This is a genomic window from Kribbella sp. NPDC051718 (genome assembly GCF_040681515.1).
GTDB lineage: Bacteria > Actinomycetota > Actinomycetes > Propionibacteriales > Kribbellaceae > Kribbella.
Genome location: NZ_JBFAYZ010000002.1, coordinates 167,762 through 222,020 on the forward strand (window position 1 = coordinate 167,762; position 54,259 = coordinate 222,020).

The window sequence follows — 54,259 nt, forward strand, 5'->3', positions numbered from 1 at the left end:
TGCATCGCCCGGGCGATCGCGGTCGAGCCCGAGGTGATCTTGATGGACGAGCCCTGCTCGGCCCTCGACCCGATCTCGACGCTGGCGATCGAGGACCTGATCGAGAAGCTGAAGGACCGGTTCACCGTCGTGATCGTGACCCACAACATGCAGCAGGCGGCCCGGGTCTCCGACCAGACCGCCTTCTTCAACCTGTCCGCCACCGGCAAGCCCGGCCGGCTGATCGAGATGGGTGCGACCAAGATGATCTTCTCCAACCCGAACGAGAAGGCCACCGAGGACTACATCACCGGCCGCTTCGGCTGAGCCGATCCCCCGGTACTACCTCACGCGCCCGTGCCCGCTGCGCTCTGGATCCCTTGTCCGCAAGGGGTTCAGACGCAGAGGGTACGGGCGTAGTTCACTCTGGCCAGCGTGTCGGCGACCTGGGTCGGGTTGGCCGCGGCCACGTGCGTGTTGTGCGTGCGGGCGCCGTGCTGCACGGTCACCTGAACGAAGCCGGTCGTCTTGCGCTCCTTGATCAGCAGGAACAGCAGGCCGAGCAGGCAGAACAGGAAGAAGATGATCGCCAGCACGATGGCGTAGGCGGGGATCTTCTCCTCGGTCCGGGTCATGTCCATCGCCGACCAGTTCGTCCCCTGGGTGGGCAGCACGCCCGCGGGCGTGACGATCCGGTACTGCTCGACGGAGATGTCCCCGATCGTCACCAGCACCGGCCCGGCGGGCAGCGCCTGGGCCGGCGGCTGCACCGGCTGCCCCTGGACCTGCTGGTACTGCGGGTTCTGCGGAGCCTGGTACTGCGGTGCGCCGTACTGCGGGGCCATCGGCAACTGATCCTGCGGACCCGGCTGCTGCGGCACCGGCGGCTGCTGGCCGAAGGGCTCGAGTTGCTGGCCGTTCTCATCTGGCAAAGGAGGCTGAGTCACTGGAACACCTTAGTGTTTCAGTTCAGATTGCGGGCGATCCCATAGACGACCAATAGAACCGCCAGTGCTCGGAGCAACCATTTCAGCGTCACCGGGCTGATTCGCAGCCGGGGCAGCTTGATCAGCCGCGCGCTCTCCAGACCCCACGTGAGCAGTTGGTAGCCGACGGCAACACCGATCAACGGGCCGAGGACCAGGACGACCGGGTTGAAGTGCCAGGCGGCGTCCAGATCGCCACGCAGCAACGCGGCAGCCATCCTGGTCGCTCCGCAGAACGGGCAGTTCAGCCCGGTAGTGGCGTGCAGCAAGCATGGGATGCCGAGGTGCAGTGAGCCGGACAGCTGATAGACACCTGCCAGAGCGAACCCGCCGACCCCGACACCGGCCACGCCGAGCACCCGGCGGTCGAGCGGCTCGACCGGCCCACGCGGCCGGAGTACAACAGCTTGCTGTGTCAGGGTCACATCCACCAAGGTATCTCCTACCGCAGGCAACTTGATGGGATCCGCCAAGGCAGCTGATCCGTCAGAGCGCTACCACTCCTCATGTCAGTAGAAGGGATCGTCGTGAGCACTCCGACGCCACCGCCGGGTTACGGCCCGCAAGACCCGAACCAACCGGGTCAGTACGGCCAACAGCCGGAGCAGCCCGGCCAGTACGGGCAGCCGCCGCAGGCGCCGCAGTACGGCCAGCCCGGTCAGCAGCCGGAGTACGGGCAGCAGCCCGGCTACGGCCAGCCGCCGCAGGCCCCGCAGTACGGGGAGCAGCCTGGGTATGGGCAGCAGCAGCCGGGGTACGGACAGCCGCCGGCGCAGTACGGGCAACCGCAGTACGGACAGCAGCAGCCGGGCTATCCGCAGCAGCAGTACGGGCAGCAGCCTGGGTATGGCGCTCCTGCGGGTGCGCTGGCCGACTGGCCGCTGCGAGCCGGTGGCGCGATCATCGACTCCCTGCTGGTCGCAGTGCCGTACCTCATCGGTCTGGCGCTCGGTCGATCGGTCAGCAGCATCTTCCTGCTGCTGTTCAGCCTGGTCGCCATCGGCGTCGGGATCTGGAACGTCGTCATCAAGCAGGGCAACGAGGGCCAGACCGTCGGCAAGTCGGTGGTCAAGATCAAGCTGATCGACGCTGCCACCGGACAGCCGGTCGGTCCGGCCAAGGCGTTCGTCCGCCAGCTGACCCACTTCCTCGACGGCGTGGTCTGCTACGTCGGCTACCTGTGGCCGCTGTGGGACGAGAAGAAGCAGACCTTCGCGGACAAGATCAACAACACGCTGGTCGTCAAGCTCTGAACCGCTAGCCATCAAGGCTTTGAAGGGAAATTCAGTGACCACCCCTCCGAACGGTCCCGAGGACCAGCCGCAGTACGGGCAACCGCCGCAGTACGGGCAGCCCCCGCAGTACGGCCAGCCCGGCCAACCGCAGTACGGACAGCCGGGTCAGCCGCAGTACGGACAGCCTGGACCGCCGCAGTACGACCAGCCTCTGTACGGTCAGCCGCCGTACGGGCAGCAGGGCTTCGGCTACGGCGGCCCTGGTGGGCCCGAGCTGGCTGACTGGGGATCCCGGGTCGGCGCGTCGCTGCTGGATGGCCTGCTCTCCGGCATCCCGGCTCTGATCGCGTACGGCGTCTTCATCGCCAACGTGATCGCCAACTCCGACGGCGACAGCTACACGACCTCCAGCGACGAGGGACCGAGCGCGTTCGCCGTCATCGTGCTGATCATCGGTGTCCTGGCCAGCATCGGCCTGTGGGTGTGGAACAGGGTGATCCGGCAGGGCAAGACCGGCCAGAGCGTCGGCAAGAGCGTGCTGAAGATCAAGCTGGTCGACGCTACCTACTTCCAGCCGATCGGCGCCGGCAAGTCGCTGCTGCGCGACATCCTGCGCGGCATCTTCGACCAGGCCTGCCTGCTCAACTCCCTGTGGCCACTGTGGGACGACAAGAAGCAGACCTGGCATGACAAGGTGATGAGCACCTACGTCGTCAAGGTCTAACGAGATACCAGCAAGCCGGCGCAGGTGACGGCCCATAGCACACTGGTGAAGGTGCCGATGATGAATCGCTCCGCCACCGCTGTGGGCGTCACCGAAGCCGGCTGGTCCGGGCTACGCAGCTCCGGATACCGCGCGAGGCCCTTGATGGCCAGCACGATCGCGATGCCCTCGGGCCAGCCCGCCACGATCGAGCCGTAGATGGCGCCGCGCTCGAGGGCACCGATCAGCGCGCCGCCGCGGAGCACCTCGCCCGCCTGCTGGGTCGACTGCGACCTGGTGTTGCCGCGGTCGACCAGTGCCAGCACCGACGTCGTCAGCGGGCCGCCACCGGCTACTGCGAGGCCGCCGGAGACCATCAGGAGGATGTTCCACCAGGCCTCCCGCCAGCCCTGTACGCCGTGCCCCGCCAGCAGCAGGATGCCGGTCGCCGTCAGGCAGGCCAGCATCACGCCGCTGAGCACGATCTCCAGCGTGGCGCCCGACTTGGGCACCCACGCCAAGACGGCGAGCACCAGAGCCACCCCAGTCAGCACCAGTACCACTGCCGTCATGCAACCTCCCCTGCCTCGAGCAACTCTGCCGCAAGCACCCTTCCGCGCTGTTCCTCGGCGAAACCGGCCGCCTGCGCCCGCTGGGTGACAGCGGACTGGCTGATCCCCAGCTTGACGCCGATCTCCCGCCTGGTGAGGCCCTCGGCCAGCAGGTCGGCCACTGCCCACCCGCGCTCGCTCCTGCGACGCAGTACCGACGCCATCAGCCACATGACGCTCTCCACCTGCTCCGCCGCGTGCTCGTTCGCACCGACGACGTTGACGTGGTGCGGGCTCGACTTGGCCCGGTTGACCGCCTCGCGCGCGAAGACGAACGCCTCCCCGCTCCCCGCCCTGGTACTCCGGGGCAGTGGCTGGTCGACCGCGCCGACGCCGAGACCGATGTGCCAGGTGTCCGCGCGGAGCAGCTGCACGATGACGTCGACCGTGGCCCGGGCCTCGGAGAGAACGCCCTGGACCTCGTCGCCGGCCGTCCGCTCGAACTTGCGCAGCAGGCCGATCCGGCGCGGCCGCCGGTTCAGCGTATTCAGTAGCTCGGGTACGAGATCGCCGATGCTCCGGCTCCCTCGCTGATCTACCGTGAGAACGAAGACCACCGCCTTGTACCTCCTTCCCGACGCAGGATTAAGGCTACAGTCTTATTCACTCAGAGTGAAGGCAAAAACCTGAACCGGTTCGCCCGATCACCCACCGTGATCACCCCGGTGGCCACCGATCTCCCAATTCTCCGCTGAAATCAGCCGAGTCCGCGCCCCGACTCACCGCTACCCTCACACGGAGTCAGGATGTTTTCGGGAGGATCGGGCCGCGGACCGGCGAGTCTAGATTTGTCTCGAATGCAAGCTCAGTCGGTCAGTGGTAGGTAGAGCTTGGAGTCCTTGGCCTTGAAGGTTTCGGACATCTCCGCGAAGCCTGCCTCGATTGCTTCGGCGGAGTCGAGGCCGTGTTCTTCGGCGTACTTGCGGATGTCGGCGGTGATCCGCATCGAGCAGAACTTCGGGCCGCACATCGAGCAGAAGTGGGCCGTCTTGGCGGGCTCGGCCGGCAGTGTCTGGTCGTGGTACGAGCGGGCCGTGTCGGGGTCCAGCGACAGGTTGAACTGGTCCTCCCAGCGGAACTCGAACCGCGCCGTCGACAACGCGTCGTCCCAGTCCTGCGCGCCTGGGTGGCCCTTGGCCAGATCGGCTGCGTGGGCAGCGATCTTGTACGTGATCACGCCGGTCTTGACGTCGTCGCGGTCCGGCAGGCCGAGGTGCTCCTTGGGTGTGACGTAGCAGAGCATCGCCGTTCCCAGCCAGCCGATCTGGGCCGCGCCGATCGCGCTGGTGATGTGGTCGTAGGCCGGTGCGATATCGGTTGCCAACGGCCCCAAAGTGTAGAACGGCGCCTCGCCGCAGAGCTCCTCCTCAAGCCGGACGTTCTCCGCGATCTTGTGCATCGGCACGTGCCCCGGGCCTTCGATCATCACCTGGACGTCGTGCTCCCAGGCGATTTTCGTCAACTCACCAAGGGTTCTGAGCTCGGCGAACTGGGCCGCGTCGTTGGCGTCCGCGATACAGCCGGGACGCAGTCCGTCCCCGAGCGAGAAGGTCACGTCGTACGAACGCAAGATCTCGCACAGCTCGGCGAAATGCGTGTACAGGAAGGACTCCTGGTGATGCGCCAGGCACCAGGCCGCCATGATCGAGCCACCCCGCGAGACGATCCCGGTGATTCGCTGGGCCGTCAACGGCACGTACCGGAGTAGTACTCCGGCGTGCACCGTCATGTAGTCGACACCCTGCTCGCACTGCTCGATCACCGTGTCGCGGTAGACCTCCCAGTTCAGCTCGGTCGGATCGCCCTTCACCTTCTCCAGCGCCTGATAGAGCGGCACCGTGCCGATCGGGACCGGCGAGTTGCGCAGGATCCACTCGCGGGTCGCGTGGATGTTCTTGCCGGTGGACAGGTCCATCACCGTGTCCGCGCCCCAACGGGTGGCCCAGACCAGCTTCTCGACCTCCTCCTCGACCGAGCTGGAGACGGCCGAGTTGCCGATGTTCGCGTTCACCTTCACCAGGAACTTCTTCCCGATGATCATCGGCTCGGACTCCGGATGCTTGTGGTTCGCCGGAATCACCGCGCGCCCCCGCGCCACCTCGTCGCGCACGAACGAGGGATCAACACCTTCCCGTACTGCGATGTACCGCATCTCCTCGGTGATGACGCCGGCCCGGGCCTGCGCCAGCTGGGTCAACGGCTCACGGCCGGCGATCCAGTCCCGGCGTACCGGCGGAAGGCCCGCCTGGACGTCGATCTCGGCCTGCGCGTCGGTGTACGGCCCCGAGGTGTCGTACAGGTCGAAGTGCTCCCCGTTGGTGAGGTGCACCCGCCGCTGCGGAACCCTCAGCTCACCGGTGTAGATCTTCTCTGATCCAGAGATCGGCCCAGTAGTCACGCTGGGGCGGACAGAGTTGTCGATAGTTGTCACGATGCTGCTCCCTACGCCGGAATTACCCGGACAGGTTCGGCGGTCGGCGGCGCCGGGTTCCGAAACCCAGCCGCCCTCTCAGCCCGCTACAGCGCGAGCTCCCGCGGTATCAACTTGTCGTCGGCAACTCTAACCACTCATTGCGTACTGCGTACTGGATCCGCGCGCCGTTGACCGACCCGATAGCGTTCAGACCATGCGCGACATCCTCTACCCGCCGGTGATCGGCTTCGCCAAGACCGCCTTCAAGGTGCTCGACCTGGGCTTCACGATGGTCGGCACGGAGCACATCCCGCGCACCGGTGGTGCCGTGCTGGCGCTGAACCACATCAGCTACGTCGACTTCGTGATCGGCGGCTTCGGTGCGCAGCCGAGCAAGCGGCTGGTCCGGTTCATGGCCAAGGAGGTGCTGTTCCGCAACCGGTACTCCGGACCGCTGATGCGCGGCATGCACCACATCCCGGTCGATCGTGGCGCCGGCGCCGGCTCGTACCGGGAGGCGATCCGCTACCTCGGCGAGGGCGAGATCGTCGGCGTCTTCCCGGAGGCGACGATCAGCCGGTCGTTCGAGCTGAAGGAGTTCAAGTCGGGCGCGGTCCGGATGGCCGCCGAGGCCGGCGTACCGGTGATCCCGATGATCCTGTGGGGCACCCAGCGGATGATGACCAAGGACCATCCACGGGACTTCTCCCGGCACCAGCGGGTCTCCATCACCGTCGGCGAGCCGATGGCGGTCAGCAAGGACGAGGACGCCACCGAGGCCACCGCCCGGCTGCGGACGACGATGGCCGGGATGCTCGACCGCACCATCAAGGCGTCCCCCGACAAGCCGGCCGGCGCCTGGTGGCTGCCCGCGTCGTACGGCGGCGGCGCGCCGACCCCCGAGGAGGCCGACCGGCTCGACGCCGAGGAGCTCCGCGAGCGGGCGGCTCGCCGCCGCAAGTAGCAGTCCCCACCGGTTTGAGTTATGAGGGCAATCGGTATCCGGACGAGGGGTTGACCGAGGCGCTGGCCAGGGGTACCAAGAACCTTTGTATGTCGAAAGCTGGACCTGGGGGGTCCGCCGGCGGTGATCGGGCTGGGCGGGGGGAAATGACGATCTTGTACGGATCAGACGAGGAGCTGCACCTCTTCGAGCCGGGGAAGCTGAGCATCCCGGGCAATGTGGCCGAGGAGATCCCGGATGTCGGGGTCTACTTCTTGTACTGGGCGACGCAGAACCTGCGCCCGGAGCAGGCCAGGGAGATCGAGTCGGCGGTGAACGGCCGGCGCTGCCAGAACGGCTGGTTCCCGCTGGAGAGCCTGAACGGCTTCGGCCGCCGGGGCTCCTGGCGCGGTCCGCTGACCTATCTGGCGCAGATGACCGCGAAGGACTCGGCGATCGTGAAGGCCTGGGCGACGATCAACATGGCGCCCGACGACGGCAAGGCGCGGATCGAGGCGACGGCCGAGAAGCTGCTGTACCAGCAGGGCCACGCCGCGGCGGCCACCTGGGTGATGGCGGTACGCCCGCAAGCGTTCCTGAGCCTCACCCTGCTCGGCGACTCGCTGTACAACAACTGGGAGAGCGCGGTCGCCTCGCTCCGCCCCAAGGACGTAGCGAGGTCGGTCCGCCGCTGGAACCGGTGAGTCAGTGGAATTGCGGGATGATCAGGTAGAGGCCGTAGAAGACCGCTGCTAGGCAGGCGAGGAAGCAGAAGCCGGCCACCGCGGTGTCCACCGGCGGCGGGTTCTTCTTCGCCTCGACCGCGACCGCGCGCCGCGACAGCGCGTTGATTCCGACGGCGAACAGCACCGCGATACCGACCCCGAAGATCAGGCTCGCGATCGCGACCTGGCCGAGTGCGCTCCAGTCGATGTGCATCAGATCCTCCTCAGGCAGCCGGGACGGCGGGCGCCGCGGTGGTGGTGGTACCCGGGTACTCGTTGACGTTGCCGGCCGTGACCGGCTTGCGGCGGGATGCCAGGTAGATGAAGCCACCGGCGGCGGCTGCGGCGATCGCGATGATCGTCACCCCGATGTTGCCGGAGTTGGCGACCCGGCCGGCCAGAGCGCCGACGATCGCGGCGGCCGGCAGGGTGAACAGCCAGGCCAGCGCCATCCGGCCGGCGACCGTCCAGCGGACCTCCGCCAGTCGCTTGCCGAGACCGGCGCCGAGGATGCTGCCGGAGCAGACCTGGGTCGTCGACAGCGGGAAGCCCAGGTGCGAGGAGGCGAGCAGTACGGCGGTGGAGCTGGTCTCGGCCGCGAAGCCCTGCGGCGACTCGATCTCGGTCAGGCCCTTGCCCATCGTCCGGATGATCCGCCAGCCGCCGAGGTACGTACCGGCTGCGATCGCCAGGCCGGCCGCGAAGATCACCCAGAGCGGGGGCCGGGAGCCCGACGCCAGGCTGCCCGAGGTGATCAGCACGAGCGTGATGATGCCCATCGTCTTCTGGGCGTCACCGGTACCGTGCGCCAGCGAGACGAGCGAGGCGGAGGCGATCTGGCCGACCCGGAACCCGTCGTCGACGTTCTTCTTCCGGGCCCGCCGGGTGATCGTGTAGACGAGGTAGGTGCCGAGCAGGGCCACCACACCGGCCACGATCGGGGCGGCGACGGCCGGGATGATGATCTTCTGGACGACGGTGCCGAAGTGGACCGCGCTGCTGCCGGCCGCGATCCAGGTGGCGCCGATCAGGCCGCCGAACAGTGCGTGGGACGAGGAGCTCGGCAATCCGACGTACCAGGTGAGCAGGTTCCACAGGATCGCTCCGACCAGACCGCCGAAGATGATGGGGACCGTCACCTTCGCGTCGTCGACGAGCCCGCTGGAGATCGTCTTTGCGACCTCGGTGGAGACGAACGCGCCGACCAGGTTCAGCACTGCGGACAAGCCGACGGCGACCTTGGGTTTCAGCGCGCCGGTGGCGATCGACGTCGCCATCGCATTGGCGGTGTCGTGGAAGCCGTTGGTGAAGTCGAAGACCAAGGCGGTGACGATCACCACGATGACGAGGAACGAAAGGTCCATCACGATCACATCCCGGGAGAGGGCGGCGTCAGGAGCGCTCTCACGCTAAGCGCGCAGGGTGAAATCGCGGTGAACTGCTCGAAGAATGAACTACTCCAGGATGAGGTGCGCCAGGTAGTAGACGGCAGCGGCGACGACGCCGGCGGCCGGGATGGTGAGCACCCAGGCGACGATGATGCCCTTGGCGACGCCCCAGCGGACGGCGGACAGGCGCTTGGTGGCGCCGGCGCCCATCACCGCCGAGGTGATCGTGTGGGTGGTCGAGACCGGTGCGTGCAGGCCGATCGCCATCACGTAGAGAACGGTCGCGGCGACCGCCTCGGAGGCGAAGCCGCGGGCCGGATCGAGGTGGATGATCCGGCGGCCGAGCGTCCGCATGATCCGCCAGCCACCGGAGTAGGTGCCCAGCGAGATCGCGGTCGCGGCCGAGATCTTCACCCAGGTCGGGATGCCCTCGTTCTTGTCCACGTGCCCGGTGGTGAGCAGGGCCAGGAAGATCACGCCCATCGTCTTCTGGGCGTCCTGCAGACCGTGGCCGAGCGCCATCCCGGCCGCCGACAGCGACTGGGCCAGCCGGAACCCGCGGGTGGTCTTGCCCGGGTTGCTGCGCCGGAAGATCCACAGGATCGCGGTCATCAGCAGGAACGCGCCGACGAAGCCGATGGCCGGTGACAGCACCATCGGGATGACGACCTTGTCGACGATGCCGGACCACAGCACCACGCTGGTCGAGGCCAGCCCGGCGCCGACCAGGCCGCCGATCAGGGCGTGCGACGAGGAGCTGGGCAGCCCGAAGTACCAGGTGATCAGGTTCCAGGTGATGGCGCCGACGAGGGCGGCGATCACGATCACCAGGCCGTGTCGCCCCGACGGCAGGGTGATGATGCCCTTGCCGACGGTGTCGGCCACCTCGGTGCCGAGGAAGGCACCGACGAAGTTGAAGAAGGCCGCCATCACCAGCGCCACCCGCGGCGTCAGCGCCCGGGTCGAGACCGAGGTCGCGATCGCGTTGGCGGCGTCGTGGAAGCCGTTGGTGTAGTCGAAGGCGAGCGCGATCACGACGACCGCGATGACGAGCGTGAGCTCCACGCTCAGCTCTCCTTGACGGCGATCTGTTCGACCGTGTTGGCGACGTGCTCGAAGGCGTCGATCGCGGCCTCCAGCAGGTCGACCACGGTCTTCAGCTTCATCACCGTCAGCGCGTCGAACTCGCCGCTGAACAGTTTGGCCACGATCCGCCGGTGGACCGCGTCGCCGGTGTTCTCCAGCCGGTTGATCTCGATCCAGTACTCGGCCAGGTCCTTCATCGTGCGCAGCCGCGGCATCGCCTCCGCGGTCAGCGTCGCCATCCGCTGCAGTACCTCGATCTGCTCGGCCGCCTCGGCCGGCAGCTTGTCGAGGTTGAACAGGTGGATGGTGTCGACCGCCTCCTCCATGTAGTCCATGACGTCGTCGAGGTCGGAGGCCAGCCGGTAGATGTCCTCGCGGTCGAACGGGGTGACGAAGGTGGAGTTGACGCGGCGGATGATCGAGTGGGTGGTCTCGTCCGCGGCGTGCTCGGCATCCTTCATCTGGGCGGCGATCTGGTGGCTCGCGGACAGGCCGGCTCCGGCCGTGCTGCCGAGCAGCTCGGCGAGGATGCGCGACCCGTCGACCAGATGGTTGGCGGATTCGGTGAAAAGGTCGTAGAACGTCGGGTCGTTCGGACGCAGACGTAACGGCACTTCAAGCTCCGGGTGAACGAGGGACAAACCTTGAACATGCTAGGGGCAACGGACTGCTGACGGAGCATCCGCCTGGTCAACGTATCGCGAGATGATGAACACGTAGACTCAATGCAGCCGGAAAGTGACCGGGAAACTTCAGCGTGTCACCACGGCATAGAGGTCGAACACGCCGACGACGAGGACCAGACCGGCCGCCAGCCGCAGTACCCGCTCGGATCCGAGGGCGGGGTGTTCGGCGCCCCGACGGTAGACCGCGGTGACGGCGGCCCAGCAGGACAAGGCGAGAACGGTCACCACGATGCCGAGGCCGAGCCGGACATCCGACGTACCGTGGCCGGATGCAAGGAGCAGGACGCCGTTGGCGACCAGGCCGAGCGACGTGCGGCGCCAGGCGAGCAGCGTGCGCTCGGGTTGGAGACCTGGATCACGGGGTGTGCTCATCGCGGTGTGTTCATCGCCACAGGCTGAACAGCAGGCCGATCAGGCCGACGGTGGCGATCGTTGCCCCGAGCATCAAAGGCAGCCGGGTGACCGGGAGCGGTCCGCCGGTGCGCATGGCCGCCAGGTTGGTCTGCCAGCGACGGAAGGCCAGGGCGGTGGTGGTGATGCCCGCGACGACCAGTACCACGCCGATGACGCGCGCCGGCCAGCGGTCGGGGCCGAGGTCCAGGAACTGTACGGCGGACAGGCCACCCGCGTAGCAGGCCAGCGCTGTCCGCAGGTACGCCAGATAGGTCCGCTCGTTGGCGAGTGTGAACCGGTAGTCGGGCTCCTGGGTCGGGTCGCTCATCAGCAGCTCAGCAGGCCACGGTTCTGCTTGAGGGCGAGCACCCGGCGGACGCTGCTCTGGAGGGCTGCCGCGAACGTCTTGTCCTGCTGGGCCTTCGTGACCAGTGCGTTGACCATGGTCGAGGTGAGCGAGGCCTTGGCAATGATCACGACGTCGCCACCGGCCGCGACGAAGCGGGTCGCCCGCTGGCCGGCCGGGACCGACGCGACCTCTGCTGCCGCTCCGACGTCATCGGTGATCACGACTCCGGCGTACCCGAGGTCGCCGCGCAGCATGCCGCCGATGACGGTGGGTGAGAACACAGCGCGGTTCTTCGGGTCGATCTTGGTGTAGGTGACGGTGGAGACCATCACCAGGTCCGAGCCGGCCTGGATGCCCGCGGCGAACGTCGACAGGTAGTCGCCGTCGCGGGTGGTGACTGTGTCGACCACCCCGGAGGAGAAGTCGGTGTTGCCCTTGACCCGGCCGAGGCCCGGGAAGTGCTTCACCGAGGTCATCACCCCGGCCTGCTCCATCCCCTTGACGAAGGCGGCGACGTGCGGACCGACCTGGCCGGGCGTGTTGCCGTAGCCACGATCCAGTGCCCCGATGGGAGCGTTCTTGTCCCCCAGCGACGCCGGTACTACGTCCGCGACCGGCGCGAGGTCCATGTTGACGCCGGCTTGCTTGAGCTGGGCACCCCAAGACTTGGCGCGGGCAGTGAGCTTGTCGTCGGACCAGGTGCCTTGCACCGTCGCGGCGGGGATGCGGTCGAAGCCGGAGCCCTTGAGGCGCTGGATCTTGCCGCCTTCCTGGTCCGCGGCGATGAACGGCCGGATGCCCTTCACTGTGGCCGTCGTGGTGACGGTGGCCATCGCAGTACGGGTGTGAGAGGCGCTGGCGCCGGCACCCATCAGGAGGAGGCCGCCGGGCTTCTGCGCCTTCGCGATGGATCGCTCTGCCGACGTCATGCCCTTGGAGCTGATGCCGGTCATGATCAGCTGGGCCGCCTGCTCGCGCAGGGTCAGCTGCTGGAGCTTCTGGTCCACACAGCCGTCGGCGGGCGGCGTGCTCGGAGTGCTGGGGGTTTGCGAGGGCGTCTGCGTCGGGGTCTGCGTGGGCGTCTCGGTCGGCGGCGGGGTCTGCCGGGTGATCGAGGAGGAGGGCGCAGTACTAGGTCCCGCAGTGGGGGTGTCCGAGTCGCTGCAGCCGGCGAGCAGAGTCGCCGCGGCCGCTACTGCCAGTACCCGGCGTCCGGTGGTGTTCATCACGGCCATTCTGGCCCATGGGGTTACTGGGCCGGCGTACCGGAGGCCTTTGGTTCCCAGAAGGCGCTGTCGTAGGTACCACCGGAGTGCCGGGCCAGGGCCGCGCAGATGTCGCGCAGCTGGTCGACCTGCTCAGCGGTGAGCGCATCGAAGACCGCCTGCCGGACAGTCTCCACGTGGCCTGGCGCAGTGTCCTTGAGCTTCTGGCGGCCGTCCTCGGTGATGATCGCGACCTGACCGCGCCGGTCGGACTCGACCCCCTCGCGCCGGACCCAGCCGACCTTCTCGAGCCGGTTCACCGCGTGCGACAGGCGACTGCGCGAGCCGAGCGTGGACAAAGCGAGCTCACTCATCCGCAGCCGGCCGTTGTCCGCTTCGGCGAGCCGGACCAGGATCTCGAAGTACGTGTGCGGCATCCCCGCATCGCGCTGCAGTTGCTGCTCGATCCGGCCGTTCACCACGCGCTGGGCCGCGATGAACGCTCGCCAGGCCCGCTGCTCTTGGTCATCCAGCCACCGTGGTTCCGCCATTGTCGCAGCGTAACGAGATCCGGGTCTTCCTGCCGCCTGGGCGAGCCGTGATGAGCAGAACAGCGACTGCGCAAAGCAGCATTCCGCCGACGGCGAGGGCGCCGATCGTCTCGCCGAACAGCAGGAAGGCGAAGAACATCGTCGTCGGTGGCACCAGATAGAGGAGGCTGCTGATCCTGGTCGCACCGGACAAGCGCAGGTTGACGAGGTACAGGCCCCAGCCGCCACCGGTGGCCAATACGACCAGCCACAGCACGGCTCCGTAGAACTGCAGGTCGTGCGGGACGGTCAGCTGTCCGGTACCCGCGGTCACGACGACGAAGAAGACGCAGGAGACCAGGCTCTGCAGGCAGAGCGCGTCCAGGAGGTTTGTCGTCGGCTTGCGGTGTCGCTCCCAGACTGTGCCGACCACCAAGCCGAGCAGGCCGCCGACTGGGAGTAGGAACGTCAAAGCTGGGATGGCGGTTGCGCCGAGGTCGTCGGCGACGACGAAAGCGACTCCCGCCAGACCTAGGAGCAGGCCGATCCATTGCTGCGGGCTGACTCGCTCGCCTAGCAGCGGTCCTGCGACTGTGGCGATCAGGATCGGCTGTAGCGAGCCGATGAGCGCAGTGACGCCTGCGGAGATGCCGTGGTCGATACCGGTGAAGATCAGGCCTAGGTAGACGCACTGGGTGAGGAACGCCATCACCGCGTGGGTGATGAGGTCGCTGCGGGTCAGGTGCGGGCGGCGCTTGAGCAGCACTGCGGCAGCGAGGGCGCCGGCGACCAGGTAGCGCCAGGCGAGGAGATCGAAGGCAGAGGCGTACTCCGTGCCCCAGCGCGCGCCGATGAAGCCGCAGCTCCAGAACACGACGAAGCCTGCGCCGGCCAGCACGGGGAGTGCGCGTGGGGTGATCATGGTCCTAAGTAACCACACCGGTCGGTATACTGTCAGTATGGTCGGACTGCTGACAGACCGCGGTGAGCTTGAGGCGGAGCGGCTGACGCCTGCGGGTGAGCGCATCCTCCGGGCCGCCTCAACGCTCTTCTACGAGCGCGGGATCCGTACGGTCGGGGTGGACGCCATCGCGGACGCTGCCGAGGTGACCAAGAAGACGCTGTACGACCGGTTCGGGTCGAAGGACCGGCTGATCGCGGCGTACCTGGAGCAGCGGAACCGGGTCTGGCACGCGTTCCTCGACGACCAACTGGCGACGCTTCGGCCTCAGACCCCAGCTGAAGTGATCCTCGCGTTGTTCGCAGCGCTCACGGACTGGATGGCCGAGTCACGGCGCGGTTGTGGGTTCATCAACGCGAGCGTGGAACTGGCCGCGCCCGACCACCCGGCGATGCCGGTGATCGTGGCGCAGAAGCAGTGGATGCGGGCCGAGTTCATGGCCCAGGCTGCCCTGGGCGGTTTCTCGGACGTCGAGGAACTGGCGGACCGGTTGCTGTTGCTGCACGAGGGCGCGTTGGTGTGCTTCCGGGTGGCAGCGATGGAGCACGCGCCAGAGGTTGCGCATCGTGCCGCCTCGGATCTGCTGGCGGGCTGGCCGCGCGACTAGGTGCGCTTGGCGACCGTCAGGCCGACGAGCCTCGATACGACCATGGCGACGTAGCCGAGGCCGGCCAGTTGTTCGATCATCACGACCGAGCGGCCCCACGAGCTGATCGGCACGATGTCGCTGAGGCCGGTACTGGACAGCGTGGTGAAGCTGAGGAACAGCAACTCCATCCAGGTGCGGTCCTGACTCGCGTTGACCGCCGCGGTGAAGCTGCCGGGGACCAGTGCCTGGACGAAGACGTACAGGTAGGCGAAGCCCCAGGCGACCAAGGTGAAAGTCGCACCCGTGGCCCAGAGCTCATCGGCGCTGACGTCATGGTCGGACAGCATGTAGCGGAGCAGGCTGTAGGCGGCATAGAAGTAGAAGAGCGCATGCAGTGGGTTGGAGATCAGGACGATCGTCTCTGTCGAGTGGAACGCGTCGATCAGCGACAGGACCACCGCGGGGATGCCGAGGCAGACGCTGATCCAGGTGAGGCCGGGAGTCGAACGGACCGAGAAGACCGCCAGCGTCAGGACGACGATGCCGAGGATCTCGAACGCGACGCGGCCGCCGCGCGAGCCCTCCATCGCCGGATAGACCAGGACACCGAGCAACTGGACGACCAGCAGGATGGCCGATGGGTGACGCCTTGCGCTGCCGACCAGATTCATTCGGTCGCCTCTTGTGCTGCTTCGGTTGCTTCGCGGGAGGCGATGATCGCCTGGCGGCGCGCGAGGCGGTGGCTGCGGCGGATCTCGGCCTCCCGCATCCGGCGGTGGTCCTCGTCGGTCTCGGGCACCACCCGCGGTACCGGGCGGGGCTTGCCTTGCTCGTCGACCGCCACGAACACCAGGTACGCCGTCGCGACGTGCACCTGCGGGCCGACCGCATCCCAGCGGTCGGCGGTGACGCGCACGCCGATCTCCATCGAGCTGCGACCCGTCCAGTTCACCTGGGCCGTCAGGTGGACGACGTCGCCGACCCGGACCGGAACCACGAAGACCATCTCGTCCATCGATGCGGTCACCGCGGCACCGCCCGAGTGCCGGGCGGCGACGACACCGGCGACCGAGTCGACCAGCGTCATCACCACGCCACCGTGCACGGTGCCGAGCAGATTCGTCTCGTTCTGGGCGGTGATGTGCGACAGCGAGATGCGGGTGGCCGAGGCGGAGCGGCTCGTCACCTCCTGGCGCGCGACACCCTCGGCCGGAGTGCGGTCTGCGCTGGGGGTGCCGGACATGGGTCGCTCCTCGGTGTTCGGTCGATCGATGGCTGACGCAGGATAACGCCCGGTTGTCCACAGGCTCCGAAGACGCGGGCCGACGGCGGGGCCTTCACCCGTACTTTCTCTGACGAAGGAGGTGGACAGCATGATCATTCACGACGACTCCACCGAACGGGCCTCAGGCAACCTTTCCGATCCGGCCCTCCCGCCGTTGTCTCCGGCGGAGGCCGCACACCTGGTGCGCCTCAGCCTCGAAGCCGCCTCGGCCGTCGGCCTGACCGGTGGGTACGACGGCCGTGGCGCACTCACTTTGCAGCTGGCGCCCCTCGGCGCCGGACCACCGGGGACGACGCCGCCGGTCGGACAGCTCGAGGCCGGGCTGACCAATCTGGCCCGGATCGTCGCCGACGAACGACCGGACTACTGGCCGCGCCTGGTGGGTGAGCATTTCGAGCGCCTGGCCGACCTCCTGCGCCGCGGCCCCGCGCCCAGACCTACCGATCCGCAGACCCAGCTCGTCCAGCGCCTGGCCGCGAAGGAGTCGCTGGATCCACGATTGGCCGATGGTGCGCCGGAGTTCGTGCCCGGCCTGCTGTCGCTGCCCGCGATGAGCTCCACCGGCGCGATCACGATGTATCTCGCCCCGGAGCTCGATCTCGGCCTGAGCTGGGCCGAGGCGGAGTCGTACGGTCTGCGGAACCTACGCGCCCTGACCGACAGCGTGAGCTACGCGGAGTACCAGGGCACGCAGGTCGCGATGATCGGCGGCAGCAGCTTCGCCGCATCCCGGGCACTCGTGCTCGACACCGTCCTGCGCGAGTCCCTCCACGTGGAGAACCCGCCGTACGGCGTACTGGTGGCGATGCCGGCCCGCGACCTGCTGCTCGTCCACGTGATCGCCGACCTCTCCGTGCTGCCCGCGCTCGGCATGATGCTGAACCTGGCCGGCCGCTCATACGCCACCGATCCCGGCCCACTTAGTCCGCGGGTCTACCTGGCTACCACGGACGGCTGGCACCCGGCGACACGAACCGACGAGGACGCAGGCCCCGGGCTATCACCACGCTTCCTCGCGCTCCTACACAAACTCGACCAGGCGTCCTGACGAGATGCGTGGGTCGCGTGGGCCGCGTGAATGGCATGGCACAGTCGATTTCATGGGAGATCAAACGCCAAACGAGTCTGAGACCGAGCTGCGGGAGTCTGGGGCCGGGCTGGGGGGATTGTTCGGGTGGGCGGCGGCGCGGGCTGCGGAGTACCGGGGGTCGCTGGGTGAGCGGGCGGTTGGTGCGGCGAAGAGCTTCGCCGAGGTTAGGGAGGATTTCCGGCGGCCGCTTGGGGAGAAGGGGCGACCGGCGAGTGAGGTGATCGACGAGCTCGTCAGGCTTGCTGAGGGTGGACTCGTGGCGAGCGCCGGACCGCGGTACTTCGGGTTCGTCGTGGGCGGTGCGTTGCCCGCGGCGAGTGCTGCCGACATCCTGGCGGTCGGCTGGGACCAGAACGGGTGGAACAGCGTGCTCTCTCCGACAGCCGCGGCTGCGGAGGATGCAGCCGGTGAATGGCTCAAGGACCTGCTCGGCATTCCGGCGACGGCGTCGGCCGGCTTCGTCACCGGCGCTCAAGCGGCCAATACCGTCGGGCTGACGGCGGCCCGGCATCACGTCCTGAAGAACGTGGGCTGGGACGTGGAGAAGGACGGCTTGGCCGGTGCACCGCGGGTCCGCATCCTGGCCGGCGACGAACGGCACGCCACGATCGATCGGTCGTTGCGGTTGCTCGGGTTCGGCTCGGACGCGCTGGAACTCGTTCGCAGCAAGGCGAACGGGGAGATCGACCTCGACGACCTGCGGACCCGGCTGACCGGTCACGAAGGCCCGCTGATCGTCTGTCTCCAAGCAGGCAACGTGAACACCGGCGCTTCAGACTCCCTCGGCGAAGCCTGCGAGCTTGTCCACGAGTACGGCGGATGGGTGCATGTGGACGGCGCCTTCGGCCTCTGGGCGGCAGCAAGCCCGACCCACCGGCATCAAGTGGCCGGCCTCGAGCTCGCCGACTCCTGGGGCTGCGACGGCCACAAATGGCTCAATCTCCCCTACGACAGCGGCTTCGTCTTCTCCGCCCATCCCGAATCCCACGCCGCCGCCCTCGGCTACACGGCGTCCTACCTGGTCCCCTCCGGCGACCCCGAGCCCGGCGACTACGTCCCCGAGTCGTCCCGCCGAGCCCGCGGCCTCGCAGTCTGGGCCGGCCTCCAAGAACTAGGCCGCGAAGGCGTGACCCACCTCGTCGACCACTGTTGCTCCCTCGCCAATTCCCTTGCCGGCCAACTGTCTTCGGCAGGCTACGAAATCGGCAACGACGTCGTCCTCAACCAGATCCTCGTCTCCTTCGGCACCGACACCGAAACCGACCGAGTCATCACCGCCCTGCAATCCACCGGCACCGCCTGGGCAGGCGGCACCACCTGGCACAACAAGCGCTACATGCGGATCTCAATCTCCAACCACCAAACCAGCACCGCCGACCTCACCCAGACCGTCGACGCCCTGAAGCAGATCACCCAGTAGCCATTCCACCGCGAGACCACACCGCGACTCCCCTGTCCGCTCCTCTCACCACCAGGAGTGGGGCCAGGCGACACCTTCGTGCAGGACGACTCGCCTTCACCATCCGGGCGATGCTCCAGCTGACCAGGCTCTCGCTCGAATCGATCCGTGATGCGAACGCACTGAGCCTGGCTGTCTTCGGCGCGGTGCTGTCGTTGCTGCTGATCTTCGTTCCACTGTCGGCAGGCCTGTTCGGCGCGCTGCGTGCCGCCTACCGCACGCTCATCCCGATGATCCGGCGCCGCCCGGTCGCCGTGCAGGCCGGGACGTGAGGACTGAGCGGTGCCCCGGCAGATCGGGCACCGCTCAGTCGGTCGGAGAGTTAGTTGCCTAGGGCTACTGATCAGGCCGCCGGGGGCATCAGGACGGTGTCGATCAGGTAGACGGTGGCGTTGGCGGTCTTGACGCCACCGCAGATGACCTTGGCGTTGTTGACCATCAGGTTGTTGCCCGAGCCGGTGACGGTGACGGAGCCCTTCTCGACGGTGGTCTGCTTGCCGACGACCGCGGCGGGGTCGAGCTGGCCGGCCACGACGTGGTAGGTCAGGATCTTGCTCAGCAGCGCGCTGTCGGTCTTGAGGGTGTTGATCGTGGCCGCGGGGATCTTCGCGAAGGCGGTGTCGACCGGGGCAAAGACGGTGAACTCGCCGCCATTGAGGGTGGAGACCAGGTCGACCTTCGGGTTCAGCTTGCCCGATACGGCGGCGACCAGGGTCTTGAGCAGCGGGTTGCCGGAGGCGGCGGTGGCGACCGGTGCGGCGGCCATACCGTCAACCGAACCTGCACCGGTCGGGTTCGCCTTGGCGTAGTCGGCGCAGCCGGGGCCGACGAGGCCCGCGGCGTTGTCGACCGACGGCATCGCCGACGGGGTGTCGACCGAGGTGGAGGTCGAGGTGCTGGTCGACGGGCTGCCGCTCGACTTGTCGTCGTTGCTGCCACAGGCAACCGTTGCGAAGAGCAACGAAACGGCGGAGGCGGCCAGGGCGACACGCTTGATGGTGTGAGACATGACGATCTCTTTCTGGTGGGGGGACACACGCCGCTGGGTCGCGACTGACATCAGTGCTTCGGTCCCGTCCACACCCCGGATGGGTGGAGATCCAAAGAACTTTTCCGGCCCGGAATCCCCCTGCCTCGTCAGGCGTTGCGCGGACCTGCATAGTCGCCCGGCCAGTCGGCGTAGCGGATCCGGCTGATGTCCCGGATCTCGCCGAGGGTCGACCACTCGTTGCGGCCCAGGCGGGCCAGCGGTTGGAGCTTGGTGATCTCGGGGTGGTTGCCGTCCATCACGGACTCGTCGATGCTGATCCGGCGGACGCGGCCGATGACCACGGTCGAGTCGCCCAGCTCGACGGTGGTGTGCAGGGTGCATTCGATCGCCACCGGCGACTCGGCCACCCGCGGTACAGCGATCGTTGTACTCGGCTCGACGTGCAGGCCGACGGCGGCGAACTCGTCGATCTCCGGCGGGAAGTTCGTCGCGGTCGCGTTGACCTGCTCGAACAACGGCTCGGCGGCGAAGTTGACCACGAACTCGCGGGTCGCCTCGACGTTGTTGAGGCTGTCCTTGCGCCCGACCGAGGTGAACTGCACCATCGGCGGCCGCACGCACGAGACGGTGAAGAACGAGTGCGGCGCCAGGTTGAGCACGCCCTCGGCCGACCGGGACGAGACCCACGCGATCGGCCGCGGCACCACGACCGCGTTCAGCACGGCGTAGAAGTCCCTGCTGCTGATGGTCTCCGGATCCAGGTCTCTCCGCACAGCTGCCAGTATTCCCTGATGACATCACACCCAGAACTCGAGCCGCTCGCGGCCAGGTTCGGCGTACCGGGCGACGCCGTTCACGAAGTACCGGGTGGTGTCGCCAACCGCGCCTACACGCTGGGCGACGACCTCTTCCTCCGGATCCCCCGCAGTGCGGCCTTCGAGCAGGACCTGCGCAAGGAGTCCACCGTCATCCCCGCGGCCATCGCGGCTGGTGTCCACACGCCCGCGATCGTCGAGTTCGACGCGAGCCGCACGCTCATCGACCAGCCGTACATGGTCCTCGAAAGAATCCATGGCACCGACTTGGTCGACGGCGAGAACCCGCCGCAGGAGTTCTGGCGAGAGGCCGGCGCCCAGCTCGCCCTGCTCCACCAAGCGGAACGGCCGGAGGGAGCGCCGGAGGACGACGGTGGTGGAGATCCTCGCCCGACGGTGGACTCCCTGGCGGCCCAGGGCTATCTCGACGGCGGGATCGCGACCTGGCTTCTCAGCACCTTCGATCACCTCGCCACTCTGATCCCGGAGCAGAAGCCGGTACTGCTGCACGGCGATCTGGCGCAGCAGAACCTGATGACGCACGACGGCCGGCTGCGGGCGATCATCGACTGGGGTGACGCCGCCTGGGGACCGCCGGGGATGGAGTTCGCCAAGCTCACCCTGGAGCAGGTCGCTGCGACCCTGCCGGGCTATCGCGCAGGAGGCGGGCCCGGCAGCGCCGGCCGGGCTGGCCAGGCGGAGGGGCTTGAGGCTTCTGCGCTGTGGTTTCACCTGAGTTGGGGGATCAGCGGGCTCCCGAAACCACCGCAGCCGGGGCAGCGGCACTGGACTGCTCCGCCGGCCAGTCGGCTACTCGGTGTGCTGCGGTTCTACGCCTCGTCACCGCCCGCGCCCTGGCCGGGATTGATCAAGAAGACGCAGCACTGACACTCACAAGCCACGGAAAACAAGGGTTCGCGGACTTGTCACGACATGGGGCAGACTGAGGAACTGTGACTGACTACGTAGCCGCTCCGGACCGGTACGACGACCAGATGACCTATCGGCGCAGTGGCCGCAGCGGACTGCAGCTGCCGGCGATCTCGCTGGGCCTGTGGCACAACTTCGGTGGTGACAAGCCGCTCGACACCCAGCGCGACATCCTGCGCCGGGCGTTCGACCTCGGCGTCACCCACTTCGACCTGGCGAACAACTACGGCCCGCCGTACGGCTCGGCCGAGACCAACTTCGGCGGCCACTTCGCCCGCGACTTCAAGCCGTACCGCGACGAGCTGCTGATCTCCACCAAGGCGGGCTACGACATGTGGCCGGGCCCGTACGGTCAGGGCGGCGGCACCCGCAAGTACCTGCTCGCCTCGCTCGACCAGTCGCTGGACCGGATGGGTCTGGACTACGTCGACATCTTCTACTCGCACCGGTTCGACCCGGACACCCCGCTGGAGGAGACGATGGGCGCGCTCGACAGCGCCGTCCGCTCCGGCAAGGCGCTGTACGCCGGCATCTCGTCGTACTCCGCGGAGAAGACCCGCCAGGCAGCCGCGATCCTGGCGGACCTCGGTACGCCGCTGCTCATCCACCAGCCGTCGTACTCGATGCTGAACCGCTGGATCGAGGAGGACCTGCTCGACACCGTCGGTGAACTCGGCGTCGGCGTGATCGCCTTCTCGCCGTTGGCGCAGGGGATCCTCACCGACCGCTACCTGGACGGCATCCCGGAGGGCTCCCGCGCCTCCCGGGGCACCTCGCTGGGCACCGACCAGCTCACCGAGGAGACGCTCGGCCACGTCCGCGCGCTGAACGAGATCGCCAAGCAGCGCGGCCAGTCGGTCGCCCAGCTGGCGCTCGCCTGGACCCTGCGCGACGACCGGGTCACCAGCGCGCTGATCGGCGCCTCCAGCGTCGCCCAGCTGGAGAACAACCTGGCCGCGGTCGGCAACCTCAAGTTCAGCCAGGACGAGCTCGACGCGATCGACGCCGACGCGGTCGAGGCCGGCATCAATTTGTGGAAGAAGAGCTCAGAGGCCTGACAGCTCGGTTACGGACGGTGTCGGCCTGGTTGCGCCGGCACCGTCTTGGGCACAAAGTGGTGAGTACCCCCCAGGAGGTGGTTCTCGATGACCGCTTCGACCCTCGAACTGGCCCTCATCTACGAGCACGAGAAGATCCGCGAGCTGGCCGCTCCGGCGCATGAGCCGGCCGCCGCGCGTCCCGACCGCCGGCACGAGACCGACTGGTTCTACGCCATCGCGGCCCAGCACCTGGCTGCCGCGGAGGACGTCCTGCTCCCGCACGTCCGCCGGCTCCCGGACGGCCGCAGCCTGGTCAACAGGTACGTCGGGAACGCCCGGCAGCTGGAGAGATCGCTGCGCTTCCTCAAAGCCCGCCAGTACGGCGACAGCCGGGTGCAGCATCTGAGCCCGGATGAGGTCTGGCAGGAGATCGACCGGCTGCTCAACGAGCACGAGTGGCTCGAAGGGCAGTACAGCCGGATGATCGGGGAGGAACTCGACAGCCAAGGCGTGAGCGCGCTGACCGACGAGTTGCTGACCGCCGAGGAGACCGCGCCGACCCGCGCGCACCCGTTCACGCCACACACCGGTACTGCGGGACGCCTGGCCCACCGTATGTGGCGGCTGGCCGACAACGCCTGGGACTCCGCCGAGGGACGGGTGGTGCCGACGAAGTACCACGCCCACCCGAAACGCGACTCGGCCCTGTCCCACTACCTCCGCGGCACCCCGATTCCACCCTCACCTGAACCACCGCCGGTCCCGCCTCACTGAAGAGCGCGCACCACTTCGCTCTGCTCACCTCCCCAGGCGCGCAGGAATGGCCGCAAGCTGCCGCTCCCCGGGTGGGGCAGTAGGTGGCTGGGCAGGCGATCCGGTCCGGGTTGGCGGGTGGCTCGGCCGGGCAAGCGATCGGGCCCGCCTTCGCCGGATGCCTCCGGCGGGGCGGGCCCGATCTGAAACCCTCCCCCACTGCGCCTGGTTGTGAGGGTGGGCCTGGTTCCCACCGCCGCTGCGCCTGGTGTGCGGCGGTGAGTCCCTGCGCCCTCCCCCGCTGCGCCTGGAGTGCGGGGGAGGACGGTCTGTGAAGTTGTTACTTCAGCGCGTCGATCGCCTTCTTCGCGCCCGGGTGCAGCGCGACCGGCGCCGTGTTCGCCGCCTGCTCGATGGTGATGCCCTTGGCCGCCGCGTTCACCTGGACCAGCGCGTCCTTGTTCTCGAAGATCGCCCTGGTCAGCTTCTCGGCCAGCTCGTCCGACATGTTCTTGCGGACCAGCAGCACGTTCGGCACGATGATCGTCGCGACGTCGCCCGGCTGCTTGTAGGTCGCGGCCGGAATGTTGCCCTGGGCATAGATCGTGCCGTACGACTTGGTCAGCGCGGGCAGCAGCTCGGTGATCGGGATCAGCTTGACGTCCTTGCCGAGGCTGGTCGTCAGGTCGGTGATGCCACCGGTCGGCAGCCCGCCGGACCAGACCAGCGCGTCGATCGAGCCGGCCTTCATCCCGTCGACCGACTCCGGCAGCCCGAGCCGTTGCGCCTTGACGTCGTGCGCCGGGTCCAGGCCCGCCGCCTCGAGCAGCCGCCGGGCGATCACCTCGGTACCGGAGTTCGGCGAACCCGTGGAGACGCGCTTGCCCTTCAGGTCGGCGATCTTGTTGATCCCGGCCGAGGCGCGGACCGCGACCTGCGTGTAGTTCGGGTAGAGCCGGGTCAGCGCGACCACGTCCTGCGGGGTCTTGAAGCTGTGCTCGCCCTTGACCGCGTCCGCGGCGGTGTCGCCGAGCGAGAACGCGATGTCGTAGTTGCCGGCGACCAGACCCTGGACGTTCTGCACCGAGGCGCCGGTCTCGCTCGCGGTCGCCCGGTAGCCCTCGACCTTCTCCGAGTACACCTTCGCCAGTGCACCGCCGAGTTGGTAGTACACACCGGTCGTGTTGCCGGTGGCGATGGTCAGCCGGCCACCATCGGTACCGGCCTTGCCTGCTTCCGGTTCTCGCTGCCCTCCACAGGCGACAAGCGAAACAGCGGCGGCTAGCGCGACCACGGCGGCGGGGAGGCGTCGACGGGTTCTCATGGGGCGGCTGGTCCTTCCGTTGGGCCAGTTCCTGACCGGGGCGGTGGGGTGGGGTCAGAGAGTGCACAGCGGTGTCGCCGGACCAGGTTGACAAGTACGGCGACAACTAACAAACCGATCCCAAGCGCAATAGTTACGGGCGCTAGGTAAAGGAGTAGTAACGCTGCTGGGATGCAGACCACGCGCTCCAGCCAGCCGGTCGCCACCGCGATCCAGCCGCCGGTCACGACGGCCAGCGCGGCGACGGCGAGCATGGAGACCACGAGGGTCCACACCATGCCGATCAAGCTGCCCTGTCCCAGCAGGCGGGCACCGTTGTCGGTCAGTACGAACGCGAACGGCACCAGGAACGCGGGCAGCGTGTACTTCCACGCCTGCCACATCGTCGGCATCACCTTGCCGCCGGTGATCGCGGACGTCGCCACCGCGGCCAGCGCGGTCGGCGGAGACACCTCGGACAGTACGGCGTAGTAGAAGATGAACATGTACGCCTCGGGCTGCGTGACGCCCAACTGCACCAGGGCCGGCGCGATGATCACGGCCGCGATGATGAACGACGCCGTCACCGGAACAGCGAGCCCGAGGATCAGTACCGCGAACGCCGACAGCACCACCGTCAGGATCAGGATCACGGTCTGGTTGTCGGTCAGCCCCTTGGCCGCGTCGACGATGATCGCGGCCAGGTTGAGGCCGAGCCCGGTCTGTGTCGTCACCGCGACGATCACACCGGCCGTCGCGCAGGTGGCCACCACCGGCAGTACCGAACGGGTGCCTTGGGCAAGCGCTTTGAACAGCGGCCCGGCGGTCAGCCGGTGCTCGCGATCCAGGAACGACAACCCGAACTGGATGATCACCGCATAGACGACAGCCTTGAACGGCGGCACGTCCACCGCCATGAAGGCGATGATCACGAACAGCGAGAGGAAGTGGTAGCTGAATCGCTTGAGCAGCTTCCACGCCGACTGCGTGGACGCCTCGCCCTCGGTCGTCCCGTGCCGGCGCGCGTCCATCTCGATCGCGAGCAGGATGCCCAGGTAGTACAGGATCGTCGGGATCACCGCGTAGCCGAGCACGGTCAGGTACGACACCTGCAGGAACTCGGCGATGATGAAGGCGGCGGCACCCAGCGTCGGCGGCGACAGGATCGCGCCGATGCCGGCAGCGGCCAGCATCCCGCCGGCGGGCTCGGGCGGGTAGCCCGCACGGCGCAGGATCGGCCACGACACGGTGCCCAGCGAGACGGCGGTCGCAGTACCGGAACCGGAGACGCTGCCGAGCAGGAAGCCGGCCAGGGTGACGGTCCGGCCGGGTGCGGTGCGGCTGCGCTTGAACGCGGCGAAGGACAGGTCGATGAAGAACTTGCCGGCGCCGGAGTAGTCCAGCACGGCGCCGTAGATGGTGAAGAGCACGATGTAGCTGGCGGCAACGCCCAGCGGTGTCCCGTAGAAGCCGGCCGTGCCCATCGTGAACTGCGCGATGATCGCGGAGAAGTTGAAGCCCTGGTGCGCCAGCGACCAGGTGTAGGGCAGGTAGCCGCCGTAATACGCGTAGGCGATGAACACCAGGCTGACGAGCGGCAGGACCCAACCGGTCGTACGCCGGCAGGCCTCGAGCAGCAGGACGAGTAGTACCGCCCCGGTCAGCACGTCGAGCGTCGTCGGTGTCTGGCGGCGTTCGAGGAAGCCGTCGAAGTCGAGCAGTGGGTAGAGACAGACGACCAGCGCGACGACCGCCAGGACCCAGTCCGTGATGCCGGGGTTGTCGGTCGCCCTGGCCTTGAACGGATTGAGCAACGGCGGCACGTGCCAGCCCCGGTAGCACAACAAAGTGATCGGCAGGACGGCTGCGAGAAAGATCACTAGATAGAACTGAGTTCCGGCCGGCAACGGGAAGAACACCTGGACCAGGACGCCGACGCTGATCACCGCGCACCAGACCGAGATCACCCGGTCGAGGGCAGGATGCAACCGCCGGGCAGGCTTTTCCTGCTCATACTCGGCGAGTTCGGATTCGGAGAGCGTGGCGCTGCCACCCCCCGATGTTGCACTCACAGTCATCGACCGGTTCCCTCCTGTGGTCGAAGGCTAGTGTCGCCGACCACGCCGCGGAGTCGCGTGATTACGTCTTTACCAAGATCTGACACATAACCCCGCTCCCTGCCCTACGATCACGGCATGAGCGGCGCCGTCAGGATTTTGTTGGTCGAGGACGATCTAGATATTGCGAACGCTCTGATACCTGCGTTGCGCCGGTACGGGTTGATGGTGACGCACGTCCGGACGGCTGCGGACGCGCTCGCGGCCGACCCCGGTGACCTCGTTCTGCTGGACCTCGGGCTGCCGGATGGCGACGGCATCAACGTGTGCCGGCAGATCCGCACGGTGTCGGACGTTCCGGTGATCGCGGTGACCGCCCGAGGTGAGGCGGCCGACCGCGTCCGTGGGTTGCGCAGTGGCGCCGACGACTACGTGGTCAAGCCGTTCGCGATCTCCGAGCTGCTGGCCCGGATCGATGCTGTACTACGCCGTACCGGTCTACTGCAGCCCCGCCCCCGGGTGACCGTCGGAGACCTGACCGTCGACATCGAGGCACGCACGGTCCAGGTCGCCGACAAGCCCATCAGCCTGACCCGCAAGGAGTTCGACGTGCTAGCTGTGCTGGCCGCCCATCACGGCCGGGTGGTGCCGCGTGAGCAAGTCGCGCTGTACGCCTGGCAGTCGGTCTTCGAGGCCTCCTCGCGGACCATGGACGTGCACGTGGCCAGCCTGCGGGCCAAGCTCGGCCGGCCCGAGCTGGTGCAGACCATTCGCGGCGTCGGCTACCGCCTCGGCTCGGACTGACCGTTGCGCCGTCGCCTGCTGCAGTCCCTCGTCCCGATGGTGATCGTGCTCGCCATCGTCGCTGCCGTCCCGCTGGCCAACTTCATCGCGACCGGTGCGTCGCGCACCCTGTTCCTGTCCCGCAGCAACGACGCGGACTGGTTCGCCACGATGGCGGAGGGACCGCTGCAGTCCGGCGACATCGCCAGCCTGCGTGAGCTCGCCGTCCGCTACCACCAGCTCTACAACACACCCGTCTTCGTCGTCGACGTCGACAGCCGGGTGATCGCCACCTCGCGCTCCGGCGTCAACATCAGCGAGCCCGACCTGGCGACCGCGCTGTCCAGCACGCTGGCCGGGCGACTGCCGGCCGAGCCGCCGGCCATGTGGCCGTGGAAGTCCGGCGAGATGGTCGTGGCCAGACCGGTCGTCAACAATGGCCGGGTGCTCGGCGCCGCCGTACTGCGGGTGCCGACCGAGCGCGCCCGCGACCAGGTGCAGAACGGGCTGCTGCTCCTGCTCGCCGGCCTGATCGTCGCCATCGTCGCCGTCGTCATCGGCATCGTCCGGCCGGTCAGCCGCTGGGTGCTGCGGCCGATCAACGACCTCGACAACGCGACCCACCAGGTCACCCGCGGCGCGCTCGACACCCGGGTCTCCACCGACGGCCGCGCGCCCGAACTGCGAAGACTCGGCGACAGCTTCAACTCGATGGCGCTCAGCCTGCACCAGGCCCGTCAGCGCGAGCGTGAGTTCGTCGCCGACGCATCGCACCAACTCCGGACGCCGCTGACGTCGGCCCGGATCCACATCGAAGGCCTGTCCCGGTTGTCGCCGACCGCGCGGTTCGCGCTCAGCGACATCGACCGGCTCGGCCGGATCGTGCAGCGGCTGTCCCGGCTGGCCGGCTCGGACCGCCCTGGCGATGCCGAGGGCAACGAAGAGCCGCTGGACCTGGCCCAGGCGATCAAGGAACGGCTGGTCGGCTGGAAGGCCGTCTACGCCGCCGACGACCTCGAACTCATCATCGGTGAGATGGTCCCGGGCGGCGTCGCCTCCGAGCTCGAGGTGGACGACATCCTCGACGTACTGCTCGACAACGCATCGAAGTACGGCGCACCCCCGGTCGAGGTCTCGGTACTGCGCGACGGTACCGAGGTAGTCCTCTCGGTCCGCGACCACGGTCTGGGCCTCGGCTCCCGCGACCTGAAGAAGGTCGGCGAACGGTTCTGGCGCAGCGCCCACCACCGCGAGATGCCCGGTACCGGCCTGGGCCTGGCCATCGTCCGCTCCGAGGCAGCCCGGGTGGGCGGCCGCGTGGTGGCCCGCCCGCCGATCGGCGGAGGCCTCGTGATCGAGGTCCGCGTCCCGCTGATCGACGACTACGACGTCTGAGTGGTGCGCCCGGCGACGGGCGTAGTACTCAGATGTGGTTGGTGCGGTACCAGCGCTCGGCGGCCGGGTGGAGCGGGATCGGCATGGTGGCGATCGCGGAGCGGGCGTCCAGCGAGCCGGCTTCCTTGTGGAAGGCAATCAGGTCGGCCTGGCGGCGGAACAGCGTGTTGAGCGTCCACCAGGCCCAGGAGTCGGACAGGCCGCGACGGGCCAGCAGGTAGTTCGGGATGGCCAGGGTCGGGACCGAGCTGGCCAGCTTGTAGACCGACGGCGGGATCGAGGACAGTACGTAACCGCCGAAGCGGCGCAGCGCGATCGTCTGGGCGACGGCGCCGATGTCGACCAGCCGGAAGCCGATCTTGTCCTGCAGCAACTGGATCGGCGTGGTCGGCAGGCCGCCGCTCCAGATCAGCGCGTCGATACCGCCCTTGGCGTTGGGGTTCTCGGCCTTGGCGGTGAGTGCCTTCACCGCGCTCTCCAGGTCGAGGTTCACCTTGGTCACGTTCCGGACCTTGGCGGTGTCCAGGATCCGGTCGGCGACCACCTTGGTCCCCGACAGCAGCGGACCGACGCTGACGGTCTTTCCGGCCAGGTCCGCGATCTTGTCCACCGGGGAGGCCGTCGGCACCACGACGTGGACGTAGTTGTCGTAGGTCCGGGCCAGCGCGCTGAACCGCAACTTGCCGGTCTTGAAGGCCTCCACGCCCTCGTAGGCGTCCAGGGCCGAGTCCGACAGGCTGAAGGCGAGATCGGCGGTGCCGGTGTCCAGCATCCGGAGGTTCTGCACCGAGCCCTGGGTGGTGATCGTCTCCATCGTGACGCCGGTCACCTCGGTGACCAGCTTCGCGAGGCCCGCGCCGTAGACGGAGTACACACCGCCGACGTTGCCGGTGGCGAGCTTCGCCGGGCCGCCGGGGGCCGGCTCCTTCGACCGCCCGCGGGAGCACCCGGGCACCACCAGAGCGGCCGCTGCGGCGGCTCCGAATCCGAGCACATTGCGGCGATTCAGGAGATGGGCGCGATCCATGAAGGACAACCTATTGGGGAAGTGGTCTACAGGCTACTTACCGTGCTCGAACCAACAGGTCTGGACGGGCCCCCTCCGGATGTGACAGCGTTGTCATCGCACCGGCCGCGAGGGCCGCGCCAGACCGTCATCGGAGGATGATTTCGTGCACGACGACCGTCAACTCATCGAGGAGCGGCTCCAGCGCGCCCTGCGGGAGCGGATCCGCCCCGCGATCTACGGCACGGCCGTCCCGCTGGACATCAAGGTGTGGCACGCGCCTGGTGAGCCGGTGTCACCCGCCGAGGCGCTCGCGGCCAGCTACGAGCCGGCCGAGATCGGCCTGCCCTGGGGCGCACCCTGGGGCACCGCGTGGTTCCACTTCAGCGGGCAGGTCCCGGCCGAGTGGGCCGGGCAGGAGATCGAGGCGGTCATCGACCTCGGCTTCAGCGGCGGTCCGGGCTTCTCCGCGGAGGGCCTGGTGCACACCACCAAGGGTGTCCCGCTGAAGGGCCTGCACCCGCGCCAGACCTACGCGCCGCTGTCCATCCTCGGCCCGGACGGTACTGCGGCCTCAGCCGGCGACGACATCGAGTTCTACGTCGAGGCGGCCGCCAACCCCGAGGTGCTCGGACACAACGCGTTCGCGCCGCTCGCCGAAGACCTCGGTGCCAAGCCCGAGCCGGGTGGCAAGCCGATCTACCAGCTGACCCGCGCCGACCTGGCCGTCTTCAACGCCGAGGTCTGGGACCTGATCCTCGACCTGGAGGCGCTGAACGGCCTGCAGAAGGAGCTCCAGCCGCAGGAGCCGCGCAGTCGCGAGATCCTGCGCGCACTGAGCCGCGCCCTCGACGTACTCGACTACGAGGACGTCCCCGGTACTGCGACAGCCGCGCGCGCCGAGCTCACCGAGGTACTGAGCCGTCCCGCGCACGCCAGCGCTCACCAACTGTCCGCCGTCGGCCACGCGCACATCGACTCGGCCTGGCTCTGGCCGCTGCGCGAGACCCGCCGCAAGGTGGCCCGGACGGTCTCCAACGTCGCCACGCTGGCCCAGGAGTACCCGGAGCTCGTCTTCGCGTTCTCGCAGGCACAGCAGCACGCCTGGGTGAAGGACAACTACCCCGAGGTCTGGGAGCGGCTGAAGAAGGCCGTCGCCGACGGCACGATCGTCCCGGTCGGCGGCATGTGGGTCGAGTCCGACACCAACCTGCCCGGCGGCGAGGCGCTGGCCCGGCAGTTCGTGCACGGCAAGCGGTTCTTCCTGGACGAGTACGGGATCGACACCCAGGAGGTCTGGCTGCCGGACTCGTTCGGCTACACCGCGGCGCTGCCGCAGCTGGTGAAGCTGTCCGGCTCGAAGTGGTTCCTGACCCAGAAGATCTCGTGGAACCAGAAGAACAAGTTCCCGCACCACACCTTCAACTGGGAAGGTCTGGACGGGACGCAGGTCTTCACCCACTTCCCGCCGATCGACACCTACAACTCCGACCTGTCCGGCCGCGAGCTGGCGCACGCGCAGCGCAACTTCGCCGAGAACGGCGCTGCCACCCGCTCGCTGGTCCCGTTCGGCTACGGCGACGGCGGTGGCGGCCCCACCCGTGAGTTCGTCGCGACGGCCCGCCGGGTGGCCAACCTGGAGTCCTCGCCGCGGGTGACGATCGAGTCCCCGACCGAGTTCTTCAGCGCGGCCCAGGAGGAGTACCCGAACGCACCGGTCTGGTCCGGTGAGCTCTACCTGGAGATCCACCGCGCGACATACACCTCGCAGGCCAAGACCAAGCAGGGCAACCGTCGCAGCGAGCACCTGCTGCGCGAGGCCGAGCTGTGGTCGACGGCGGCCGTGGTGGCCGGCAAGCTCGACAGCTACCCGTACGAGGAGCTCGACCGGATCTGGAAGGCCGTACTGCTGAACCAGTTCCACGACATCCTGCCGGGCAGCTCGATCGCCTGGGTGCACCGCGAGGCCGAGGCGACCTACGCCAAGCTGGCCGAGGAGCTCGAGGCGATCATCGCCACCGCGCAGCAGGCCCTGGCCGGCTCCGGCGACGCACAGATCGTCTTCAACGGCGCCCCGCACACCCGTGGCGGCGTGGCCGGTCTCGGCGCGGGCATCGCGGTCGGCGAAGGCGCCGCGGCGACGATCGAGGGCGGCGTCCTCGACAACGGCGTGATCCGGGTGACGATCGACGAGCGTGGCCTGATCACCAGCCTGTACGACCTCGAGGCCGGTCGTGAGGTGATCGCCGCGGGCAGTACTGCGAACCTCCTGCAGCTGCACGTGGACACCCCGAACCAGTGGGACGCCTGGGACGTCGACTCGTTCTACAAGAACAACGTCCGCGACATCACCGAGGTCGACAGCGTCGACTTCTCCGATGTCGACGGCGTCGCCACGGTCGTCGTCAAGCGCTCCTTCAACCGGTCCACCGTCACCCAGACGCTGCGGCTGCGGCCGGGCGCCAAGCGGGTCGACATCGAGACCGCGATGGACTGGCACGAGTCGGAGAAGTTCCTCAAGGCGGCCTTCCCGATCGACGTACACGCGGACCGCGCCGCCTCGGAGACCCAGTTCGGGCACATCTTCCGGCCGACCCACCAGAACACCTCGTGGGACGCGGCCAAGTTCGAGATCGCGGCGCACCGCTGGGTGCACGTCGGCGAGCCCGGCTACGGCGTCGCCGTGGTCAACGACTCGACCTACGGGCACGACATCAACCGGACCTCGCGGGAGGACGGTGGTACCACGACCACCATCCGTACTTCGCTGATCCGGGCGCCGCGCTTCCCCGACCCGCAGACCGACCAGGGCCTGCACGTGGTCAACCACGCGCTCGTCGTCGGCGCCGGCATCCCCGACGCGATCAACGAGGGCTACCGGATCAACCTGCCCGAGCGCGTCGTCACCGGCGCCGAGGGAGTTGACCCGATCGTTGCCCTGGACAACGACAATGTGATCGTCGAGGCGGTCAAGCTGGCCGACGACCAGTCCGGCGACGTCGTCGTCCGGCTCTACGAGTCGAGCGGCGGCCGGTCCCGGGCCAAGCTGACCACCGGCTTCGCGGCCGCGTCGGTGACCGAGGTCGACCTGCTCGAACGCCACCTGGCCGACCACGAACTCAAGGACGGCGGCGTGGCCTTCGAGCTCCGCCCGTTCCAGATCCTCACCCTCCGCTTCACCCGCAGCTGACGGACGGCGGGGAGGGGGTCACCCCTCCCCGCCTTCTACGCCGGCGCCCCTGCCCGCGGCTTTGCTCGATCGGGCAACGGCGAATCCGGAAGCGATTTGTCCGGGTTGGGTCCTAGCATCTGGTTATGGAGCAGGAGTTCAGCGGCGAGGTGTTCGAGTGGCGAGGTCCGGCGCCGTACTACTTCGTCCCCGTGCCCGCGGAGGAGGGCGCTGCGCTACGGGACGCGGGGTTGGCGGCCAGCTACGGCTGGGGGATGCTCCCGATTCGTGCGCGGATCGGGAGTACCGAGTGGAAGACGTCGTTGTGGCCGAAGGACGGCGGGTACCTGCTCCCCTTGAAGGACGCCGTACGCAAGCCCGCCGGACTGGATGCGGGTAACGCGGTCGACGTCCGACTCACCTTCGATGCGACGCCCCGCCAACGTGAACCAACCACCAAGCGAGCGCCCGTCCCTCGCCCGGTCGGCTCGCGAGAACCGGTCACCGACGACCAACTGACAATCGTCCCGGCAAACCAGGCGACCTGGGCCGACCTGCACGCGATCTTCGGCACCACGGGTAATCCCTCACGCTGCTCCTGCCAGCGGTTCCGCATGCTTCCCAAGGAAACCTGGCGCTCCGAGGGCCCCGAAGAACTGGCCGCTCGCCTCCAAGACCAAACCGCCTGCGGAAACCCCAAGGCAAAGGCAACGAGCGGCCTCGTCGCCTACCTCGAGGACGATCCCGTCGGCTGGTGTGCCGTCGCTCCGCGCGCGGACCATCCGAGGCTGCTCCGCGACTACCGCGTCCCCTGGCTGGGCCGCACCGAGGACCGGACCGACCCCACCGTCTGGGTGGTGACCTGCTTCGTCACCCGGATCGGCTATCGACGCCGAGGAATCAGCCACGCGCTGGCCCGCGCCACCGTCGACTTCGCCCGCACCCGCGGCGCCCACGCCATCGAGGCCTACCCGGACCTGGTGGACGGCGGTTCGGTCGGCACCCCCGCCACCTTCGCCGCTGCCGGTTTCACCGCGGTGAGTCATCCCGGCAACCGCCGCGTCGTCATGCGCCTGGACTTCTAGGCATCCACCCCTTCACGGCCATGCGGCGTTCACCGGGGCGACGTAGCGTGGTGGAGCCGGACAGCTTCCAGGAGGTGGCAATGACCCCGCCGACACCCTTGCTCGGGGCCCGCACGCTCGACCGGGAGACGGCTCGCACGCTGCCACCGGGGTCGCGGCTGCCCACGATCGCGCAGACCTTCCTGTTCGCGCGTCATCGCAAGACCTTCTTCCCGCGGCTGCGGGCGCAGTACGGCGATGTGTTCACGATCCGGCTGGTGCCGTCCAGCCGGGTGGTCGTGGTGGTGAGCCGGCCGGAGCACATCCGGGAGGTGTTCAGTACGCCGCCGTCGATCGTGCACGCGGGCGAGGGAAACACGGCACTCGAACCGATCATGGGGCCGCACTCGCTGCTGCTCGTCGATGATGACGACCACATCCGGATGCGGCGGCAGCTGATGCCGGCCTTCAACGGGCATGCGCTGCGCGGGTACTCCGAGATGATCGCCCGGCTCGCCCAGCAGGAGGTCGAGGCGTGGCCGATCGGCAAGCCCTTCCGGGTGCACGAGCGGATGCGCGATCTCACTCTCGAGGTGATCCTGCAGGTGGTGTTCGGGCTGAGGGACTCGGATCGGCTGGAGCGGCTGCGCCCGCTGGTCGAGAAGGTCGTCTCGGTCGACCCGATCATCATGCTGGGCGCCTTCTACCCGGTCCTGCTGAAGTTCCCGCCGTGGCGCAATTTCCTCCGGGCGCAGCAGCAGGTGGACGAGATCCTGTACGACGAGATCGCACGTCGCCGGGTCGATCCGGAGCTTGCCGAGCGCAACGACGTACTGTCGAAACTGCTTGCCGCGGGCACCTGGTCGGACGTCGAACTGCGCGACCAGCTGGTCACCCTGCTGCTGGCCGGCCACGAGACGACCGCGACGTCGCTGGCCTGGGCGTTCCACGAGCTGGCCCGGATGCCCGACGAACTACAGGCCGGCCAGCAAGCAGCCGACGAATCCAACGACGACTATCTAGAAGCCATGGGCAAGGAATCGCTCCGCCTGCACCCGGTCGTCTACCAGGTCGGCCGCCGCCTCACCGAAGCCATTGACCTGGCCGGCTACCGCCTCCCCCGCGGCACAACGGTGATGCCCGCCATCGGCTTGGTCCAGGGCGACGAGGAACACTTCCCCGACGTCAAAGTCTTCCGCCCCGCCCGCTTCCTAGGCGACACCCCACCGGCCCCCGGCACCTGGATCCCCTTCGGCGGCGGCACCCGCCGCTGCATAGGCGCCGGCTTCTCCCTCCTCGAATCCACCGAGATCCTCCGAGCAGCCCTGACCCGCTACAACCTCACCGCCCCCACCACCCCGGAGAAGTCGACCCCCCGCAACGTAACCCTCGTCCCCTCCAACGGCGCCACAATCACAGCCACCCCCCGCTAACCCCACAGCACCCACGCCCACAACGCGGGTACTGCACAGAAGCCGAGCGCCCGCCGCGGGTGCGGCGCAGAAGCCGCGGGCCCGCCACGTCCCCTGGCCAGCGGCCAGCAGCCGACGGCGAACCGCAGGCACTTCGGCGGCGCCAGCCAACCGGGCCAACGACAACAGCTCGCCGCTGGCGGCTGGCGGGCGGGCGGGTGGCGGGCGGGTGGCAAGCCTGCAGCTCAACCACCGGCTGCTGACTCGCCTCCCACGCACTTCGGCGGCGCCAGCCAACCGGACCACCGACAAGCGGCCCGCCGCTGGCGGGCGGCGGCCAGCAAGCCAGCAGCCGTCCGGCCTGGCCGGGCGTGCTGAGCTGGCCGACATGCGTTGGTGGAGGTGGCGGCAGCCCCCTGAGCTCAGCCAGCGGTTGCTGCTCGGCCGAGCACAGGTTGGTGAGAGGGCCAGCAAGCCTCACCCAGCACCTGTTGGTATTCAGCCTGTCCGCATTTCTGCGGCGCCGGCAACCGGGAGCACTGGCTGCTGGCCCGCCGCTTATAGGCGGCGGGACCAGATCGGGGAAGTCAGTCTTCTAGGTCGCCGATGTCGCCCAGGTCTACGTCTCGGACGTCTTGGAGGTCGGTTTCGTCTTCGTCGTCGAGTTCGAAGGGCTCGTCGTCGTTGACGACGTGGACAGCCGCTTCCTCGGCGCTGGCGGCGGCGCCGTCGAAGCCGACGTCCTCGGCGACCAGGTCCTTCTCGTCGTCGAAGTGGGCGCCTTCGTCGGGGGCGACCAGCCGGCCGGAGCGGCGTTCGCCGACCTCGGGGCCGCCGACGTTCTCGTTGTCCTCGGCGTACGGGTCGACGTCGGGTTCTTCCTGGGCGAGCCGCTGGTCCAGCGTCTCGCCCTCCAGCGCCTCCTCGGCGGTGGTACCGAAGCCTTCGCCCGCGGACCACTTCTCCGGCGGCGAGTAGCCTTCGTCCAGCAGATCGTCCACGCCGCGGTCGTTCAGCGTGTCCGAGGCCTGCAACTGGTCCTCGTCGTCGACGCTGTAGCTGCCGTAGTCCTCACGGTTGTTGTCGCTCATGGCACCACCCTCGCCGTCAGAGCAAAAGGAATCAAGGCGGCGCCCCTGCGGCACCCCGCCCCACCCATCCCCGATGATGGGGTGATGGACCCGGTGCGGCTGACCCTGGAGCAGTTGCGCGAACTCCGCGACGACATCGCTCCCCGGGCCGCCCGCCGCTCCAGAGCCTCCGTCCACCGCCGGCTGGAGCGCTGGCGGGATCGCGCCTTCTTCATCGCCCAGTGCGCCCTGGCCGCCGCCACCGCCTGGGCGATCGCCCACTACGCCCTGGGCCACAAGCAACCGTTCTTCGCCCCGGTCGCCGCCATGGTCTGCCTCGGCTTCAGCTTCGGGCAGCGCCTGCGCCGGGTCGCCGAGGTGATGGTCGGCGTCGCCGTCGGGGTGGGCGTCGGCGATCTGTTCGTCCGGGCCTTCGGTACCGGCGTCTTCCAGCTCGTCGTCGTGATCGCCCTCGCGATGAGCATCGCCGTACTGCTCGGCGCCGGCACCCTGATGACGACCCAGGCCGGTGTCCAGGCCGCGATCGTGACCACCCTGCTGCCCACCGACGGCGCCGCCTTCAACCGCTGGCTGGACGCTGCCCTCGGCGGCGTGGTCGCGTTGGCCGCGGCAACCATCGCCCCAGCCGCCGCGATTCGTCGCCCCCGGCAACAAGCCACCAGTGTCCTCAACGAGCTCTCGGCGATCCTGATCGAGACCGCCGACGGCCTGCGCCTGGACGACCACGACGCCGTCACGGACGCCCTCCGCCGGGCGCGCGAGAGCGAAGGCCTGCTCGACGACCTGCGCAGCGCCGCCGCCGAGGGTGTCGCCGTGGTCCGCCTCTCCCCCTTTCGCCGCCGCCACCGCGGCCGGGTCCAGGAGATCGCCGACCTGGTCATCCCCCTCGACCGCGCGATCCGCAACATCAGAGTCCTGGTACGCCGGGTAGCAGTCTCCGTCTGGCGCGACGAGCGCATGCCCGACGAGTACCCGATGCTGCTCGACCGCCTCGCCGACGGCACTCGCCTGATCGCCGAGTCCCTCTTCGAGCCAGCCGCCGACGTCGCCGCCCACCGTGTCCTGGGCGAGCTCGGCCGCCGTACGGCCGTACTCCCGACCCCACCCGGCCTGTCCGCCGTCGTCGTCCTCGGCCAGATCCGCTCAGTCATCGTCGACCTGCTCGAACTGACCGGAACGTCATACGACGAAGCCCGGGAAATGGTCCCGCTCAGACCCGACGGCTTGGACGAGAAGTAGGAGCAGCAGGACGCCACCGGCGTCTAGCCTGCAACGGCCACAAACACACACACAGGATTACTGCCGATGTCGGCCTCGTTAGTGGTCGCGCAGCAAGATGACACAACGGGCCATTGTCGAACCTCGACTGTACATTGATACTGGCAAACATGAAGGTACAAGCTTCGTATCTGCACGAGCGGATCGCGTTCTCCGTCTTCACTGAAGAGATGCGCAATACCGCCCTCGATGCAATCAGGACACGAACGGACAGATTTTCAGATCAGTTCGGGAGATGGACCGCATTGCAAGAAAGCATAGGAGACTATCTAGCGCAGAATGAAATTCCAGAACTTGGCGTTGCGATCGCTTCAAACGCCCCACTGTCCGGCAGGCTCGTGATATTCACACAAAAGCTCTACTTCCGCAGGCAATCCAACAGCCACTCCACCATCCTGATGCATGGGACTTTGGATTCAGATGCAAGCGTCAAACTACAAGCCGAGCTTTCAACTGAATGGACTGTCGGCACCACTGGCCGGAAAGATCTCAGCGGCACCAGGCGAACGACGGTACTCGCCTACATCCAAGACATCGATACGATCGGAGTTGCCCGACTCCTCCATCTGCGGCCGATTTTCATCGGCCACCAGATCAACGATGAGGTCAGTCCAATCTTCTCGCTGGCGTCGGACGACCGACGCGAGGTGTTTCCATCACAGATAGATCAGTTCAAGCTGAGGGGCTTCGACACAGAATTGACTAACGCTGACATCAAGAGCGTGTCAAGAATTCCCGAGAAGGAGATAAAGGCGCGATTCGCGCGCATCCTCGGCGAGGTATATACAAACCCTGATTGGGGCGGCGAGCGGTCTGATCTATTTACCGACAAAGCAACGATGAACGGCCTGCCGAAATCTCTTGCCTTTGCACTAAAAGATCCCGGCCTGAAGGCGAAACTCACTATCGACAAGATGGGCAAGAACGCAGACCAGGCCCTTCGTCTATTCACCGAACCAGCTGACATTTGCATCGTCCAACATCATCGTGAGATCGACCCGCAGGTTCGGAATTTCCTATCCGCCTTAGCTCGCCAAAATAGCCAATATTTCATGGTCATCGATGGGCGACCACGGCCAGAATCCTTGCGGCGAACGAGCTACTGACTGCGGGATCACAGTCCCTAATCGATGGAACGGAAGAGCAGGAGGAGGAGTCTGGATGAGAAGTAGTTGACATCCTCCCTGGACTGAAACCCAGGGATTCTCGGCTGCTAGGGATCCGATTGGTTGGCGCTGCCAGCCAAGGCTGGACTTCTGCGCCCGGGCACCGCATGTCCTGCGGCCGAGATGCTATCGAGGGCGCGGCCGAGGATTACGGCTGCGGCGTTGGTGTCGGCGTGCCCTTGATGTCCGCAGGCTTCGCACTCGAAGACCGCTTGACTCTCGCGGTTCCCGGGTGCGCAATGCCCGCAGGCTGCGCACGTTCGGCTGGTGTTCCTCGGGTTCACCCGCGCCACGCGAGCCGAACCCATCTTGTGCTCGAGTCTGGTCAGGAACCTGCCCCATAGCGAGGCGAGGATGGACCGATTCAGTACAGCCTTCGCTCTGGCTCCATTGGACAGGAACACCCCTGGCTGGGCAGGGTCGGGCTTCGCGGCCGGTCGCCGCACCATATTCCGCACGCGTAGGTCTTCTACCGCGACCTGGTCATAGGTCGAGGCGAAATGGGTAGTGGTCTGTTCGATCCAGTCAGTACGCCGGTCCGCCAGCCTTCTACGCAGTACCGCCAGTTGGTCGAGCGTGACCTGACGGCGACGAGAGCCCCCATCCTTCCTGCTCTGCCGCGCCAACCGCTGCTCCAGGCGAAGGAATCGTGCCTGCTCGACCTTCGTGAGCGAAGGGGCCTGAATCATCCGGCCGTCACTGGTGGCGAGGGTGTTCCTCACACCCCGGTCGATCCCGACCGCTGCACCCGTCCCGGACAGGGTCCGCTCTGCGGGTGGAGTGGTGAACGCGATATGCCAGCGACCGTTGCGGAGCGTGACGCGGGCGGAGGTGGCCTGCGTGATATCAGCCCAGCTTCTGGTGATCCTGAATCGCACACGGCCGATCTTCGGCACTGTCACGGTTCCCCACCTCCGATTCAACCGGCGCACAAAGATGTCCCGCACCACAAACCCACCAGCACGGTCGTCGCGGCGCTTGAACGCCGGGTACTTCGCCCGCCCGGCATAAAAGTTGGCGAAAGCTTGGTCCAGGTCCCGCAACGCACCCTGCTGTACCGACGAGGACCCCGCCCAGAGCCACGGCAACGCGGCTCGAAGTTGCACCAACTCCCTCATCTGCGTGCCTAGGGTGATCGGTGTGGCATCCAGGCTCCCGTGCTCGGCGTGAGTACCACGAGTGTGCTTTTCTCGCCGCCAGAAGGAACGTTGTTCGAGGCCGAGGTTGAACACGAACCGCGCGTCATCAGCATGCTTCCGGAGCCCGACTAGCTGGCCGGGATCCGGATAAAGACGCTGCCGCACGCTCACGACGTGAACGCTAGCGCTGACCACCGACAGTCACTGCTGGCGCTGTGTCACCGGTCACACCAAAAGTTTGAGAAATCCCCGTCATAGCCGGCCCCGGCGTGCGTCTCACAGGCATGACGATCCACCGACTGATGACAGTCATCGCCAGCGAGCAGGTTCACCTGCGCCGCGATGACCACAGTGACAAGACGGCCGCCGCGGCCGCCTCAGTGGCCCACCCAGACGACCGGAGCGACGCTGCCGCCAAGCAGTAGGGCGCGAACCGGACGGACGGACAGGCGGCGCACCCGGACGATCTTCCCCACCGAGGTAGATCGCACGGAAGTCGCATGACGCAAGAGGCGCCCCTATGCGAGCGCGTCGCCTGCTCCGTCACCCAGTGCCCCGCCACAGCGGGGTACGACCAAGAACCACCCGCTGGCTGTCCTGACGCCGATTGCGCGAGGCTCAGGGCAGCCCGGGTGGTTCTTACTTTTCCACGACTACTTCGGTGGTCACCGAGTTGGCGATGAAGCACTCCTGATGGGACAGGTGGTGCAGCCGGTCCATCGTCGCCTCGTCGGGTTCGTCACCCGCGAACGTGATCACCGGATGCAGCGTCACCCGGGTGACCGCCATCCGGCCGGCCTCGTTCTTGGCCATCACGCCGACCGCGTGATCGACGTACGAGTCGACCACCAGCCGCTTCTTCGCCGCGATCGCGAGGAAGGTGAGCATGTGGCAGGACGACAGCGCCGCCACGAACGCCTCCTCCGGGTCCACAGTCCCTGAGTCCGTGCCCAGGTACGCCGGATTGGCGGACCCGGGCACGGTCACTCCACCGTCGAAGCGCCACTCGTGGTCCCGGCTGTAGCTCTGATAGGTGAACTCGTGCTCACCGCGACTCCAGCTGACATCGACCACATGCTCCGACATGGATTACCTCTCTTCTGAGATCACTCCACGGCACTTCGACGGCGCCGTCACCGGGTTGCATCGTACGGCGGTCTTCTCCGGCAGCTGGGCGACGAAGTCGCTGTCGTACCGGGCGGCCATCCCCGCGACCGGGAAATCGGTCGTCACGTACTGCGCGCCGCTGGCCAGTGCGATGCCGAGCCGGGTGTAGTCCTTGGTCCGGATCGTCGCCATCGGCTCGTCGGACCGGCTGCGGACCAGGTAGCCCTTCTTCACCAGGCGCTGGATCTCGGCCTGGCCGGTACCCCGCGGGTCGTTCACCTCGGTGATCGCGGCGTCCGGCTCACCCTCGGGACCACGGGTGAAGACCGCGCGACCCTCCAGGTTCGGCTTGCCCGCCCGGTACAGGTCGCGGATCGCGGAACCCGGACCGCCGTTGTCGAAGTAGAACATCACCGTGCCGCGGGCGTCCCGCAGCGTCGGCCAGCCCTTGGTCAGTACCGACTGCTCCAGCGTCAGGCCCGGCTTGCGGACGTCGTCCGGCGTAATCAGGTCGTCGGCGCTGAACACCGAGCGGATCTCGGCGTCGACGCTGTCCAGGTTCCCCGCGTCCCACGGCGGCGCCACCACGCCACCGGCCGCGACCACCTGCGGGTCGGACTGCTTCAGCTCGAGGTTGATCGAGATCGGCGCTGCGTCGGGGTGCTCGTCGGTCCACGCCTTGACCTGCTGCAGGCACAGTACGAAGGTCCGGCAGTTGGTGTTGTAGTCGAAGTCCGGGACGTGCATCACCTTGATGCCAGGCTGCGCGAGCGCCGGGTCGGTGAGGGGGCCCTGACCGGTCAGCTTGCGCAGCAGCGGGTACTGGTAGAGCCCGCCGGCCGGGTCCGGGAACAGGTCGAACTCCAGCGTGCGCATGTTCTGGTCCTCGAGCTGCTGCGGAACCGAGGCGTGCGAGTAGAACAGGTCGACCACACCCGGGTTCAGCGACAGCTGGGCCTTCTGCTCGGCCGCGTTCAGCTCTCGGTGGTACGAGTTGTGCGATCCGATCTGCTGCACCTGGTTCATCCGGACCCCGGAGGTGTTCGTCCGCTGCCCGCTCTTCGCGTCGGCGCTCTGCCCGGGCAGTGCCGCGCTCCCCGCCAGGCCACCCCCGGCAACGGCCAGAGACGCGAGTCCTGCAACTAGTCTCCTGCTGACCTGCATGTGCTTTTCTCCCTCGGTGGGCCGGACGGACGAGCTCAAGCCTGATTCTCATCCAGACCGGTGTCATCTGGCTGACCGCAAGCTGACAGCAAACCGTGTGGTGCTGAAGGGGCGCTTTTGGCAACGTTGTCGCCGAGTGGAGGCACAATGAACACCATGGTCACCACATCCGCCGGCGAGGAGCCGGGCGCGGACGCCGGTGCGGCGTACCCGCTGCGCCGGACGCCGACCCAGGACCGGGCCAACCGCCAGGTCGAGCGCATCCTGGACGCTGCCTGCGCCGAGGTGGTCGAGCGCGGCTACGACGCCGCCTCGACCAGCAGCATCGCCCGCCGGGCCGAGATCGCGGTCGGCAGCGTCTACCGGTACTTCCCGGACAAGCGCACCCTGATCCAGGCGATCGAGCGGCGCAACCAGCACCGCTACACCGACGCCGTCCGCGAGCGGCTGGCCGTGGTGGCGGACTGGCGCCAGGCCGTCGATGTCACCCTGGACACCTTCCGCGACATGCACAACACCGATCCGGGATTCCGCGCGGTCGTGCTGAGCGGGCTGGGCGATCCGGACCTGGAGGCGACGCCGGGCGAGTTCGACGACCAGCACGCGGGCGAGTTCGCCGAGCTGCTCACGCTGCGGTTCGGGGCGAGGGACAGCCACGAGTTCCGGATGAGCGTCACACTGACGATCGCGATGGGCGAGGCACTGGCCCACCTGGCGGACCGGCTGCCGGCCGGCGACGCGGAGTACGTACTGGCCCAGGGCCGCCCGGCCCTGCACCGCCTGCTCGAGCCGCACCTACCGGCAGAAACCAAAGGTCCCCCGCCATCTGGCGAGGGAACGCGTCCTGCGGAGTAGAACTGAAGTAGGGGCTTACGGCTGCGGAACCGGTGAGCGTGGGCCGATGGTCGGCCAGTGGCTCACCTTGCCCGCGATCCTGGCCCGCCGGGGCGCCCGGATGTCGTAGCTGACGATCACCCGGTCGTTCTTGGCGTAGCTGCTCGCCGCGGCCAGCGGAATCATCCGCGCGACCTCGAACGGGCCCTCGCCGTGCCGGGTGTAGTACTCGACCGTGACCTCCAGGCACTCGGCCGTGGCGCCACTTTCCAGCTGTCCGCGGACCGGGCCGCGCACCTTCGTCACCCGTCCGGCTGTCTTCTCGACCCCATCGCTGCGGCGCCGGACGCCCGCAACGATGTCTGCCACGATGCATGCCGTGACCAGCAGCACCAGGCCTAAACCACCGAATACAACGATAGTCAACATGGCACTCACCCCCGACGCGTCGCCCGCGAGCGGCGCGGTCGTCGTTTTGTCGTACTGCCTGTACGGGCCTTCCCGTACAAACGGTGGGACGGCGGCTGAGATGATCCGGTTCCCACGTACTGACAATTGTGTTTCAGCTGTCGCCGAACATCCCGAACTGATGCCGTGACGGCACCGGCCGGTCCGTGCCCAGCTCACGCTGCGCCCACTGCCAGTAATCCGCCAGCGGGTTCTCCCCCTCGCGGACCGTCGGCAGGTCGATCCCCTCGTCCAGCAAGGCCTGCGCGCCGGCGGCGTCGTCCTGCAGCAGCAGGAACTTGACCCTGGCCGCCCGGATCCGCGGTTGCGCCCGCACCTGCTCCGGCGCCTGCCTGTAGAACTGCTCGGCGGATCGTGTGTCCCCCGCCTCGACCGCCCACTCGAAAGCCTCCACGAACAACTGGTGCAAGCCGGCCGGAGCAAGTGCCACCGCGTCATCCCAGTCGCGCCCGTCGCCCGAGCGCGACGCGATTTCGCGTGCGGACCATACGGTTTTCAAGCAGTCGCCAGACCTGCGCCACGCGTCGAGCGCGCCGTCGTGATCATCGGCGTACCAGCGGGCGACACCGCGGTGGTACCAGACCAGCCAGTTGTCGTCCTCGACCGCTTCGAGCAGTTCCTTCCAGTGCAGCAACGTCCCGTCCGGCGGCCTCTGGTCGTCGATCGGCTGCGGCATCCGGCCTTCGAGCACCGGCAGCCAGGCGCGTTCCCGGTCGGTCATCGTCTCGTCGGCGAACGGCGTTCCGGCCGAGACCTTCCAGCCCGTACGCCGCAGCTCCAACGCACCCCACCCCGACCCGATCGCGAGCTGCTCGGCGGGCTCGGCGTCGATGACGGTCAGCCACTCCTCTTCGCGCGCGACGAGGGAACGGAGTACGGGCTCCAGTACTTCGCCCGCGGCCGTCCGAGCCGTCTTCCAGTCCTCGGCATGCGCCTTGGCCGGGTCGACGCTGATCCGCCCGTACGCCTCCAGCCACTGCCAATTGGTTGCTGGCGGCAACTTGAGGTGCTCCATCTGGGTCCGCGCCAGGCCGGCCTGGATCTCGGCGTACCCGTGCCCCTCCAGCCCCGGCGAGAGCCACTCCTGCCACCGCTGCCCACCGGTCGACTCGCCCCAGACAAACAGCTTCCGCCCGCGCAGCCGATCCGTCGACGCCTGCGCCAATCCGTTGCCGTCGGCATCGAGTGACGCGATCCAGGGCTGCTCCTCCGGCGGCAGCTCGAAGAAGAAGTCGACCGCCCGCCGGTGCCGCATCGGGTACGACAGGTCGAACCCGTCGTACTCCGGTACGCCGACCAGGTCGAGCCGATTCCCGTACCCGAACCGCCACGCCTGGTCGGCCGGCACGAGCACCCGGGTGAGCGGCGACTGCTCGACCGCGATGTTCGACCACCAGTACGCCGGGGCCGTCTCGCTCGACGGGTTCTGGATCCGCGCGCCGACGTACAGCTGCTCGGAGTCCTCGGGGAGCCAGAAGTCCAGCTGGATGATCAGGTTGCGGGTCCGCTCCAACTCCCACAGGCGCAGTACCGGCGTACCGTCCGGGCCCTCGACGCGAGCGGCGTGCATGGGCGAGCAGGTACCGGTCCAGTGGCCGGTGCTACCGAGGTTCCACTCGACTCCACCAGCGAACCAGGCATTGCGCAGGGCGAGGTTGGCCGGCTGGAAGACCGGGTTGCGGTAGAGCAGCTCATCGCCGCTCGCCTTGTGCACGAGGGAGTAGAGGCGGCCGCCGAGGCTCGGGAGGATGGTGGCCCGGAGGTGATCGTTCTCCAGGACCAGCGAGGGCAGTGCCTGGTCGACGAGCTCACGGTCGTAGCCGTCCTGCTGAAGGGTCGGCAGCGTGCTGGGCAGGCCGCCGAAGACGATGTTCGCGCGCAGATCGGGCGGGAGCTCGTCCAGGTTCTCGACGTGGTGAACCTCGCGGGTGGGGCTCAGCGGCGGCAGCGGGTTCTCCTCGCCGAGCGCGGCGGCCGGGAGTACCAAATCTTGCGCGTAAAGGTTCGTCACCTGCAAATTCTCGCAGTTCCGTGCATTGTCGTCCAGGTTACTCGGGAGTCCGATATACATGGACGACCGACGCGAGAAAGCGAGCACCGATGGATGCGGATGTGATCGTGGTGGGAGCCGGCCTGGCCGGGCTGGCCGCCACCGCCGAGCTGGCCGACGCGGGCAAGAAGGTGCTGCTGCTCGACCAGGAGCCGGAGGCCTCGCTGGGTGGGCAGGCGTTCTGGTCCTTCGGCGGGCTGATGTTCGTGGACTCGCCCGAGCAACGCCGGATGGGCATCAAGGACTCCCGCGATCTCGCGCTGCAGGACTGGCTCGGCTCGGCCGGTTTCGACCGGCTGGACGACGAGGACAAGTGGGCCCGGCAGTGGGCCGAGGCGTACGTCGACTTCGCGTCCGGCGAGAAGCGGCCATGGCTGCACGGCCAAGGGGTCCGGTTCTTCCCGGTCGTCGGCTGGGCCGAGCGCGGCGGCTACAACGCGGACGGCCATGGCAACTCGGTACCGCGCTTCCACATCACCTGGGGCACCGGGCCCGGCCTGGTCGCGCCCTTCGAGCGTCGCGTCCGCGAGGCCGTTGCGAAGGGGCTGGTCGAGTTCCGCTTCCGGCACCGGGTGGACGAGCTGACGGTGACCGGCGGTGTCGTCGACGGTGTCTCCGGCAAGGTGCTCGAGCCGAGTGACGTCGCGCGCGGTGTCTCCAGCTCGCGGGTCGAGGTGGCGGACTTCGCGCTGACCGCGCAGGCGGTGATCGTGACGTCCGGCGGGATCGGCGGCAACCACGATCTGGTCCGCGAGTCCTGGCCGGAGCGGCTCGGCAAGGCGCCGAAGGAGATGATCACCGGCGTACCGGCGCATGTGGACGGCCGGATGCTGGCGATCACCGAGGCGGCCGGCGGCCGGTATGTGAACCGCGACCGGATGTGGCACTACACCGAGGGCATCCGGAACTGGGATCCGATCTGGCCCTCGCACGGGATTCGGATCCTGCCCGGCCCGTCGTCGCTGTGGTTCGACGCGACCGGCAAGCGGCTGCCGGTGCCGCTGTTCCCCGGCTTCGACACCCTCGGCACGCTCGAGCACATCATGAAGACCGGCTACGACTACAGCTGGTTCGTGCTCACCCAGAAGATCATCGAGAAGGAGTTCGCCCTCTCCGGCCAGGAGCAGAATCCGGACCTCACCGGCAAGGACATCAAGGGCGTGCTCGGCCGGGCCCGTGGTGGCGCGACGGCTCCGGTGCAGGCGTTCATGGACAAGGGCGCCGACTTCGTCGTCCGCAACAACCTGTCCGACCTGGTCCGCGGCATGAACGAGGTGGCCGGCTCCGACCTGATCGACTACTCCGACCTGGAGCGGCAGATCCTGGCCCGCGACCGGGAGATGGACAACACCTTCACCAAGGACCTCCAGATCACCGCGCTGCGCGGTGCCCGGAACTACCGCGGCGACAAGCTGATCCGGGTCGCGCCGCCGCACAAGATCCTCGATCCCAAGGCCGGGCCGCTGATCGCGGTCAAGCTCAACATCCTGACCCGCAAGTCGCTCGGCGGTCTGCAAACCGACCTGGATTCTCGCGTACTCCGTGCCGACGGCACCCCGCTGCCCGGCGTCTACGCGGCCGGCGAGGTGTCCGGCTTCGGCGGCGGCGGGATCCACGGGTACCGGTCGCTCGAAGGCACCTTCGTCGGAGGATGCCTCTTCACCGGTCGTACTGCGGGTCGCGCCGCAGCCAAAGCAGTGTCCTGACGGCCCATCCGGAAAGGGGGTCTTATGTGCCCGGATCCCCTGTCCGGAGGCAAGCCCCGCTCCTAGCGTTGCGCGCAGTCAACTCTGGGAGGACCCGCTATGCGCCGCCTCGCTCTGTCCGTCGCCGTGTTGTTGCTGGCCAGTGGAATCAGCACACCGGCCCAGGCCCAGGGATGCCCGCGGTTGCGGGTTCCAGGGGCGCAGTACCAGGTGATCGCTTGCCTGGACGATCTGACCACCGCCGGGACGGTCGGGTCGGGGCACACCAATCCGGCCGACTACGCGGGGTTGACGCATTCTGGGCTGCCGCAGCAGTCCGGCGTACCGGGTGTGCAGGTCGACGGGTACTTCCCGGACACCTCGCGGACGAACACCAACCATGGCTGGAACCACGACTCCCAGTTCGTCATCCGGCTGCCGGAGAACTGGAACGGCGGGCTGGTGGTGGCGGGCTCGCCCGGGGTCCGGGCGCAGTACGCGAACGACCGGGCGATCTCGGACTGGGTGCTCGCGAAGGGGTACGCGTTCGCCGCCACCGACAAGGGCAACACCGGTGCGAACTTCTTCACCGACGGGGTCCGGCCGGGTGACGCGATCGTCGAGTGGAACCAGCGCACCACCCAACTGACCCGGGCCGCACGGACGGTTGTCGCCCAGCACTACGGGCGGGCGCCGCGCGAGGTGGTGGCCGCCGGTATCTCCAACGGCGGCTATCTGGTCCGCTGGCAGTTGGAGAACCATCCGGAGCTCTACACCCGCGGCATCGACCTCGAAGGCACGCTGTGGACCGTCCGCGGGCCGAACCTCTTCACCTTCTTGCCTCCGGCAATCAAAGGCTACGAGCAGCAGTCACCCGAGCAGATCGTCGCGGCCGGCTTCGACCCCCGCTCCGACTTCCTGTGGGACTACCACTACACCGTCTACTGGAAGCTGACCCAGCGGATCTACGCGGCCGAACTCGATCCGTCGTACACCGGGACCGAGGCCGACTACGACTACGCGTCCCGGCCGGCCGCACATGAGGCAGTACGCCGGATCGCCTTGACCGGAAGGATCGGCCGGCCTCTGACGACCATCCACGGCACCCTCGACAGCCTGCTGCCGATCAGCCAGGACTCCGACGTGTACGCCGAACTCGTGCGGCGCTCGGGCCGAGGGCGACTGCTCACGTACCAGCGGGTCGAGGCAGGCAACCACGTCGACGGTCTCGTCGACGCCCACCCCGACCAGCTGGTGCCGCTGGTTCCCCTGCTGCAGCAAGGGATCGCACGTTAGAACACCATCGTGAGGAGGTCGGCGAAGAGTTCGTGTTCGTCGACCTCCAGGCCGCGGTTGGTGAACCAGGAGCACATGTTGTGGCAGTCGCGCATCAGGAAGTCCATCCCCTTCGGGTTGCCGACGATGTCGACGACCTGCGGGAGATCGATCATCACGATCCGCTCGCCCTGGGCCAGCACGTTGTACGGCGACAGGTCGCCATGCGCGAGCCCGGCTCTGGCCAGCTCGCGCATACCGTCGCGGAGCTGCTCGTAGTACGAGCTGAGCAGTTCGCCCTTGGGCCGGACCTGCGCCAGTCGCGGTGCCGCGCCGCCGTCACCGTCGTCGATGAACTCCATCAACAGCTCGGTACCGTCGACCTGGACCGGGTACGGAACGGGAACCCCGGCCTTCCAGAGCCGGCAGAGTGCATCCCACTCCGCGTAGGCCCATTGCCCGGCCGCGACGCTGCGACCGTGCGAGGTCTTCTTCGCCATGGCACGGGTGTCACGGCTGTTGCGGGTACGCCGGCCTTCGACGTACGACGTGCTGCGGTGGAACGAGCGGTGCTCTTCACTGCGGTACCGCTTGGCGGCCAGCAGCGACCGTCGCGCGGGGTTGTCGCCGATCTGCTCCACTGCTCGCTCGAGCAGGAAGACATCGGCTTCTTTACCGGTTTTGAGGATGCCGAGCTCGGTATCGATCGCGGCCTGTTCCGTCACCACCCACGAGGGGCGGGGATCAGGCCCGCGAGAACCGCGCTCGACATCCAGCCAGGTGGACCAGCGCTGATCCGGCGCCAGCTGCTCTTCTACTTCGCTGAAGTGGAAGACGAAGGCGTCGGCTACGTCCGGTTCGAGGTCAGAGAGTTGGTGGTCGGTACGAAAGACGTCGGAAGACATCGGATGTGCTCCTGGAGAAAGAAGTGAGGCTGACGCGGACATGCCGCAGCGCAGTGATGGCCATTCGTCCAGCCCTCCTTAGTCCAGGCAGCATTCGTAGCTGCACGATCCCGATCAGGATGCAGGCCGCTTCCTGGCGACGCAACTGATTTATGAGCGGTCGGTCAGGTCGGTGATGGTGACGTCGATGCCGTCGGTGCCGAACGGCGGTTCGACCGGGCCGAGGAGGTCTGTGATGACCTCGAAGGTGATGGACCTGATCTGCTCGCCCAGCGCCGGGAGGTCCTGGCCGTAGGCAGCGACGACCTCGACAACGGCGCCGGTGGCCCGGCCTTCCTCGCCGACGAAGGAGACGCGGGACAGCTCGCAGCCAGGCAATGCGTTGACGGCTGCGCGAAGATGGCTGACCAGGACGTGGTCGGCGACGTACAGGGGACCGCCGCTGTCGGCCTCGGCCAGGATCGGACGAGAGCGTCGGGTGACCGAGCGCAGCTTCTGCTGGATGGAGGCGGAGATGTCGACCCAGCCCGGCTCGGGAGCCGACCGTGCTTCGGCCGCGGCGCGGCGCAGGATGTCTTCGGTCATCGCCAGTCCTCCAGCTTCTCCTGGAGCGCTCCCCGGGCTCGCGCCAGCTGACCCCGTACTACGGTCGGGGTCGTCGCGAGCACTTCGGAGATCTCGAGGTAGCTCATCTCCTCGACCTCACGGAGCAGCCAGACCGCGCGTTGCCGGTCGGGCAGTTCGGCCAGCGCGGCGTCGAGTGCTTCGAGCAGTTCGGTCCGGACGACCGGCTCGACCGGGTCGGAGCCGCCGGCGGGCATTCCGGTGAGGGTCTCGTCCGCCACCGGGGTCGGTCGCTTCTTGCGCAGCAGGTCGATCGCCTTGCGGGCGGTGAGGGTGAAGAGCCAGGTGCGCAGCTTGGAGTCGCGGCGGAAGTCGGGAAGCGCCTTCCAGGCGGCGACGAACGCATTCTGGACCACCTCCTCGGCATCGCCGTGATCGTTGAGCATACGGCGCGCGTACCTGAACATCGCCGGGCCGTGCCGCTCGATCACCGCCGCGAACGCGTCCGCGTCACCGAGCGCGGCGGCCCGCCGCAGCGCGTCGTCACCGGCCTGCGACCAACCGTCGGCCTGCGGCCGTACGGTAACTCGCACCGATCCAGTGACCCCGTTCACACGAACAACCTAGGCGACGCGCGTGACATCGGGGTACCAGGCCTCGTCTTACCGAGTGTCGAACACTGTTGCAGTTGGCAATCAACGAGGGGATGACATGGCTGAGACGAGCCTGACCACAACGAGTCTGACCGCGAAGGCCGGCACCGAGGTGGTGGCCGAGCCGGCGACGAGCGCGCTGGTGAGCGAGTACGGCCGGACGGCGATCGCCGACACGGTGGTCTCGAAGATCGCCGGGATCGCCGCCCGCGAGGTGACCGGCGTGCACAACCTCGGCGGCGGTACCGCCCGCGCCGTCGGCATGCTGCGCGAACGCATCCCCGGCTCCCGCACCAACCTCTCCCAGGGCGTCTCCGTCGAGGTCGGCGAGAAGCAGGCCGCCGTCGACATCGAGGTGGTGGCCGACTACGGCGTCAGCATCGCCGACCTGGCCCAGGGCATCCGGCGCAACGTCATCAGCGCCGTGGAACGGATGACCGGCCTGGAGGTCACCGAGGTGAACATCGCCGTCAGCGACGTCCACCTGGACGGTGAAGACGACACGGACGACACCGACGACCAGCCGGAACGCCGGGTCCAATGACCGAAGATCTTGCCGAGCAGGTGGCGGCTCTGGTGCGTTCTGTACCAGGGGTTGTCGGACTGCACGGCGGGGTGTTCGGGGAGGTTGCCACCTACCTGCCGGGGCGGCGGGTTTCGGGGGTTCGGATCACGCCGGAGCGGGCTGAGGTACACGTAACGCTCGTTTTAGGCGAGCCCGTGCGGGCTACCGCTGAGATCGTGCGCGAGCTGGTGGCGGAGCTCACCGGCGTACCGGTTTTCGTCACCGTCGAGGACGTTGTCACCACCACTGTTGCCAAGGAGATCTCGTGAGTTATCCGATCATCGGGCTGTTCGCCGGATTGTTGCTGGCGGTTGCGGCTGCAGCGGGTGGGTTCCTCGGGTTCCTGCTCGCCCTCGTGCTCGGCGGCGTGGGCTACGCGGTCGGCAGGTACCTGGAGGGCGCGAAGTCCATCGACGACGTCTTCCGGCCCAAGCGCCGTGGCTGACGAAGCCCTCCTCGACGCCGAGCCGGCAACCGTCACCGGGCCGGCGCCCGGCACCGTGCCCGCGGCTGACTTCGGGGCTGCCGCGGACGAGCCGGCGGCGCGGGGACGGACGGAGATCAAGCCGCGCGTCACCGAGCGGATCGCCGAGGTGGCGGCCGCTCGGGTGCCGGGTGTGGCCAAGCAGGAGGCGACCTTCGGGCGTGGTCTACCGCGGGCGGAGGCGCGGCAGGCCGGTCAACGGGTGCGACTCCAGCTGAGGATCGCCGTGCTCTGGGGTCGCCCGCTCGCCCAGGTCGCCGCCGACACCCGTACGGCCGTTGCCGAACAGGTGAACGCGTTGACCGGTCTCGAGGTCGACACCGTCGACGTCCACATCGAGACCGTTCTTCCCGATCGCGAACTGACGATCGCCGAACCGAGGAGGGTGTTGTGACCGCAGCCAAACGACCGGTCCGTACGCCGGCCGCCGTGCCCGTCGGCATCATCGGCGCGATCGCCCTCGGACTCCTCGGCGCCGCCGCGGTCCGCGACGCCTTGCAGGCACTCGACGTGGTGAAGGGCAGCTCTTGGTCGGGCTCGCTGGCCGATCGGGTCAAGCTGATCGAGCCCGCCGAGTGGATGCTGCCGTTCGGCATCGTCGCCGTGCTGCTCGGGCTGTGGTTCGTGATCGCCGCACTCAAACCCCGCCGTACGACGCAATGGCAGGTCGGCGACTCGTCGGTCTGGATTCGCCCCAAGGACGCCGCCCGGCTCGCCGCGGGTGCTGCCTCCGAGGTCGGGTCGGTGCTCTCGGCAACAACTTCGGCGAGGCGGCGACGGATCAGCGTCGACGCCGTCACCACGACAGATGCCGCGCATGTCGGCGAGGAACTCGAGGCGGCCGTCACCAGCCGACTAGCACCGCTGAGCCGACCGCCCCGCATCCGCACCCGCGTGCGCTTGGAGGAGAGCTGAGATGGGCCGAGGACTGATCGCTCTGGATCGCGTGGTTGCTTTCGTACTGGGCGTGCTGCTCCTCGCCGGTGGCGCGGCAGCGCTCGCCTGGAGGTACGACGTCTTCGCCGACGCCCCTTCGAAGGTCAGGGTCACCGACGCGCCGACCGTGGTCGCCGAAGATTGGTGGCCCTGGGCAACAGGTGCGGTAGGGGTCGTGCTCGTGCTGCTGGCATTGACCTGGCTGCTGCGCCACATCCCGCGTCGCCGGATCAATCGGCTGGCCCTCGATGGCAGCTCGGCCGAAGGTCGTCTGAGTGCTGACGTCGACTCCGCAGTCGGTGCTGCTGCTCAGGTGCTGGCCGCGGATCCAGCCGTACGATCCTGCAGCGGTCATCTCGTCACCGATCGCGGCGAGGTGGTCGCCGAGCTCAAGACGACCATCAACCCGGATGCCGATCTCGACCAGCTGCGGAACACCGCAGACCGAGTACTCACCGAACTCCGCGAGATGGTCGGCCGCGACGAACTCCGCACCCGAGTGCTGCTCCGCACCGCCCGTCAACAAACGACGACTCCACGAGTGATCTAGCGGAACTGCGAGCGAGCTGTCGGCCTCAGGCGTAGTTGCTGGGGTGGGGCGATCGAGCGGCAGATGATCTCCGGGAGGATCTTGTTCTGCCAGCTCTGCGACTGGTCGAGCTGACGGCGGTGTTCGGCATACGCCTCGTCGCTCGGGAAGACGGCGAACCACGCGAGCACCACCTCGTCTCTGAGCGGCAGCGCCGGAAAGTTGTTCTCGGCGACGAGCGTCTCGAAGGTCGCCGCGAGCGTGGCACCGGTCGCGCTCAGCACCGGCGCGATCTGGTCAGCGAAGTACTCCCCGAACCCGTCGTCAGGCGAACCGCGGTGATAGACCACCCCCGCAACCACCGACGACGGAATCTCAGTCGCACCGATCGGCGGCCTGGCCGCGCCCAGCTCGGGATAGGCAGCACCGAACTCGAGAGGCTTCAGCAGCAAGGCGTTGTCCGAGTCCTTCATCGTCACATTGGCCTCAGCACCGCGCTCCTTCCACACCGGCCCGTAGTAGAAGCCGTTCAGCGCCGCCTCACGCGTGGCCAGATCAGGAAATCCCCGGATCCAGGCGAACCGCTCCGGATCGTCGAGATCCCGGAACTGCCCGACCAGATGCATCCCGTAGGCCTCCTGCCCCTCGACGAACGCCTCGTCGAAGACCCGGACCAGGTCGTCCCGCCGCCCCGGGTACACGGTGTACTGCCTCAAATCCACCACGCCACAACAGTCGACTCTCACACCGGCCAGTCAATCGCCGAACACTGACAAGTACCGGCAGTGTTTGTTCGACGGGTACTAGGTCGTGATGATCGACGAAGCACGCCTCGCCACGTATCTGCAGGACCACTACGCGGGCTCCTCCGCCGGTATCGAGCTGTTCAAGCGAGCCGCGGACCAGCAGACCGACCCGGTCGTCCGTACTGCGCTGGCCAAGATGGTGCAGGAGGTCGAGGAGGAACGGACCGCCCTCGAACGCTATCTGGCCGCGGTCGGTGCCAAGCCCGACCAGCTCAAGAACGCCGGC

The 54,259-nt window shown here is 67.9% G+C and carries 61 protein-coding genes and 1 riboswitch (2 of these 62 cut by a window edge); of the genes, 30 read left to right on the forward strand and 31 right to left on the reverse strand.

The window, feature by feature from the left end:
• Positions 1 to 306: the final stretch of a phosphate ABC transporter ATP-binding protein PstB gene (pstB, locus tag AB0M15_RS07300; RefSeq protein ID WP_363814923.1), read on the forward strand. It extends 471 nt beyond the left edge of the window; only the last 306 of its 777 coding nucleotides appear in the window; the start codon falls outside the window, past its left edge; its stop codon occupies positions 304 to 306.
• Between the two features lie 68 nt (positions 307 to 374).
• On the opposite strand, the gene AB0M15_RS07305 is transcribed toward pstB, so the two are convergent.
• Together AB0M15_RS07305 and AB0M15_RS07310 are read right to left on the reverse strand one after the other, a co-directional pair.
• Positions 375 to 926 (reverse strand): hypothetical protein, encoded by a 552-nt coding sequence (locus tag AB0M15_RS07305; RefSeq protein ID WP_363814925.1) that lies wholly within the window; start codon positions 924 to 926, stop codon positions 375 to 377.
• 17 nt (positions 927 to 943) lie between these two features.
• Positions 944 to 1,390 carry a DUF2752 domain-containing protein gene (locus tag AB0M15_RS07310; RefSeq protein WP_363814927.1) on the reverse strand — a complete coding sequence of 149 codons (447 nt, stop codon included), beginning with the start codon at positions 1,388 to 1,390 and terminating at the stop codon, positions 944 to 946.
• 102 nt (positions 1,391 to 1,492) lie between these two features.
• Here AB0M15_RS07310 and AB0M15_RS07315 point away from each other — a divergent pair, with 102 nt between their 5' ends.
• Positions 1,493 to 2,218 (forward strand): RDD family protein, encoded by a 726-nt coding sequence (locus tag AB0M15_RS07315; protein ID WP_363814929.1) that lies wholly within the window; start codon positions 1,493 to 1,495, stop codon positions 2,216 to 2,218.
• Between the two features lie 34 nt (positions 2,219 to 2,252).
• On the forward strand, positions 2,253 to 2,924 hold the full coding sequence (locus tag AB0M15_RS07320) for an RDD family protein (RefSeq protein WP_363814931.1): 672 nt from the start codon (positions 2,253 to 2,255) through the stop codon (positions 2,922 to 2,924).
• On the opposite strand, the gene AB0M15_RS07325 is transcribed toward AB0M15_RS07320, so the two are convergent.
• The 3 genes from AB0M15_RS07325 to thiC form a co-directional block, all read right to left on the reverse strand.
• The gene (locus AB0M15_RS07325; RefSeq protein WP_363814933.1) at positions 2,921 to 3,475 is read right to left on the reverse strand and encodes a hypothetical protein; all 555 of its coding nucleotides are present in this window, start codon (positions 3,473 to 3,475) and stop codon (positions 2,921 to 2,923) included. The genes AB0M15_RS07320 and AB0M15_RS07325 overlap by 4 nt on opposite strands.
• Entirely contained in the window at positions 3,472 to 4,071 is a 600-nt protein-coding gene (locus AB0M15_RS07330; protein WP_363814935.1) for a transposase, read from the reverse strand. The genes AB0M15_RS07325 and AB0M15_RS07330 overlap by 4 nt, the downstream gene beginning before the upstream one ends.
• A gap of 248 nt (positions 4,072 to 4,319) precedes the next feature.
• Positions 4,320 to 5,945: a phosphomethylpyrimidine synthase ThiC gene (gene thiC / locus AB0M15_RS07335; protein WP_363814937.1), complete on the reverse strand. Its 1,626-nt coding sequence runs from the start codon at positions 5,943 to 5,945 to the stop codon at positions 4,320 to 4,322.
• Positions 5,935 to 6,060: riboswitch (TPP riboswitch) on the reverse strand. It overlaps the preceding gene by 11 nt.
• A gap of 81 nt (positions 6,061 to 6,141) precedes the next feature.
• On the opposite strand from thiC, the gene AB0M15_RS07340 reads away from it, so the two are divergent.
• Both AB0M15_RS07340 and AB0M15_RS07345 read left to right on the forward strand, forming a co-directional pair.
• Complete coding sequence (locus AB0M15_RS07340; RefSeq protein ID WP_363814939.1) at positions 6,142 to 6,891, forward strand: lysophospholipid acyltransferase family protein; 750 nt, start codon at positions 6,142 to 6,144, stop codon at positions 6,889 to 6,891.
• Positions 6,892 to 7,037: 146 nt separating this feature from the next.
• Positions 7,038 to 7,574 (forward strand): hypothetical protein, encoded by a 537-nt coding sequence (locus tag AB0M15_RS07345; protein ID WP_363814941.1) that lies wholly within the window; start codon positions 7,038 to 7,040, stop codon positions 7,572 to 7,574.
• Between the two features lies 1 nt (position 7,575).
• On the opposite strand, the gene AB0M15_RS07350 is transcribed toward AB0M15_RS07345, so the two are convergent.
• The 9 genes from AB0M15_RS07350 to AB0M15_RS07390 form a co-directional block, all read right to left on the reverse strand.
• Positions 7,576 to 7,809 (reverse strand): hypothetical protein, encoded by a 234-nt coding sequence (locus tag AB0M15_RS07350; RefSeq protein ID WP_363814943.1) that lies wholly within the window; start codon positions 7,807 to 7,809, stop codon positions 7,576 to 7,578.
• A gap of 10 nt (positions 7,810 to 7,819) precedes the next feature.
• Entirely contained in the window at positions 7,820 to 8,959 is a 1,140-nt protein-coding gene (locus AB0M15_RS07355; RefSeq protein WP_363814945.1) for an inorganic phosphate transporter, read from the reverse strand.
• Positions 8,960 to 9,049: 90 nt separating this feature from the next.
• The gene (locus AB0M15_RS07360; protein WP_363814947.1) at positions 9,050 to 10,048 is read right to left on the reverse strand and encodes an inorganic phosphate transporter; all 999 of its coding nucleotides are present in this window, start codon (positions 10,046 to 10,048) and stop codon (positions 9,050 to 9,052) included.
• Between the two features lie 2 nt (positions 10,049 to 10,050).
• Positions 10,051 to 10,683, reverse strand: a complete 633-nt coding sequence (locus AB0M15_RS07365) for a DUF47 family protein (RefSeq protein WP_363814949.1) — start codon at positions 10,681 to 10,683, stop codon at positions 10,051 to 10,053.
• A 138-nt stretch (positions 10,684 to 10,821) separates the two neighbouring features.
• Positions 10,822 to 11,127, reverse strand: coding sequence for a DUF202 domain-containing protein (locus AB0M15_RS07370; protein ID WP_363814951.1), 306 nt, complete (start codon positions 11,125 to 11,127; stop codon positions 10,822 to 10,824).
• A gap of 10 nt (positions 11,128 to 11,137) precedes the next feature.
• Positions 11,138 to 11,476 (reverse strand): DUF202 domain-containing protein, encoded by a 339-nt coding sequence (locus AB0M15_RS07375; RefSeq protein ID WP_363814953.1) that lies wholly within the window; start codon positions 11,474 to 11,476, stop codon positions 11,138 to 11,140.
• A complete protein-coding gene (locus tag AB0M15_RS07380; RefSeq protein WP_363814955.1) occupies positions 11,476 to 12,723 on the reverse strand; it encodes a glycoside hydrolase family 3 N-terminal domain-containing protein in 1,248 nt (415 codons plus the stop codon). Before AB0M15_RS07380 ends, AB0M15_RS07375 begins: the two co-directional genes overlap by 1 nt.
• A 23-nt stretch (positions 12,724 to 12,746) precedes the next feature.
• Entirely contained in the window at positions 12,747 to 13,253 is a 507-nt protein-coding gene (locus AB0M15_RS07385; RefSeq protein ID WP_363814957.1) for a MarR family transcriptional regulator, read from the reverse strand.
• Positions 13,228 to 14,154, reverse strand: coding sequence for a DMT family transporter (locus AB0M15_RS07390; protein WP_363814959.1), 927 nt, complete (start codon positions 14,152 to 14,154; stop codon positions 13,228 to 13,230). Before AB0M15_RS07390 ends, AB0M15_RS07385 begins: the two co-directional genes overlap by 26 nt.
• Before the next feature lie 37 nt (positions 14,155 to 14,191).
• Here AB0M15_RS07390 and AB0M15_RS07395 point away from each other — a divergent pair, with 37 nt between their 5' ends.
• Complete coding sequence (locus AB0M15_RS07395) at positions 14,192 to 14,800, forward strand: helix-turn-helix domain-containing protein (RefSeq protein ID WP_363814961.1); 609 nt, start codon at positions 14,192 to 14,194, stop codon at positions 14,798 to 14,800.
• Here the strand turns inward: AB0M15_RS07395 and AB0M15_RS07400 are convergent.
• Together AB0M15_RS07400 and AB0M15_RS07405 are read right to left on the reverse strand one after the other, a co-directional pair.
• Positions 14,797 to 15,453, reverse strand: a complete 657-nt coding sequence (locus AB0M15_RS07400; protein ID WP_363814963.1) for a potassium channel family protein — start codon at positions 15,451 to 15,453, stop codon at positions 14,797 to 14,799. The two genes, AB0M15_RS07395 and AB0M15_RS07400, sit on opposite strands and share 4 nt — an antisense overlap.
• Complete coding sequence (locus AB0M15_RS07405; protein WP_363814965.1) at positions 15,450 to 16,025, reverse strand: acyl-CoA thioesterase; 576 nt, start codon at positions 16,023 to 16,025, stop codon at positions 15,450 to 15,452. The genes AB0M15_RS07400 and AB0M15_RS07405 overlap by 4 nt, the downstream gene beginning before the upstream one ends.
• Positions 16,026 to 16,155: 130 nt before the next feature.
• Here AB0M15_RS07405 and AB0M15_RS07410 point away from each other — a divergent pair, with 130 nt between their 5' ends.
• From AB0M15_RS07410 to AB0M15_RS07420, 3 genes are all read left to right on the forward strand, one after another.
• A complete protein-coding gene (locus AB0M15_RS07410; RefSeq protein WP_363814967.1) occupies positions 16,156 to 17,115 on the forward strand; it encodes a hypothetical protein in 960 nt (319 codons plus the stop codon).
• Positions 17,116 to 17,167: 52 nt separating this feature from the next.
• A complete protein-coding gene (locus AB0M15_RS07415) occupies positions 17,168 to 18,577 on the forward strand; it encodes a pyridoxal-dependent decarboxylase (RefSeq protein ID WP_363814969.1) in 1,410 nt (469 codons plus the stop codon).
• 110 nt (positions 18,578 to 18,687) lie between these two features.
• Positions 18,688 to 18,888, forward strand: coding sequence for a hypothetical protein (locus tag AB0M15_RS07420; RefSeq protein WP_363814971.1), 201 nt, complete (start codon positions 18,688 to 18,690; stop codon positions 18,886 to 18,888).
• A gap of 71 nt (positions 18,889 to 18,959) precedes the next feature.
• Here the strand turns inward: AB0M15_RS07420 and AB0M15_RS07425 are convergent, their stop codons facing one another.
• Positions 18,960 to 19,625, reverse strand: coding sequence for a fasciclin domain-containing protein (locus AB0M15_RS07425; protein ID WP_363814973.1), 666 nt, complete (start codon positions 19,623 to 19,625; stop codon positions 18,960 to 18,962).
• A 128-nt stretch (positions 19,626 to 19,753) separates the two neighbouring features.
• Positions 19,754 to 20,380, reverse strand: a complete 627-nt coding sequence (locus tag AB0M15_RS07430; protein WP_363814975.1) for a flavin reductase family protein — start codon at positions 20,378 to 20,380, stop codon at positions 19,754 to 19,756.
• Positions 20,381 to 20,398: 18 nt separating this feature from the next.
• On the opposite strand from AB0M15_RS07430, the gene AB0M15_RS07435 reads away from it, so the two are divergent.
• From AB0M15_RS07435 to AB0M15_RS07445, 3 genes are all read left to right on the forward strand, one after another.
• Positions 20,399 to 21,310 (forward strand): aminoglycoside phosphotransferase family protein, encoded by a 912-nt coding sequence (locus AB0M15_RS07435; RefSeq protein ID WP_363814977.1) that lies wholly within the window; start codon positions 20,399 to 20,401, stop codon positions 21,308 to 21,310.
• Between the two features lie 65 nt (positions 21,311 to 21,375).
• Complete coding sequence (gene mgrA / locus AB0M15_RS07440; protein ID WP_343970058.1) at positions 21,376 to 22,410, forward strand: L-glyceraldehyde 3-phosphate reductase; 1,035 nt, start codon at positions 21,376 to 21,378, stop codon at positions 22,408 to 22,410.
• Between the two features lie 87 nt (positions 22,411 to 22,497).
• Entirely contained in the window at positions 22,498 to 23,166 is a 669-nt protein-coding gene (locus tag AB0M15_RS07445; RefSeq protein ID WP_363814978.1) for a hypothetical protein, read from the forward strand.
• 319 nt (positions 23,167 to 23,485) lie between these two features.
• Here AB0M15_RS07445 and AB0M15_RS07450 read toward each other — a convergent pair whose 3' ends face one another.
• Positions 23,486 to 24,469 carry a TAXI family TRAP transporter solute-binding subunit gene (locus AB0M15_RS07450; RefSeq protein WP_363814980.1) on the reverse strand — a complete coding sequence of 328 codons (984 nt, stop codon included), beginning with the start codon at positions 24,467 to 24,469 and terminating at the stop codon, positions 23,486 to 23,488.
• Positions 24,466 to 26,526 carry a TRAP transporter fused permease subunit gene (locus AB0M15_RS07455; RefSeq protein ID WP_363814982.1) on the reverse strand — a complete coding sequence of 687 codons (2,061 nt, stop codon included), beginning with the start codon at positions 26,524 to 26,526 and terminating at the stop codon, positions 24,466 to 24,468. Before AB0M15_RS07455 ends, AB0M15_RS07450 begins: the two co-directional genes overlap by 4 nt.
• A 117-nt stretch (positions 26,527 to 26,643) precedes the next feature.
• Between AB0M15_RS07455 and AB0M15_RS07460 the strand changes: the two genes are divergently transcribed.
• Together AB0M15_RS07460 and AB0M15_RS07465 are read left to right on the forward strand one after the other, a co-directional pair.
• Positions 26,644 to 27,309: a response regulator transcription factor gene (locus AB0M15_RS07460; protein WP_012918592.1), complete on the forward strand. Its 666-nt coding sequence runs from the start codon at positions 26,644 to 26,646 to the stop codon at positions 27,307 to 27,309.
• 3 nt (positions 27,310 to 27,312) lie between these two features.
• Positions 27,313 to 28,683 carry an ATP-binding protein gene (locus AB0M15_RS07465; RefSeq protein ID WP_363814984.1) on the forward strand — a complete coding sequence of 457 codons (1,371 nt, stop codon included), beginning with the start codon at positions 27,313 to 27,315 and terminating at the stop codon, positions 28,681 to 28,683.
• 28 nt (positions 28,684 to 28,711) lie between these two features.
• Here the strand turns inward: AB0M15_RS07465 and AB0M15_RS07470 are convergent, their stop codons facing one another.
• The gene (locus AB0M15_RS07470) at positions 28,712 to 29,710 is read right to left on the reverse strand and encodes a TAXI family TRAP transporter solute-binding subunit (protein WP_363814985.1); all 999 of its coding nucleotides are present in this window, start codon (positions 29,708 to 29,710) and stop codon (positions 28,712 to 28,714) included.
• 145 nt (positions 29,711 to 29,855) lie between these two features.
• Between AB0M15_RS07470 and AB0M15_RS07475 the strand changes: the two genes are divergently transcribed.
• The 3 genes from AB0M15_RS07475 to AB0M15_RS07485 all read left to right on the forward strand — a co-directional run bounded on the left by AB0M15_RS07475 (position 29,856) and on the right by AB0M15_RS07485 (position 35,355).
• Positions 29,856 to 32,879 carry a glycoside hydrolase family 38 C-terminal domain-containing protein gene (locus AB0M15_RS07475; protein WP_363814987.1) on the forward strand — a complete coding sequence of 1,008 codons (3,024 nt, stop codon included), beginning with the start codon at positions 29,856 to 29,858 and terminating at the stop codon, positions 32,877 to 32,879.
• Between the two features lie 125 nt (positions 32,880 to 33,004).
• On the forward strand, positions 33,005 to 33,943 hold the full coding sequence (locus AB0M15_RS07480) for a GNAT family N-acetyltransferase (RefSeq protein WP_363814989.1): 939 nt from the start codon (positions 33,005 to 33,007) through the stop codon (positions 33,941 to 33,943).
• Positions 33,944 to 34,023: 80 nt separating this feature from the next.
• On the forward strand, positions 34,024 to 35,355 hold the full coding sequence (locus tag AB0M15_RS07485; RefSeq protein WP_363814991.1) for a cytochrome P450: 1,332 nt from the start codon (positions 34,024 to 34,026) through the stop codon (positions 35,353 to 35,355).
• Between the two features lie 566 nt (positions 35,356 to 35,921).
• Here the strand turns inward: AB0M15_RS07485 and AB0M15_RS07490 are convergent.
• Positions 35,922 to 36,425 (reverse strand): DUF5709 domain-containing protein, encoded by a 504-nt coding sequence (locus AB0M15_RS07490; protein ID WP_363814992.1) that lies wholly within the window; start codon positions 36,423 to 36,425, stop codon positions 35,922 to 35,924.
• Between the two features lie 84 nt (positions 36,426 to 36,509).
• On the opposite strand from AB0M15_RS07490, the gene AB0M15_RS07495 reads away from it, so the two are divergent.
• Positions 36,510 to 37,664, forward strand: coding sequence for an FUSC family protein (locus AB0M15_RS07495; RefSeq protein ID WP_363814994.1), 1,155 nt, complete (start codon positions 36,510 to 36,512; stop codon positions 37,662 to 37,664).
• A gap of 149 nt (positions 37,665 to 37,813) precedes the next feature.
• Complete coding sequence (locus AB0M15_RS07500) at positions 37,814 to 38,809, forward strand: hypothetical protein (RefSeq protein WP_363814996.1); 996 nt, start codon at positions 37,814 to 37,816, stop codon at positions 38,807 to 38,809.
• Between the two features lie 107 nt (positions 38,810 to 38,916).
• On the opposite strand, the gene AB0M15_RS07505 is transcribed toward AB0M15_RS07500, so the two are convergent.
• Positions 38,917 to 40,179, reverse strand: coding sequence for a transposase (locus tag AB0M15_RS07505; RefSeq protein WP_363814998.1), 1,263 nt, complete (start codon positions 40,177 to 40,179; stop codon positions 38,917 to 38,919).
• 113 nt (positions 40,180 to 40,292) lie between these two features.
• On the opposite strand from AB0M15_RS07505, the gene AB0M15_RS07510 reads away from it, so the two are divergent.
• A complete protein-coding gene (locus tag AB0M15_RS07510) occupies positions 40,293 to 40,433 on the forward strand; it encodes a hypothetical protein (RefSeq protein ID WP_363815000.1) in 141 nt (46 codons plus the stop codon).
• A 214-nt stretch (positions 40,434 to 40,647) separates the two neighbouring features.
• Here AB0M15_RS07510 and AB0M15_RS07515 read toward each other — a convergent pair whose 3' ends face one another.
• A complete protein-coding gene (locus AB0M15_RS07515; protein ID WP_363815002.1) occupies positions 40,648 to 41,094 on the reverse strand; it encodes an OsmC family protein in 447 nt (148 codons plus the stop codon).
• Positions 41,095 to 41,097: 3 nt separating this feature from the next.
• Positions 41,098 to 42,279 carry a phosphatidylinositol-specific phospholipase C1-like protein gene (locus AB0M15_RS07520; protein ID WP_363815004.1) on the reverse strand — a complete coding sequence of 394 codons (1,182 nt, stop codon included), beginning with the start codon at positions 42,277 to 42,279 and terminating at the stop codon, positions 41,098 to 41,100.
• A gap of 156 nt (positions 42,280 to 42,435) precedes the next feature.
• Between AB0M15_RS07520 and AB0M15_RS07525 the strand changes: the two genes are divergently transcribed.
• A complete protein-coding gene (locus AB0M15_RS07525) occupies positions 42,436 to 43,134 on the forward strand; it encodes a TetR/AcrR family transcriptional regulator (protein WP_363815006.1) in 699 nt (232 codons plus the stop codon).
• Positions 43,135 to 43,149: 15 nt separating this feature from the next.
• Here the strand turns inward: AB0M15_RS07525 and AB0M15_RS07530 are convergent, their stop codons facing one another.
• Together AB0M15_RS07530 and AB0M15_RS07535 are read right to left on the reverse strand one after the other, a co-directional pair.
• Positions 43,150 to 43,542, reverse strand: coding sequence for a DUF3592 domain-containing protein (locus tag AB0M15_RS07530; protein ID WP_363815008.1), 393 nt, complete (start codon positions 43,540 to 43,542; stop codon positions 43,150 to 43,152).
• Between the two features lie 133 nt (positions 43,543 to 43,675).
• Entirely contained in the window at positions 43,676 to 45,592 is a 1,917-nt protein-coding gene (locus AB0M15_RS07535) for a DUF5107 domain-containing protein (protein ID WP_363815013.1), read from the reverse strand.
• An 89-nt stretch (positions 45,593 to 45,681) separates the two neighbouring features.
• On the opposite strand from AB0M15_RS07535, the gene AB0M15_RS07540 reads away from it, so the two are divergent.
• Both AB0M15_RS07540 and AB0M15_RS07545 read left to right on the forward strand, forming a co-directional pair.
• Positions 45,682 to 47,337: an FAD-binding dehydrogenase gene (locus AB0M15_RS07540; protein ID WP_363815015.1), complete on the forward strand. Its 1,656-nt coding sequence runs from the start codon at positions 45,682 to 45,684 to the stop codon at positions 47,335 to 47,337.
• Between the two features lie 99 nt (positions 47,338 to 47,436).
• Positions 47,437 to 48,612 carry a tannase/feruloyl esterase family alpha/beta hydrolase gene (locus tag AB0M15_RS07545; RefSeq protein WP_363815017.1) on the forward strand — a complete coding sequence of 392 codons (1,176 nt, stop codon included), beginning with the start codon at positions 47,437 to 47,439 and terminating at the stop codon, positions 48,610 to 48,612.
• Here AB0M15_RS07545 and AB0M15_RS07550 read toward each other — a convergent pair.
• The 3 genes from AB0M15_RS07550 to AB0M15_RS07560 form a co-directional block, all read right to left on the reverse strand.
• Positions 48,609 to 49,496, reverse strand: coding sequence for an RIO1 family regulatory kinase/ATPase (locus AB0M15_RS07550; protein ID WP_363815019.1), 888 nt, complete (start codon positions 49,494 to 49,496; stop codon positions 48,609 to 48,611). The genes AB0M15_RS07545 and AB0M15_RS07550 overlap by 4 nt on opposite strands.
• 150 nt (positions 49,497 to 49,646) lie before the next feature.
• The gene (locus tag AB0M15_RS07555; RefSeq protein ID WP_363815021.1) at positions 49,647 to 50,081 is read right to left on the reverse strand and encodes a hypothetical protein; all 435 of its coding nucleotides are present in this window, start codon (positions 50,079 to 50,081) and stop codon (positions 49,647 to 49,649) included.
• Complete coding sequence (locus tag AB0M15_RS07560; RefSeq protein ID WP_363815023.1) at positions 50,078 to 50,653, reverse strand: sigma-70 family RNA polymerase sigma factor; 576 nt, start codon at positions 50,651 to 50,653, stop codon at positions 50,078 to 50,080. Before AB0M15_RS07560 ends, AB0M15_RS07555 begins: the two co-directional genes overlap by 4 nt.
• Before the next feature lie 118 nt (positions 50,654 to 50,771).
• Here AB0M15_RS07560 and AB0M15_RS07565 point away from each other — a divergent pair, with 118 nt between their 5' ends.
• From AB0M15_RS07565 to AB0M15_RS07590, 6 genes are read left to right on the forward strand one after another with little or no spacing between them, the layout of a single operon-like run.
• Positions 50,772 to 51,257: an Asp23/Gls24 family envelope stress response protein gene (locus AB0M15_RS07565; protein ID WP_363815025.1), complete on the forward strand. Its 486-nt coding sequence runs from the start codon at positions 50,772 to 50,774 to the stop codon at positions 51,255 to 51,257.
• Positions 51,254 to 51,547 carry a hypothetical protein gene (locus AB0M15_RS07570; protein ID WP_363815027.1) on the forward strand — a complete coding sequence of 98 codons (294 nt, stop codon included), beginning with the start codon at positions 51,254 to 51,256 and terminating at the stop codon, positions 51,545 to 51,547. Before AB0M15_RS07565 ends, AB0M15_RS07570 begins: the two co-directional genes overlap by 4 nt.
• Entirely contained in the window at positions 51,544 to 51,723 is a 180-nt protein-coding gene (locus tag AB0M15_RS07575; protein ID WP_328333517.1) for a DUF2273 domain-containing protein, read from the forward strand. The genes AB0M15_RS07570 and AB0M15_RS07575 overlap by 4 nt, the downstream gene beginning before the upstream one ends.
• Positions 51,716 to 52,156 (forward strand): Asp23/Gls24 family envelope stress response protein, encoded by a 441-nt coding sequence (locus AB0M15_RS07580; RefSeq protein ID WP_363815029.1) that lies wholly within the window; start codon positions 51,716 to 51,718, stop codon positions 52,154 to 52,156. Before AB0M15_RS07575 ends, AB0M15_RS07580 begins: the two co-directional genes overlap by 8 nt.
• Positions 52,153 to 52,677 (forward strand): DUF6286 domain-containing protein, encoded by a 525-nt coding sequence (locus AB0M15_RS07585; RefSeq protein WP_363815031.1) that lies wholly within the window; start codon positions 52,153 to 52,155, stop codon positions 52,675 to 52,677. Before AB0M15_RS07580 ends, AB0M15_RS07585 begins: the two co-directional genes overlap by 4 nt.
• A gap of 1 nt (position 52,678) precedes the next feature.
• Positions 52,679 to 53,248, forward strand: coding sequence for a hypothetical protein (locus AB0M15_RS07590; RefSeq protein WP_363815033.1), 570 nt, complete (start codon positions 52,679 to 52,681; stop codon positions 53,246 to 53,248).
• On the opposite strand, the gene AB0M15_RS07595 is transcribed toward AB0M15_RS07590, so the two are convergent.
• Entirely contained in the window at positions 53,245 to 53,952 is a 708-nt protein-coding gene (locus AB0M15_RS07595) for an NIPSNAP family protein (RefSeq protein WP_363815035.1), read from the reverse strand. The genes AB0M15_RS07590 and AB0M15_RS07595 overlap by 4 nt on opposite strands.
• Positions 53,953 to 54,040: 88 nt before the next feature.
• On the opposite strand from AB0M15_RS07595, the gene AB0M15_RS07600 reads away from it, so the two are divergent.
• Positions 54,041 to 54,259, forward strand: the beginning of a protein-coding gene (locus tag AB0M15_RS07600) for a DUF892 family protein (protein WP_363815037.1). 270 nt of this gene lie beyond the right edge of the window; the window shows 219 of its 489 coding nt (coding positions 1-219); it begins with the start codon at positions 54,041 to 54,043; its stop codon lies beyond the right edge, outside the window.

Bases quoted from the DNA above. Each gene is read 5' to 3' on its own strand.
- AB0M15_RS07325 (WP_363814933.1), bottom strand. From the start codon at position 3,475: ATGACGGCAGTGGTACTGGTGCTGACTGGGGTGGCTCTGGTGCTCGCC.
- AB0M15_RS07340 (WP_363814939.1), top strand. From the start codon at position 6,142: ATGCGCGACATCCTCTACCCGCCGGTGATCGGCTTCGCCAAGACCGCC.
- AB0M15_RS07345 (WP_363814941.1), top strand. From the start codon at position 7,038: ATGACGATCTTGTACGGATCAGACGAGGAGCTGCACCTCTTCGAGCCG.
- AB0M15_RS07350 (WP_363814943.1), bottom strand. From the start codon at position 7,809: ATGCACATCGACTGGAGCGCACTCGGCCAGGTCGCGATCGCGAGCCTG.
- AB0M15_RS07355 (WP_363814945.1), bottom strand. From the start codon at position 8,959: ATGGACCTTTCGTTCCTCGTCATCGTGGTGATCGTCACCGCCTTGGTC.
- AB0M15_RS07370 (WP_363814951.1), bottom strand. From the start codon at position 11,127: ATGAGCACACCCCGTGATCCAGGTCTCCAACCCGAGCGCACGCTGCTC.
- AB0M15_RS07375 (WP_363814953.1), bottom strand. From the start codon at position 11,476: ATGAGCGACCCGACCCAGGAGCCCGACTACCGGTTCACACTCGCCAAC.
- AB0M15_RS07380 (WP_363814955.1), bottom strand. From the start codon at position 12,723: ATGAACACCACCGGACGCCGGGTACTGGCAGTAGCGGCCGCGGCGACT.
- AB0M15_RS07385 (WP_363814957.1), bottom strand. From the start codon at position 13,253: ATGGCGGAACCACGGTGGCTGGATGACCAAGAGCAGCGGGCCTGGCGA.
- AB0M15_RS07390 (WP_363814959.1), bottom strand. From the start codon at position 14,154: ATGATCACCCCACGCGCACTCCCCGTGCTGGCCGGCGCAGGCTTCGTC.
- AB0M15_RS07395 (WP_363814961.1), top strand. From the start codon at position 14,192: ATGGTCGGACTGCTGACAGACCGCGGTGAGCTTGAGGCGGAGCGGCTG.
- AB0M15_RS07400 (WP_363814963.1), bottom strand. From the start codon at position 15,453: ATGAATCTGGTCGGCAGCGCAAGGCGTCACCCATCGGCCATCCTGCTG.
- AB0M15_RS07405 (WP_363814965.1), bottom strand. From the start codon at position 16,025: ATGTCCGGCACCCCCAGCGCAGACCGCACTCCGGCCGAGGGTGTCGCG.
- AB0M15_RS07410 (WP_363814967.1), top strand. From the start codon at position 16,156: ATGATCATTCACGACGACTCCACCGAACGGGCCTCAGGCAACCTTTCC.
- AB0M15_RS07415 (WP_363814969.1), top strand. From the start codon at position 17,168: ATGGGAGATCAAACGCCAAACGAGTCTGAGACCGAGCTGCGGGAGTCT.
- AB0M15_RS07420 (WP_363814971.1), top strand. From the start codon at position 18,688: ATGCTCCAGCTGACCAGGCTCTCGCTCGAATCGATCCGTGATGCGAAC.
- AB0M15_RS07425 (WP_363814973.1), bottom strand. From the start codon at position 19,625: ATGTCTCACACCATCAAGCGTGTCGCCCTGGCCGCCTCCGCCGTTTCG.
- AB0M15_RS07435 (WP_363814977.1), top strand. From the start codon at position 20,399: ATGACATCACACCCAGAACTCGAGCCGCTCGCGGCCAGGTTCGGCGTA.
- AB0M15_RS07445 (WP_363814978.1), top strand. From the start codon at position 22,498: ATGACCGCTTCGACCCTCGAACTGGCCCTCATCTACGAGCACGAGAAG.
- AB0M15_RS07450 (WP_363814980.1), bottom strand. From the start codon at position 24,469: ATGAGAACCCGTCGACGCCTCCCCGCCGCCGTGGTCGCGCTAGCCGCC.
- AB0M15_RS07455 (WP_363814982.1), bottom strand. From the start codon at position 26,526: ATGACTGTGAGTGCAACATCGGGGGGTGGCAGCGCCACGCTCTCCGAA.
- AB0M15_RS07460 (WP_012918592.1), top strand. From the start codon at position 26,644: ATGAGCGGCGCCGTCAGGATTTTGTTGGTCGAGGACGATCTAGATATT.
- AB0M15_RS07470 (WP_363814985.1), bottom strand. From the start codon at position 29,710: ATGGATCGCGCCCATCTCCTGAATCGCCGCAATGTGCTCGGATTCGGA.
- AB0M15_RS07480 (WP_363814989.1), top strand. From the start codon at position 33,005: ATGGAGCAGGAGTTCAGCGGCGAGGTGTTCGAGTGGCGAGGTCCGGCG.
- AB0M15_RS07485 (WP_363814991.1), top strand. From the start codon at position 34,024: ATGACCCCGCCGACACCCTTGCTCGGGGCCCGCACGCTCGACCGGGAG.
- AB0M15_RS07490 (WP_363814992.1), bottom strand. From the start codon at position 36,425: ATGAGCGACAACAACCGTGAGGACTACGGCAGCTACAGCGTCGACGAC.
- AB0M15_RS07495 (WP_363814994.1), top strand. From the start codon at position 36,510: ATGGACCCGGTGCGGCTGACCCTGGAGCAGTTGCGCGAACTCCGCGAC.
- AB0M15_RS07500 (WP_363814996.1), top strand. From the start codon at position 37,814: ATGAAGGTACAAGCTTCGTATCTGCACGAGCGGATCGCGTTCTCCGTC.
- AB0M15_RS07510 (WP_363815000.1), top strand. From the start codon at position 40,293: ATGACGATCCACCGACTGATGACAGTCATCGCCAGCGAGCAGGTTCAC.
- AB0M15_RS07515 (WP_363815002.1), bottom strand. From the start codon at position 41,094: ATGTCGGAGCATGTGGTCGATGTCAGCTGGAGTCGCGGTGAGCACGAG.
- AB0M15_RS07520 (WP_363815004.1), bottom strand. From the start codon at position 42,279: ATGCAGGTCAGCAGGAGACTAGTTGCAGGACTCGCGTCTCTGGCCGTT.
- AB0M15_RS07525 (WP_363815006.1), top strand. From the start codon at position 42,436: ATGGTCACCACATCCGCCGGCGAGGAGCCGGGCGCGGACGCCGGTGCG.
- AB0M15_RS07530 (WP_363815008.1), bottom strand. From the start codon at position 43,542: ATGTTGACTATCGTTGTATTCGGTGGTTTAGGCCTGGTGCTGCTGGTC.
- AB0M15_RS07540 (WP_363815015.1), top strand. From the start codon at position 45,682: ATGGATGCGGATGTGATCGTGGTGGGAGCCGGCCTGGCCGGGCTGGCC.
- AB0M15_RS07545 (WP_363815017.1), top strand. From the start codon at position 47,437: ATGCGCCGCCTCGCTCTGTCCGTCGCCGTGTTGTTGCTGGCCAGTGGA.
- AB0M15_RS07550 (WP_363815019.1), bottom strand. From the start codon at position 49,496: ATGTCTTCCGACGTCTTTCGTACCGACCACCAACTCTCTGACCTCGAA.
- AB0M15_RS07555 (WP_363815021.1), bottom strand. From the start codon at position 50,081: ATGACCGAAGACATCCTGCGCCGCGCCGCGGCCGAAGCACGGTCGGCT.
- AB0M15_RS07565 (WP_363815025.1), top strand. From the start codon at position 50,772: ATGGCTGAGACGAGCCTGACCACAACGAGTCTGACCGCGAAGGCCGGC.
- AB0M15_RS07570 (WP_363815027.1), top strand. From the start codon at position 51,254: ATGACCGAAGATCTTGCCGAGCAGGTGGCGGCTCTGGTGCGTTCTGTA.
- AB0M15_RS07590 (WP_363815033.1), top strand. From the start codon at position 52,679: ATGGGCCGAGGACTGATCGCTCTGGATCGCGTGGTTGCTTTCGTACTG.